This is a genomic window from Mycobacterium sp. KBS0706 (assembly GCF_005938675.2).
In the GTDB taxonomy this organism is placed as follows: domain Bacteria; phylum Pseudomonadota; class Alphaproteobacteria; order DSM-16000; family Inquilinaceae; genus Inquilinus.
On record NZ_VCCH02000070.1, the window covers coordinates 1 to 43,921 of the forward strand.

General features: G+C 71.6%; 45 protein-coding genes. 25 read left to right on the top strand and 20 right to left on the bottom strand.

Annotation, left to right across the window (positions count from 1 at the left end; translation table 11 throughout):
* Positions 1-110: 110 nt before the first annotated feature.
* Together FFK22_RS29390 and FFK22_RS29395 are read right to left on the bottom strand one after the other, a co-directional pair.
* A complete protein-coding gene (locus FFK22_RS29390; RefSeq protein WP_138891508.1) occupies positions 111-746 on the bottom strand; it encodes a cyclodeaminase/cyclohydrolase family protein in 636 nt (211 codons plus the stop codon).
* Entirely contained in the window at positions 746-1,600 is an 855-nt protein-coding gene (locus tag FFK22_RS29395; RefSeq protein ID WP_138891509.1) for a bifunctional 5,10-methylenetetrahydrofolate dehydrogenase/5,10-methenyltetrahydrofolate cyclohydrolase, read from the bottom strand. Before FFK22_RS29395 ends, FFK22_RS29390 begins: the two co-directional genes overlap by 1 nt.
* Before the next feature lie 177 nt (positions 1,601-1,777).
* Between FFK22_RS29395 and folK the strand changes: the two genes are divergently transcribed.
* On the top strand, positions 1,778-2,272 hold the full coding sequence (gene folK, locus FFK22_RS29400; protein ID WP_138891510.1) for a 2-amino-4-hydroxy-6-hydroxymethyldihydropteridine diphosphokinase: 495 nt from the start codon (positions 1,778-1,780) through the stop codon (positions 2,270-2,272).
* A 46-nt stretch (positions 2,273-2,318) separates the two neighbouring features.
* Here folK and FFK22_RS29405 read toward each other — a convergent pair whose 3' ends face one another.
* From FFK22_RS29405 to FFK22_RS43265, 3 genes are all read right to left on the bottom strand, one after another.
* On the bottom strand, positions 2,319-3,248 hold the full coding sequence (locus tag FFK22_RS29405) for an NADP-dependent oxidoreductase (RefSeq protein WP_138891511.1): 930 nt from the start codon (positions 3,246-3,248) through the stop codon (positions 2,319-2,321).
* Between the two features lie 231 nt (positions 3,249-3,479).
* The gene (locus FFK22_RS29410; RefSeq protein WP_138891512.1) at positions 3,480-4,511 is read right to left on the bottom strand and encodes a LacI family DNA-binding transcriptional regulator; all 1,032 of its coding nucleotides are present in this window, start codon (positions 4,509-4,511) and stop codon (positions 3,480-3,482) included.
* 15 nt (positions 4,512-4,526) lie between these two features.
* Entirely contained in the window at positions 4,527-5,621 is a 1,095-nt protein-coding gene (locus FFK22_RS43265; protein ID WP_186002720.1) for a hypothetical protein, read from the bottom strand.
* Between the two features lie 223 nt (positions 5,622-5,844).
* On the opposite strand from FFK22_RS43265, the gene FFK22_RS29420 reads away from it, so the two are divergent.
* The 10 genes from FFK22_RS29420 (at position 5,845) to FFK22_RS29460 (ending at position 15,996) form a co-directional block, all read left to right on the top strand.
* Entirely contained in the window at positions 5,845-6,393 is a 549-nt protein-coding gene (locus FFK22_RS29420; RefSeq protein ID WP_138891513.1) for a hypothetical protein, read from the top strand.
* Positions 6,390-7,022, top strand: coding sequence for a hypothetical protein (locus FFK22_RS29425; RefSeq protein ID WP_138891514.1), 633 nt, complete (start codon positions 6,390-6,392; stop codon positions 7,020-7,022). Before FFK22_RS29420 ends, FFK22_RS29425 begins: the two co-directional genes overlap by 4 nt.
* Before the next feature lie 84 nt (positions 7,023-7,106).
* Positions 7,107-8,045: a bifunctional riboflavin kinase/FAD synthetase gene (locus FFK22_RS29430; RefSeq protein WP_138891515.1), complete on the top strand. Its 939-nt coding sequence runs from the start codon at positions 7,107-7,109 to the stop codon at positions 8,043-8,045.
* Positions 8,046-8,276: 231 nt separating this feature from the next.
* Positions 8,277-11,156, top strand: coding sequence for an isoleucine--tRNA ligase (ileS, locus tag FFK22_RS29435; RefSeq protein ID WP_138891516.1), 2,880 nt, complete (start codon positions 8,277-8,279; stop codon positions 11,154-11,156).
* Positions 11,153-11,689, top strand: coding sequence for a signal peptidase II (lspA, locus tag FFK22_RS29440; RefSeq protein WP_138891517.1), 537 nt, complete (start codon positions 11,153-11,155; stop codon positions 11,687-11,689). Before ileS ends, lspA begins: the two co-directional genes overlap by 4 nt.
* A complete protein-coding gene (locus FFK22_RS29445) occupies positions 11,686-12,321 on the top strand; it encodes a DUF3035 domain-containing protein (protein WP_138891518.1) in 636 nt (211 codons plus the stop codon). Before lspA ends, FFK22_RS29445 begins: the two co-directional genes overlap by 4 nt.
* Before the next feature lie 88 nt (positions 12,322-12,409).
* Entirely contained in the window at positions 12,410-14,041 is a 1,632-nt protein-coding gene (pgi, locus tag FFK22_RS29450; RefSeq protein ID WP_221938953.1) for a glucose-6-phosphate isomerase, read from the top strand.
* 115 nt (positions 14,042-14,156) lie between these two features.
* Positions 14,157-14,948, top strand: coding sequence for a trans-aconitate 2-methyltransferase (gene tam, locus FFK22_RS29455; RefSeq protein WP_138891520.1), 792 nt, complete (start codon positions 14,157-14,159; stop codon positions 14,946-14,948).
* Positions 14,949-15,011: 63 nt separating this feature from the next.
* The gene (locus FFK22_RS43270; RefSeq protein WP_186002721.1) at positions 15,012-15,155 is read left to right on the top strand and encodes a hypothetical protein; all 144 of its coding nucleotides are present in this window, start codon (positions 15,012-15,014) and stop codon (positions 15,153-15,155) included.
* A 31-nt stretch (positions 15,156-15,186) separates the two neighbouring features.
* Positions 15,187-15,996 (top strand): MBL fold metallo-hydrolase, encoded by an 810-nt coding sequence (locus FFK22_RS29460; protein WP_138891521.1) that lies wholly within the window; start codon positions 15,187-15,189, stop codon positions 15,994-15,996.
* Between the two features lie 10 nt (positions 15,997-16,006).
* On the opposite strand, the gene FFK22_RS29465 is transcribed toward FFK22_RS29460, so the two are convergent.
* From FFK22_RS29465 to FFK22_RS29475, 3 genes are read right to left on the bottom strand one after another with little or no spacing between them, the layout of a single operon-like run.
* The gene (locus FFK22_RS29465) at positions 16,007-17,356 is read right to left on the bottom strand and encodes a sigma-54 dependent transcriptional regulator (RefSeq protein WP_138891522.1); all 1,350 of its coding nucleotides are present in this window, start codon (positions 17,354-17,356) and stop codon (positions 16,007-16,009) included.
* Positions 17,353-19,224 carry an ATP-binding protein gene (locus tag FFK22_RS29470; RefSeq protein ID WP_138891523.1) on the bottom strand — a complete coding sequence of 624 codons (1,872 nt, stop codon included), beginning with the start codon at positions 19,222-19,224 and terminating at the stop codon, positions 17,353-17,355. The genes FFK22_RS29465 and FFK22_RS29470 overlap by 4 nt, the downstream gene beginning before the upstream one ends.
* Before the next feature lie 57 nt (positions 19,225-19,281).
* Positions 19,282-20,631: an MFS transporter gene (locus FFK22_RS29475; RefSeq protein ID WP_138891524.1), complete on the bottom strand. Its 1,350-nt coding sequence runs from the start codon at positions 20,629-20,631 to the stop codon at positions 19,282-19,284.
* Between the two features lie 238 nt (positions 20,632-20,869).
* Here FFK22_RS29475 and FFK22_RS29480 point away from each other — a divergent pair, with 238 nt between their 5' ends.
* From FFK22_RS29480 to FFK22_RS29495, 4 genes are all read left to right on the top strand, one after another.
* Positions 20,870-21,574, top strand: a complete 705-nt coding sequence (locus tag FFK22_RS29480) for an SDR family NAD(P)-dependent oxidoreductase (protein WP_186002722.1) — start codon at positions 20,870-20,872, stop codon at positions 21,572-21,574.
* Between the two features lie 122 nt (positions 21,575-21,696).
* Complete coding sequence (locus FFK22_RS29485) at positions 21,697-22,269, top strand: fasciclin domain-containing protein (protein WP_138891526.1); 573 nt, start codon at positions 21,697-21,699, stop codon at positions 22,267-22,269.
* A gap of 80 nt (positions 22,270-22,349) precedes the next feature.
* Positions 22,350-22,910: a sigma-70 family RNA polymerase sigma factor gene (locus FFK22_RS29490; protein WP_138891527.1), complete on the top strand. Its 561-nt coding sequence runs from the start codon at positions 22,350-22,352 to the stop codon at positions 22,908-22,910.
* Positions 22,907-23,632: an anti-sigma factor domain-containing protein gene (locus FFK22_RS29495; RefSeq protein WP_138891528.1), complete on the top strand. Its 726-nt coding sequence runs from the start codon at positions 22,907-22,909 to the stop codon at positions 23,630-23,632. Before FFK22_RS29490 ends, FFK22_RS29495 begins: the two co-directional genes overlap by 4 nt.
* Positions 23,633-23,661: 29 nt before the next feature.
* Here the strand turns inward: FFK22_RS29495 and FFK22_RS29500 are convergent, their stop codons facing one another.
* Positions 23,662-24,672: a hypothetical protein gene (locus tag FFK22_RS29500; protein WP_138891529.1), complete on the bottom strand. Its 1,011-nt coding sequence runs from the start codon at positions 24,670-24,672 to the stop codon at positions 23,662-23,664.
* Positions 24,673-24,840: 168 nt separating this feature from the next.
* Here FFK22_RS29500 and mutL point away from each other — a divergent pair, with 168 nt between their 5' ends.
* Positions 24,841-26,703 carry a DNA mismatch repair endonuclease MutL gene (gene mutL / locus FFK22_RS29505; RefSeq protein ID WP_138891530.1) on the top strand — a complete coding sequence of 621 codons (1,863 nt, stop codon included), beginning with the start codon at positions 24,841-24,843 and terminating at the stop codon, positions 26,701-26,703.
* Positions 26,704-26,710: 7 nt separating this feature from the next.
* Here mutL and FFK22_RS29510 read toward each other — a convergent pair whose 3' ends face one another.
* Positions 26,711-27,238: a GNAT family N-acetyltransferase gene (locus FFK22_RS29510; protein ID WP_138891531.1), complete on the bottom strand. Its 528-nt coding sequence runs from the start codon at positions 27,236-27,238 to the stop codon at positions 26,711-26,713.
* A gap of 56 nt (positions 27,239-27,294) precedes the next feature.
* On the opposite strand from FFK22_RS29510, the gene FFK22_RS29515 reads away from it, so the two are divergent.
* The 4 genes from FFK22_RS29515 to FFK22_RS29530 all read left to right on the top strand — a co-directional run bounded on the left by FFK22_RS29515 (position 27,295) and on the right by FFK22_RS29530 (position 30,131).
* Complete coding sequence (locus FFK22_RS29515) at positions 27,295-27,897, top strand: YdeI family protein (RefSeq protein WP_138891532.1); 603 nt, start codon at positions 27,295-27,297, stop codon at positions 27,895-27,897.
* A 145-nt stretch (positions 27,898-28,042) separates the two neighbouring features.
* Positions 28,043-28,426, top strand: coding sequence for a DUF6481 family protein (locus FFK22_RS29520; protein ID WP_138891533.1), 384 nt, complete (start codon positions 28,043-28,045; stop codon positions 28,424-28,426).
* Between the two features lie 20 nt (positions 28,427-28,446).
* Positions 28,447-28,920 carry a Cys-tRNA(Pro) deacylase gene (gene ybaK / locus FFK22_RS29525; RefSeq protein WP_138891534.1) on the top strand — a complete coding sequence of 158 codons (474 nt, stop codon included), beginning with the start codon at positions 28,447-28,449 and terminating at the stop codon, positions 28,918-28,920.
* A 32-nt stretch (positions 28,921-28,952) separates the two neighbouring features.
* Positions 28,953-30,131, top strand: coding sequence for an NAD(P)/FAD-dependent oxidoreductase (locus FFK22_RS29530; protein ID WP_138891535.1), 1,179 nt, complete (start codon positions 28,953-28,955; stop codon positions 30,129-30,131).
* 8 nt (positions 30,132-30,139) lie between these two features.
* Here the strand turns inward: FFK22_RS29530 and FFK22_RS29535 are convergent, their stop codons facing one another.
* The 3 genes from FFK22_RS29535 to FFK22_RS29545 form a co-directional block, all read right to left on the bottom strand.
* Positions 30,140-30,490 (bottom strand): putative quinol monooxygenase, encoded by a 351-nt coding sequence (locus tag FFK22_RS29535; RefSeq protein ID WP_138891536.1) that lies wholly within the window; start codon positions 30,488-30,490, stop codon positions 30,140-30,142.
* A gap of 78 nt (positions 30,491-30,568) precedes the next feature.
* Positions 30,569-31,543: a zinc-binding dehydrogenase gene (locus FFK22_RS29540; protein ID WP_138891537.1), complete on the bottom strand. Its 975-nt coding sequence runs from the start codon at positions 31,541-31,543 to the stop codon at positions 30,569-30,571.
* A gap of 11 nt (positions 31,544-31,554) precedes the next feature.
* Positions 31,555-32,472 (bottom strand): alpha/beta fold hydrolase, encoded by a 918-nt coding sequence (locus FFK22_RS29545; protein ID WP_138891538.1) that lies wholly within the window; start codon positions 32,470-32,472, stop codon positions 31,555-31,557.
* A gap of 96 nt (positions 32,473-32,568) precedes the next feature.
* Here FFK22_RS29545 and FFK22_RS29550 point away from each other — a divergent pair, with 96 nt between their 5' ends.
* Positions 32,569-33,531 (top strand): GlxA family transcriptional regulator, encoded by a 963-nt coding sequence (locus FFK22_RS29550; protein WP_138891539.1) that lies wholly within the window; start codon positions 32,569-32,571, stop codon positions 33,529-33,531.
* A 3-nt stretch (positions 33,532-33,534) separates the two neighbouring features.
* Here the strand turns inward: FFK22_RS29550 and FFK22_RS29555 are convergent, their stop codons facing one another.
* Positions 33,535-33,834: an HlyU family transcriptional regulator gene (locus FFK22_RS29555; protein WP_138891540.1), complete on the bottom strand. Its 300-nt coding sequence runs from the start codon at positions 33,832-33,834 to the stop codon at positions 33,535-33,537.
* 253 nt (positions 33,835-34,087) lie between these two features.
* On the opposite strand from FFK22_RS29555, the gene cml reads away from it, so the two are divergent.
* A complete protein-coding gene (gene cml, locus FFK22_RS29560) occupies positions 34,088-35,266 on the top strand; it encodes a CmlA/FloR family chloramphenicol efflux MFS transporter (protein ID WP_138891541.1) in 1,179 nt (392 codons plus the stop codon).
* Positions 35,267-35,303: 37 nt separating this feature from the next.
* On the opposite strand, the gene FFK22_RS29565 is transcribed toward cml, so the two are convergent.
* On the bottom strand, positions 35,304-35,669 hold the full coding sequence (locus FFK22_RS29565) for a nuclear transport factor 2 family protein (protein ID WP_138891542.1): 366 nt from the start codon (positions 35,667-35,669) through the stop codon (positions 35,304-35,306).
* Between the two features lie 108 nt (positions 35,670-35,777).
* Between FFK22_RS29565 and FFK22_RS29570 the strand changes: the two genes are divergently transcribed.
* A complete protein-coding gene (locus FFK22_RS29570) occupies positions 35,778-36,590 on the top strand; it encodes a helix-turn-helix domain-containing protein (protein WP_138891543.1) in 813 nt (270 codons plus the stop codon).
* Between the two features lie 84 nt (positions 36,591-36,674).
* Positions 36,675-36,821, top strand: a complete 147-nt coding sequence (locus FFK22_RS43275) for a hypothetical protein (protein ID WP_186002723.1) — start codon at positions 36,675-36,677, stop codon at positions 36,819-36,821.
* On the opposite strand, the gene FFK22_RS29575 is transcribed toward FFK22_RS43275, so the two are convergent.
* Complete coding sequence (locus FFK22_RS29575) at positions 36,822-37,358, bottom strand: metallophosphoesterase family protein (RefSeq protein ID WP_138891544.1); 537 nt, start codon at positions 37,356-37,358, stop codon at positions 36,822-36,824.
* Between the two features lie 255 nt (positions 37,359-37,613).
* Between FFK22_RS29575 and FFK22_RS29580 the strand changes: the two genes are divergently transcribed.
* Positions 37,614-37,856, top strand: a complete 243-nt coding sequence (locus tag FFK22_RS29580) for a hypothetical protein (protein WP_138891545.1) — start codon at positions 37,614-37,616, stop codon at positions 37,854-37,856.
* Between the two features lie 27 nt (positions 37,857-37,883).
* On the opposite strand, the gene FFK22_RS29585 is transcribed toward FFK22_RS29580, so the two are convergent.
* The 4 genes from FFK22_RS29585 to FFK22_RS29600 all read right to left on the bottom strand — a co-directional run.
* Positions 37,884-39,149 carry a TCR/Tet family MFS transporter gene (locus FFK22_RS29585; RefSeq protein WP_138891546.1) on the bottom strand — a complete coding sequence of 422 codons (1,266 nt, stop codon included), beginning with the start codon at positions 39,147-39,149 and terminating at the stop codon, positions 37,884-37,886.
* Positions 39,150-39,204: 55 nt separating this feature from the next.
* Positions 39,205-42,306 (bottom strand): efflux RND transporter permease subunit, encoded by a 3,102-nt coding sequence (locus FFK22_RS29590; protein WP_138891547.1) that lies wholly within the window; start codon positions 42,304-42,306, stop codon positions 39,205-39,207.
* Positions 42,307-42,309: 3 nt separating this feature from the next.
* Entirely contained in the window at positions 42,310-43,527 is a 1,218-nt protein-coding gene (locus FFK22_RS29595) for an efflux RND transporter periplasmic adaptor subunit (RefSeq protein ID WP_138891548.1), read from the bottom strand.
* Between the two features lie 15 nt (positions 43,528-43,542).
* The coding region (locus tag FFK22_RS29600) for a glycosyltransferase (protein ID WP_373683764.1) at positions 43,543-43,921 on the bottom strand (379 nt) is incomplete at its 5' end.

The following is a 43,921-nucleotide window of genomic DNA, read 5'->3' on the forward strand; positions in this document are numbered from 1 at the left end:
GAAAATTTACGGCCGGATGGTTGCCCTGGCTCCCGTTACCGGGGTGCCCAGCGGATCGCGCCGGGCCACGGTCCCGGAGGAAGCGCCTGACTTCGGTGAATCACCTATCCTCAGCGCAGCCGGTCCCGCACCAGCCGGGCGATGCCGGCGGCGCGCTGCTCGACCGTCGCCAGCAGACGGTCGCGGCTGTCGGCATAGACCTGGCGGCGGGCGGAGTCGTCGAGGCCGCGCAGATTGACGTCGACGGCGTAGAGCACCGCCTCGACCGCGCCGCGCAGCGTCGCGGCGCCGGCGCCGACATCGCTGACGATCTGGGTCGCGGCCAGCGTGGCGGCCTGGTTGGCCAGGTCGATCCCCTCGAGCGCGGTCTGCGCCGCGTTCAGCGGGACCTCGGTGGCCGCGATGGTCGCTTCCCGCAGCGCCTCGCGTCGCGCCGCCTTCTCCGCCTCGGTCGCCTTCGGCAGCTTCAGCGCCGCCATGAAGGCGTCGAACACGGCGACGTCGGCCTCGGCATGGGCCGACAGCTCGGCGATCAGCCGTTCGCCGGACGTGATCAGGGTGTCGAGGAAGCTCCGGTCGGCTGCCTTGTTGGCTGTGATGCGCAGCGCCATCACCACCAGGCCGAGGCCGAGCGTCGCCGACACCATGGCCGCGGAGCCGCCGCCAGGGGTCGGCGAATCACTGGCCAGCGTGTCGCGGAAGGTGGCGAGCGGCCAGCGCCACAGGCTGTCTTCGGTCTCGGTCATCACACCCTCCCGGCGCGGCGCTGCAGTTCCACCGCCTGCAGCAGGTTGCTGAAGATCAGGGTCGCGGTCAGCGGCCCGACGCCGCCCGGCACCGGCGTCAGCGCCGCCACGACCGGGCGGACGCCGTCGGCATCGACATCGCCGACCACCCGGCCGTCGACCACCGAGATGCCGGCATCGACCACCACCTGGCCCGGCCGGACCATGGCGCCGGTGACCAGGCCGGGCCGGCCGGTGGCGACGAAGACGATGTCGGCGGCGGCGACCGCGGCGGCCAGGTCGCGGGTGCGGCTGTGGCACACCGTCACCGTAGCGTCGCGGTTGACCAGCATCGGCGCCAGCGCCCGGCCGACGGCACGGCCGCGGCCGACCACGACGGCCCGCGCCCCCTTCAGGTCGGCGGCGGTCTCGGCCAGCTGGATGCAGGCGGCCGGGGTGGCCGGCAGCAGCGCGTCGGCCTCGCGCCCGGCGGCGATCAGGCCGAGATTGTGCGGTGTCAGCCCGTCGACATCCTTCAGCGGGTCGAGCTGCCGGATGGCGACCTCGACATCCAGCCCGGCGGCCAGCGGCAGCTCCAGCAGGATGCCGTGCACGCCGGGATCGGCCGACAGCGCCGCGATGCGGGCGTCGAGCGCGGCCTGCCCGCCGGCGGGATCGACCGCCTCGACCCGGAAGCCCAGGCCCAGCGTGTCGGCGGTGCGCTGCTTGGCGGCGGCATAGCGGGCGACCGCGGCGTCGTCGCTGGCCACCACCACGGCCAGGCAGGGGCGCAGGTCCGGCGGCTTCTCCGCCTGGATCCGCGATCGGATCCGCTCCGCGATCGACTTGCCCAGCAGGGCGGCGGCTTCGGCCATGGCGAGGGTCCCGTTGAGGCGTCCGGCCCGGCATACACCATCGCGGCGCGGCCCGGCTCGACATTTCCGCCGGACAAGGCCATAACGCCGCCGCCCCGCGCCACTGGGGCCGCGACACCGTTCGGCCGATTCGCGGCGAAACGCGGATTCGGCGCGGAGCAAGCCCCGGAGCGAGCCATGGTCCCCGTCCTGTTCGCGCTCGGCACCAATCTCGGCGACCGCGAGGCCAATCTGCGCCGGGCGATCGCCTGGCTGCGTCGCGAGACCACGGTCGATGCGGTCTCCGCCGTCTATGAGACGGCGCCAATGTACGATACCGACCAGGACAGCTTCCTCAACATGTGCGTCGCCGCCCGCACCGGCCTCGCGCCCGAGGCGCTGCTGGCGCGGCTGAAGGCGGCGGAGGCGGAGATCGGCCGAGTGCCCAGCCGTCCCAACGGGCCGCGGCTGATCGATCTCGACCTGCTGCTCTATGGCGACCGCCTCGTCGACCGGCCGGATCTGACGGTGCCGCATCCGCGGATGGCGGAGCGCGGCTTCGTCCTGGCGCCCGCTGCCGATGTCGCCGCCGGCTGGGTCCATCCGGTCGAAGGCCGCAGCGTGGCCGAACTGCTGCAGGCGCTCGGGCCACTCCCCGGCGTGGTCCGGCGCGACGACCTGCGGCTGGGGTAGGTTCGGACGGACGGCCGCTTCGCGGCACCGGTCGTTCCGGCGCCCTTCACGAGCCGATCTGCAGGATGATCTTGCCGCGGGGGTGCGGGCGGGCGCCTTCCAGCATTTCATGGGCGGCCCGCGCTGCGGTCAGCGGCAGGATCGAGCTGATCTGCATGGCCAACTCTCCGGCGTCGACCATCGCGGCGATCCGCTCCAGATGAGCCGTGGTCACCTGCACCAGGAAGAACCCGGCCGTCACGCCACGCCGTGCGGCTTCCTGCTGGTCCGGCTGCGACACCGCCGAGACCAGCCTGCCGCCGCGTTTCAGCACGGCGAAGGACCGGCTCTGTGCTTCGCCGCCGACCAGATCGATCACGGCATCGACGAGCTCCACCCGGTCCTCGAGCCTGTCCTTGCGGTCGACCACCTCGTCTGCGCCCAGGCTGCGGAGATAGGCGAGGTCGGCCGCGCTCGCGGTGGCGATCACCCGCGCCCCGGCGCGATGAGCGATCTGCACGGCGTAGGCGCCAACATTGCCGGCGCCGCCGAGGACCAGCACGGTCTGGGTCCGGCCGAGCTGCGTCTGCTCGAACAGGGCCTGCCAGGCGGTCACCGCCACCACCGGCAGGGAGGCGGCCTCGACATGGCCGATCCGGCCCGGCTTTCGGGCGATCATGGCCGCCGAGGCGAGGGCATATTCGGCATAGGCGCCGGTGAAGCGGGCGTTGGTCACGCCGAACACCTCGTCGCCGGGGGCGAAGCCGGTGGCGCCGGGACCGGTCGCCTCGACCGTGCCCGATAGGTCGGAGCCGAGGGTCAGCGGCAGGGGCTGCGGCAGGACGCTTTTGCCGGCCCGGATCCAGCCATCCCAGGGGCCGACTCCGGCAGCGGCGACGCGGACCAGGACCTCGCCCTCGCCCGGTTCGGGCCGTTCGACATCCTCGAACGCGATCACCTCGGGCGAACCGAACCGGTGGACGCGGGACGCCTTCATCAATAGGGAAGCCGGGGGTTGCCGAGAGCCGAGCGACGTCGTCATGGACTGATCCTCGCTGGTTGCCCATCTCGGGGCTTGGTTTGGCCTGGACCCAGAATGCGACAACTCGGAAAGCGAGGGAAAAGATCATCGGCCGGGGGCGGACGGTCCCCTGGCAAACCCCGAGCCGGCTGATCGGCCTGATCGTGTCTGGCCGCCTCATCCGCCGCCGATGCGTGAGCCCCAGATCTAAGCCTCTGCCGGCGCCGGCCCGGCCGAGCCGCGCTCGATCAGCTCCGGCACCCCCAGCTGCGACGGCGGCGTCTCGCCCCGCAGCAGCGCCAGGACCTGCTCGGCCAGGTATTCGCCGAAGGGGCGCAGCGAGGTGCGGAAGGTGGTCAGCGGCGGGTTGGCCAGCGCAGCGATCGGGATGTCGTCGCAGCCGATGATCGACACGTCGACGCCGACCAGGAGGCCGGCGGTGCGCACCGCCTCGGCGGCGCCGAACGCCATCTCGTCATTGCCGCACAGGATCCCGGTCGGCCGCCGCGACAGCGCCAGCAGGGCCGCGGCCTGGCGCCTGCCGGTCTCGGCGGTGTAGTCGCCGCAGCGATGCCAGGCCGGGTCGGCTTCCAGGCCGGCCTCGGCCAGCGCTTCCTGCCAGCCGAGCAGGCGCTGGTGGCTGGCATTGACCTGCGCCGGGGTGTTGATCAGGCCGATGCGGCGATGGCCGCGGGCAGCCAGCCAGGCGGTCGCGGCCCGGCCGCTGGCCCGATGGTCGGCATCGACGAAGGGCGTGTCCGGCCGCTCGCCGTCGCGGCCGAGCATGACGAAGGGAAAGTCCAGCCGACGCAGATAGGCGGCGCGTGGGTCGTCGACCCGCACCCGGGTCAGAATCACGGCATCGACCCGCCGGCCCTCGACCAGCCGGCGCAGCACCTCGATCTCCTGGCAATCCGGCGCGGCGCCGGCGACCAGCACGGCGTAGCCGGCCGGCGCAAGCACCGCGTCGATGCCGGTCAGCAAGGGCAGGAAATAGCTGTCGACCAGGCCGGCCGGCGATGGTGTCAGCAGGAAGCCGACCGCGTCGGCCCGGCCGCGGCGCAGGGTGCGGCCGAGCGCGTTCGGCGTGTACCCGACCTCCGCCGCCGCCGCCAGCACCCGCTTGCGGGTCTCGTCGGCGACGTCGCTATGGCCGTTGAGGGCGCGCGAGACGGTGTAGGTCGACAATCCGAGCGACCGGGCGAGTTCGACGATGCCCACCCGTTTGCGATCCGCCATGCGCCCGTCCCGTCGTCAATCTTCGAGGCCGGCGAACAGCAGCACCATGGCTGCGGTCGAGGAGACGTCGGCGCCGCCGATCCCCTCGCCGGTGATCGGGTCGAAGTATTCGCGGAAGCCGCTGCGCCCGACAACGGTCATGCTGTCGCGGCGGATGCGCGCCGCCAGGTCGCGCCGGCCGGCGCGACGGATCCCGTCATACAGCATCCAGTTGACCGGCAGCGAGACCGCGCCGCGCCAGGGGCGCCCGGGGTCGAATTCGGGCTGGCCGGGCTCGAAGCTCGGCACCGCGACGGCGGCCTGGTCCAGCCAGCGTTCCAGCCGGGCCGGCAGGGCCGGGTGCCGCGCCGCCAGGGCCGGATCGGCGTAGAGCGGCAGCAGGCCGCCGATGCCGGGGTGGCGGATCGGCTGCCCGCTGGCGGCGTCGCGCGAATGGTAGGCGCCGTCGGCCTTGTCCCAGCATGCTTCCAGCGCCGCCCGGGTTCCGGCGATCATGCGGTCGACCTCGACCATGCCGGCGCGGTCGTCGATCATGTCGAGCAGGAAGCGCAGGTCGCGGTTGGCGCGCTGCAGGATGACGTTGAAGCCGATATCGGCGACGCGGAACGGGGCGGCCGCTGCGTCCCGGGCCGCCATCCCGCTCTCCTCGGGCCCACTCTCCTCGGGATGAGTGATCGCCGCCAGCCCGGTGCCCTCGGGGTCCCGCGCCGCGGCGAACCAGCGGTGCCAGGCCAGCAGCTTCGGCGCCAGGATCCGCAGGCGGGGGCGCGACCGACGCACCCCGAAGCGCTCGAACAGATAGCGGGCGGCGGTGGTGGCGACGGGCGCGTGGGTGAGGCCCGATGCTGCCGCGCTGCCGGCGGCATCGCCGGGCTCGCCGCCATGCGGCAGGAGGTGCGGCACCATGCCGTCCGGCTCCTGCCCGGCCAGCAGGGTCTCGATCTCGGTCCAGGCGCGGTCCTCGTGGAACTGGGCGAGGCCGAACGCGGCCAGGCTCGAATCCCAGTTCCGCTGTGCCGCGCGGGGGTCGGCGGCGGTCGGCACGATGTGGTCGCCCCGGTCATTGGCCCGGAGGATGGCGATCGCGGCCTTGGTCAGCTCTGTGGTCATGACGCTCGCGGTCGGTTTCGGCGGGCCGGCAACGGCGGCGAGTGGTTATCTAAATATTTATGAAAAATAAACATAAAAACAATGCGAAACGGTCTGGCTTTCCCGCGAGCCCCCCTTTACCGCGAGGCGGCGGACAGCCACACTGGCCGGCATGAGGCGCTCGGCGTTATGCGCCCCCGTCATCGTCCTGGCGGCATGGGGGGTGGCCGCCCACGCGGCAGAGATGACGGTCGCGGGGATCACCTTCAGCGACGCCGAAGGTGGCTTCGTGCTTGAATCCGCGACCGGCGCCGGGCGGCTGGACGACCCCTTCGTGGTGGTCGAGCGGATCACCGGCAAGGGCGAGGCGGCGCTGACCGTCAGCGGGCTGACGCCGGCCTTCGGCAACCGCGTCGGCACCGCGCATCTCGCCGGCTTCGCTTTGGTCAAGGTGGTGCGCAACGACACCGCGGAGACCTGGCGCGACTTCCCGGTCGAGCTGCAGGAGCAGCGCGGCGACCAGAGCCCCTATGGCGACGGCCTGTCCTTCGCCCAGGCGCCGGAGGCGGTGCGCGGCATCCGCGCCGACCGCTTCACCGCGGCCCAGATGTATGACGAGCCGCGCGACATGGTGCTGTTCCATGACGGCACGGTGCCGCCGGGCGGGACGGTGGTGCTGCGCGTCGTGGTCACCGACAACACCCCATCGGGCAGCTTCTACGTCGTGCAGCGCCGGATCCAGCCGACCGCGTCCCTGCCGCCGCCGTGGCGCGTCGCCAGGGCCCGGCCGTGAGCGGCGCCCTGCGCCGTGCCGCCATGGCCGGCCTGCTGCTGTGCCTGGGGCTTGCGGGCGCGGCGCAGGCGGGCGAGGTCTCCGCCGCAGGGCTGGTGTTCAGCGATTCCGAAGGCGGCTTCGTGCTCGAATCCGCCAGCGGCACCGGGCGGCTCGACGACCCCTTCGTGGTGGTCGAGCGGATCACCGGCAACGGCGAGGCGGCGCTGACCATCACCGGGCTGACCACCGGCTTCGGCAACCGCATCGCCACGGCGCATCTCACCGGCTTCGCCCTGACCAAGATCGTGCGCAACGACACCAACCAGACTTGGCAGGACTTTCCGGTCGAGCTGGAGCGCAAGCGCGGCGAGGGCAGCACCTATGATGACGGCCTGTCCTTTGCCCAGGGGCCGCATGTGTCGCGCTCGATCTGGGCCGAGGGCTTCGCCTCCGGCCGGGTGATCGACGAGCCGCATGACGGCCTGGTCTTCGAGGGCGGCAGCATCCCGCCCGGCGGCACGGTGACGCTGCATCTGGTGGTCACCGACAACATGCCGGCCGGGCCGATCTACCTGGTGCAGCGCCGCCTGGCGCCGACCGCGATGCTGCTGCCCGGCCGGCGCCGGATGGGCGCAACGCCGTCCTGACCCCGGCCCTGCCCCCTGGCTGGCGGCGCCGGTCCTCGCTATATCCAACGGGCCCGGCACGACGGCCGGGCCGGGACGAGGCCCATGCAGATCTTCCGCCACACCGAGAACCTGCCGACAGCGGCGCGCGGCGCGGTGGTCGCCATCGGCAATTTCGACGGCGTGCATCGCGGCCACCAGACCGTGGTCGCGGCGGCGCAGGCCGAGGCGCGACGGCTCGGCGTGCCGCTCTGCGTGCTCAGCTTCGAGCCGCATCCGCGCAGCCTGTTCCGGCCGCAGGACCCGCCGTTCCGGCTGACGCCGTTCCGGATCAAGGCGCGGCTCCTGGAGGCGCTGGGCGTCGACCTGCATGTGGTGCTGCATTTCGACCTGGCCTTCGCCGCCCGCTCGGCCGAGGATTTCATCGAGACCGTGCTGGTCCGCTCGCTCGGCGCCCGCCATGTCGTGGTCGGCTATGATTTCTGCTTCGGCCACCGCCGCGCCGGCACGCCGGAGACGCTGACCGCGTTCGGCCGGCGGCTCGGCTTCGGCGTCACCATCGTCACCCAGGCGTCGGACGAGACCGGCGGGCTCTACTCCTCCAGCCGGGCGCGCGAGCTGCTGGCCGAAGGCGACACCCGCGGCGCCGCCGAGATCCTGGGGCGGCCGTGGGAGATCGAGGGCCGGGTCGAGCATGGCGACAAGCGCGGCCGCCAGCTCGGCTTCCCGACCGCCAATGTCGAGCTCGGCGATTTCCTGCGCCCGGCCTACGGCATCTACGCCGTGCGCTGCGCCGTGGACGAAGGCGGGCCGCTGGCCTGGCATGACGGCGTCGCCAATCTCGGCATCCGGCCGATGTGGCGGACCGAGGCGCCGCTGCTGGAAGCCTATCTGTTCGACTTCTCCGGCGACCTCTACCACCGCCATCTGCGGGTGCAGCTGGTGGAATGGCTGCGCGGCGAGGAGAAGTTCGACTCGCTCGAGGCGCTGGTCGCCCAGATCGACCGCGACTGCGAGGCCGCGCGGCAGGCGCTGGCGGGGTAGGGCGCGACTCCGCGTGCCTTGACCCGGGGCGTCCATCCGGTACGATGAGAGCCATGCGCAAGCCGGCCGCCCTGTTCCGAATTATCCGCCCGGCCCTCTGACGGGGGTCGGGTCACCGCGCCGCGCGCACCCCTCACGTCATGCCGCTTCGAGGCCCATCGGGTCGTCCGGCTGGCATCCGATCGTCAAAGCGGGTATTGAGCCCCGCGTGGATCCACGAGCCCTCATGTCATGACCGTCCAGCCTGCCGAGACACCGGGCGCCGCCCCGGCTGCTTCCGACTACCGGTCCACCGTCTTCCTGCCGAAGACGGATTTTCCGATGCGCGGCGGTTTGCCCCAGAAGGAGCCGGAGCTGCTGGCCCGCTGGGCGCAGATCGACCTGCTGGGCCGGATCCGCGCCGCCTCGGAGGACCGCGAGAAATTCGTCCTGCATGACGGCCCGCCCTACGCCAATGGCGACATCCATATCGGCCATGCGGTCAACAAGATCCTGAAGGACATCGTCGTCCGCACCCGGCAGATGCTGGGCCGGGATTCGGTCTATGTCCCGGGCTGGGACTGCCACGGCCTGCCGATCGAGTGGAAGATCGAGGAGAAGTACCGCAAGGCCGGCCAGGACAAGGACGCGGTGCCGGTGCTGCAGTTCCGCGAGGAATGCCGTGCCTTCGCCCGGCACTGGGTCGGGGTGCAGTCGGAGCAGTTCCAGCGCCTCGGCGTGATGGGCGACTGGGCCGACCCGTACCTGACCATGACCGACGCGGCCGAGGCGCAGATCGTCCGCGAGATCCACAAGTTCCTGCTGAACGGCGGGCTCTATCGCGGGCTGAAGCCCGTGCTGTGGTCGGTGGTCGAGAAGACCGCCCTGGCCGAGGCCGAGGTCGAGTACCAGGACATCACCTCGGACATGGTCTGGGTGCGCTTCCCGGTGACCAAGGCGTCGCGGCCGTCGCTCGAAGGCGCCGCGGCGGTGGCCTGGACCACCACGCCCTGGACCCTGCCGGCCAACCGCGCCATCGCCTATGGCGCGGATTTCGAATACGGCGTCTACCGGGTCGACACCGTCGCCGAGGGCAGCCTGGCCAGGCCGGGCGAGACGCTGCTGCTGGCCACGACGCTGGCCGATGCGGTGGCGAAGGACCTCGCCGTCACCGGCTGGACCGCGATCGACAAATTCCCCGGCTCGGCCCTGGCCGGCGCCGTCGCCCGCCATCCGCTGGCGGGGCAGGGCTATGAGTTCGAGGTGCCGTTCCTGCCCGGCGGCCATGTCACGGTCGATGCCGGCACCGGCCTGGTCCACACCGCGCCCAGCCACGGCGCCGACGACTTCGACCTCGGCCGCGCCCATGGCATCGCCGCCACCGAGACGGTGACCGAGGACGGCCGCTACCATGTCAGCGTGCCGCTGTTCGCCGGCCATGTGATCTACCGGCCGGACGGCAAGAAGGGCGACGCCAACAAGGTCGTCACCGCGGCGGTCGAGGCCGCGGGCGGGCTGCTAGCCAAGGGCCAGATCCGCCACTCCTACCCGCACAGCTGGCGGTCCAAGGCGCCGCTGATCTTCCGCGCCACGCCGCAATGGTTCATCTCGATGGAGACGAACGGGCTGCGCGACACGGCGCTGGCGGCGCTGAAGCAGACCCGCTTCGTGCCGGAGCAGGGCTACAACCGCCTGTCCTCGATGATCGAGAGCCGGCCGGACTGGGTGATCAGCCGCCAGCGCGCCTGGGGCGTGCCGATCGCGATCTTCGTCGACAAGGCGACCGGCGAGCCGCTGCGCGACGCCGCGGTCAGCCAGCGCATCGCCGCGGCCTTCGAGCTCGAGGGCTCGGACGCCTGGTACAAGCACGACGCCCAGTTCTTTCTCGGCAACACCTTCAAGGCCGAGGATTACGAGCAGGTCTTCGACATCGTCGACGTCTGGTTCGAATCCGGCTCGACCCATGCCTTCGTGCTGGAGCAGCGGCCGGAGCTGAAATGGCCGGCCGACCTCTATCTCGAGGGCTCGGACCAGCATCGCGGCTGGTTCCACTCTTCGTTGCTGGAAAGCTGCGGCACGCGCGGCCGGGCGCCCTATGACGCGGTGCTGACGCACGGCTTCACGCTCGACGAGCAGGGCCGCAAGATGTCGAAGTCGCTCGGCAACGTGGTGGCGCCGCAGACGGTGATCGACCAGTCCGGCGCCGACATCCTGCGCCTCTGGGTGGTCTCGACCGACTATTCCGAGGACATGCGGATCGGCAAGGAGATCCTGAAGTACCAGTCCGACGCCTATCGCCGGCTGCGCAACACGCTGCGCTACCTGCTGGGCGCCCTCGACGGCTTTCAGGAGGCCGAACGGCTGCCGGCCGCCGAGCTGCCGGAGCTGGAGCGCTGGGTGCTGCACCGGCTGTGGGAGCTGGACGGCACGATTCGCCGGGCGATCGAGGCCTACGACTTCCACGCCTTGTCCACGGCGCTGCACAATTTCTGCGCCGTCGACCTGTCGGCCTTCTATTTCGACATCCGCAAGGACTCGCTGTACTGCGACCGGCCGGACGATCCGCGCCGCCGCGCCGTGCGCACCGCGCTCGACCTCCTGTTCGATCACCTGACGGTCTGGCTGGCGCCGATCCTCTGCTTCACGGCAGAGGAGGCGTGGTTGGCCCGGCACGGCGACGGGCCGGATGTCAGCGTCCATCTCCGCACCTTTCCGGAGGTGCCGGAAGCCTGGCGGGACGACGCCCTGGCGGTGCGCTGGAGCCGGCTGCGCGACCTGCGCCGCGTCGTCACCGGCGCACTGGAGGTGGAGCGCGCGGCCAAGCGCCTCGGCTCCTCGCTGCAGGCCCATCCGGTGGTGCATGCCGGCGCGGCCGAGGCCGAGCTGCTGCGCAGCCTCGACTTCGCCGAGATCTGCATCACCTCGGGGCTGGCGGTCGAGACCGGTGCGGCGCCGGAAGGGGCCTTCACCCTGGCCGACGTACCGGGCGTGGGCGTCGTCGTCGCAACCGCCGAAGGCCAGCGCTGCGACCGCTGCTGGAGGGTTCTGCCCGAGGTCGGCACGGTCGCGGCCCATCCGGATCTGTGCGTCCGCTGCGCCGATGCGGTGGACGCAGCCGGGGCCTCGGCATGACCGAGCCGAGGCTGTTCCGCCACGGCCTGATCGTCGCCGTGCTGATCCTGGTCGCCGACCAGCTCAGCAAATGGTGGGTGCTGAAGGTCCTGTTCGGCCTGGCCGAGCCGATCACCACGGCCAGCTGGGCGCCGCCGATCCGGATCAACGGCGTCCTCGATTTCGCCATGGTCTGGAACTATGGAATCAGCTTCGGTCTCCTCGCCGGCGACGCGCCGCTGGTGCGCTGGGGGCTGTCGGCGGTCGCGGTCGCCGTCGTCGCCGGCTTGCTGGTGTGGCTGTGGCGCAACGATCGCGGCCTCGTCGCCCTCGGCGTCGGGCTGATCATCGGCGGGGCGATCGGGAATGTGATCGACCGGCTGCGCTTCGGCGCCGTCGCCGATTTCTTGCATTTTCACGCCGGGGAGTATTCTTTCTGGGTGTTCAACGTGGCCGACAGCGCGATCAGCATCGGGGTGATGCTGCTGATCGCCGACAGTCTGTTCGGTCGGCGCACGCACCCGGTGACGGCGCAGCAGAGGGACAGATCGTGAGCGGGCAGTCTCGTTTTCTCCAGTCCACCACTCTTTCGCAGCCCGGCCGGGCGCGGCGGGGCCGGCTGGTCACGCTGACCGGCCTGGTCGTCGCCACCCTGGCCGTCGCCGGCTGCGGCGGCAACCAGACCGTGCAGGAGATGATCGGCTACGACCGGTCGACTCCCGACGAATTTGCGGTGATGCCTCGCGCGCCGCTGGCCATGCCGGCCTCGATGGAGGAGCTGCCGCCGCCGACGCCGGGCGCGCCGCGGCCGCAGGAGGCCCAGCCGCGCGAGCAGGCCGAGGCGATCCTGTTCGGCCAGGGCCAGAAGGTGACGCACGAGGCGGCCCCGTCCGCGGGTGGGGCGGGCGCGTCGGCGGTCCTGGCCAAGGCCGGGCAGGCGCAGCCGGACATCCGCACCACCGTCGACCAGGAGACGACGCAGATCGCGGCCAGCGAGGACGGCCTCGTCGACCGGCTGATGTTCTGGAACTCGAAGCCGCTGCCGGGCACCGTGGTCGACCCCTACAAGGAATCGGCGCGCCTGAACACCAATGCCGAGGCCGGCAAGCCGCTGACCACCGGCGACACGCCGATCATCATCCGCAAGCGCCAGGCACCGCTCGAAGGTCTCGTCCCGAGCTTCTGAGGATAGAGTCGATGGGCCGGCATCCGCCGGCCCATCGTGTTTTTGATCCGACACGCTGCCGCACCGGAGGCGCCCGCCCATGTCCGATCTGACCCGCTCGCCCGCCTGGACCGCGCTCGACGCGCACCGCAAGACGATGGAGGGCACGCATATGCGCGACCTCTTCGCCGCCGACCCGAAGCGTTTCGACCGCTTCTCGCTGCGCCTCGGCGAGGTGCTGCTCGACTATTCCAAGAACCGGGTGACCGAGGAGACGCTGGGCCTCCTCTTCGCCCTCGCCCGCCAGCAGGATGTCGAGGGCTGGCGCGACCGCATGTTTGCCGGTGACCTGATCAACGGCACCGAGCACCGCGCCGTGCTGCACACCGCGCTGCGGGCGGAGCTGACCGGCTCGATCGCGGTCGACGGCCAGAACGTGCTGCCCGAGGTGGCGGCGGTGCTGAAGCACATGCGCGAATTCTCCGACGCGGTGCGAGACGGCAGCTGGACCGGTTATACCGGCAAGCCGATCACCGACGTCATCAACATCGGTATCGGCGGCTCCGACCTCGGGCCGGTGATGGTGTCCGAGGCGCTGGTGCCCTACCAGCACCCGCGCATCACGCTGCACTTCGTCTCCAATGTCGACGGCACCCACATTGCCGAGACGCTGAAGCGGATCGACCCCGAGACCAGCCTGTTCCTGATCGCGTCGAAGACCTTCACGACGCAGGAGACGCTGACCAACGCCCACACCGCCCGGCGCTGGTTCCTGCATTCCGGCGCGCCGGAAGCGGCGATCGCCAAGCATTTCGCGGCGCTGTCGACCAATGCGGCCGAGGTGTCGAAATTCGGCATCGACACCGCCAACATGTTCGGCTTCTGGGACTGGGTCGGCGGCCGCTACTCGGTGTGGTCGGCGATCGGCCTGCCGGTGATGATCGGCATCGGCGCCGACGCCTTCGAACGCTTCCTGGCCGGCGGCCGCGCCATGGATGCGCATTTCCGCTCGGCACCGCTGGAGCAGAACCTACCGGCGGTGCTGGGCGTGCTCGGCGTCTGGTACGGCAATTTCTGGGACGCCCAGACTCATGCCGTGCTGCCCTACGACCAGTATCTGCACCGGCTACCGGCCTATCTGCAGCAGGCGGACATGGAGTCGAACGGCAAGTCGGTCGACCGCCAGGGCCACCGGGTCGACTACCAGACCGGGCCGGTGATCTTCGGCGAGCCCGGCACCAACGGCCAGCACTCCTTCTACCAGCTGATCCACCAGGGGACGAAGGTCATCCCCTGCGACTTCATCGCCCCGGTGGAAAGCCATAACCCGGTCGACGACCACCACCCGATCCTGCTGTCCAACGTCCTCGCCCAGACCGAGGCGCTGATGGTCGGCAAGACGCCGGACCAGGTGCGGGCCGAGCTGACCAAGGCCGGGATGTCCGGCGCGGCGCTGGAGGCGTTGCTGCCGTTCAAGGTGTTCGAGGGCAACCATCCTTCCAACACCATCCTGGTGCGGACGATCGATCCCTACACGCTCGGCCTGCTGGTCGCGCTGTACGAGCACAAGATCTTCGTCCAGGGCACCATCTGGAGCATCTATTCCTTCGACCAATGGGGGGTGGAATTGGGCAAGCAGCTGGCCAAGGCCATCCAGCCCGAGCTGCTGGGCGAGAAGGCGCCGGGGCCGCATGACAGCTCGACCCTCGGCCTGCTCACCGCGATCCGCGACTGGTCGTGATCTCACTGGCCGATCCATATCGAACGCATATGGATCGGCCAGAATCACACTATTGGACATGATGACGGCCGAGGCTCATCTCTAGGGCAATTCCCCCGCGAGCCGAGGACACGCCATGGCCGACTGGAACCCAGCCCTCTACCGCCGCTATGAGGACGAACGCACGCGCCCGGCCCGCGACCTGCTGGCCCGGGTCGAGCTCGACCCGCCGCAGGCCGGCCGGCCGCTGGTGGTCTACGATCTCGGCTGCGGCCCGGGCAATTCGACCGAGCTCTTGGTTGAGCGCTTCCCGGGGGCGGAGATCACCGGCATCGACAGCTCCGAGGCGATGCTGGCCGATGCCCGTGCGCGCCTGCCCGGCTGCGGTTTCGAGCGGCACGACGTCGCCGCATGGCAGCCGCCGCTGGCGCCCGACCTGATCTACGCCAACGCCACGCTGCAATGGGTGCCGGGGCATGAGACGCTGGTGCCGCGGCTGTTCGGCCTGCTGGCGCCCGGCGGCGTACTGGCGGTGCAGATGCCGGACAACCGCGAGGAGCCGACACACCGGCTGATGCGCGCGGTGGCGGGCGAGGGGCTGTGGAAGGAGACGATCGGCGAGGCCGCGCTGGTGCGCACGAAGATCCTGCCGCTCGAATCCTATTACGATCTGCTGGCGCCGCTCGCGGCCGAGACTGATGTCTGGCGCACCGCCTACCAGCACCGGATGGCGTCGCCGGAGGCGATCGTCGATTGGGTGCGCGGCACCGGCCTCCGGCCCTTCATCGACCCGCTGAGCGAGCACCAGCGCGCCGGCTTCCTGGCGGACTACACAAGCCGCATCGCCGAGGCCTACCGGCCGAAGGCGGATGGCAGGCTGCTGCTGGCCTTCCCGCGGCTTTTTGTCGTCGCCCGGAGCCCGCGCTAGGCCTTCCCGGCGTCGCGGCGGGACACCACATGGCAGGGACAGCCCACGACGATGGAGCCCGTCATGTCGATGACCCATCTCGCCGCGATCGGGTCGCTGCTCAGCGTCTTCCTCCTGCTCGCCGCGTGCCAAGGGATCGAGGTCAAGCCCGCCTCGCGTGGCGGCGGAGGCTCCAGCCTGGGTGCGGGCAGCAGCGGCCATGGTTGATGCCTCCGCGATCCGGTGACAGGATCGCGGCATGGCTTTCCATCTCTGTCGCACCTGCGGCACCCAATATCCCGACAGCCCGGCGCTGCCCGCCGCCTGCCCGATCTGCGAGGACGAGCGGCAATACGTGCCCGAATCCGGGCAGAGCTGGCTGACGCTGGACGAGTTGCGGCGCGATCACCGCAACAGCTTCACCGCGATCGAGCCCGGCCTCGACCAGGTCCTGGTCGAGCCGGAATTCGGCATCGGCGAGCGCGCCTTCCTGATCCGGCTGCCCGAAGGCGGCGTGGCGATGTGGGACTGCGTGGCGCTGCTCGACGACGCCACCGTGTCGGCGATCCGCGCGCTGGGCGGGCTCCGCGCCATCGCCATCTCGCATCCGCACTACTACACCACGATGGTGGACTGGGCGCACACCTTCGGCTGCCCGGTCCATCTCCATGCCGACGACCGGCAATGGGTGCAGCGGCCCGATCCGGCCCTGTCCTTCTGGTCGGGCGAGACCCTGGCGCTGGCCGACGGCCTCACCGCGATCCGCTGCGGCGGCCATTTCGCCGGCGCCTCGGTGCTGCACTGGGCGGCGGGGTCGGAAGGGCGCGGCGTGCTGTTCAGCGGCGACACCATCCAGGGCCTGCCGGACCGGCGCTGGGTCTCCTTCATGTACAGCTATCCGAACCTGATCCCGCTGTCCGCCCCGGCGGTGCGGCGCATCGCCGATGCGGTGGCGCCGTATGAGTTCGACCGGCTGTACGGCGCCTTCGTCGGTCGCCAGGTCAAGGCGGACGCCCGCGGCGCCGTGCTGCGCTCGGCCGAACGCTACATCCGGGCGATCCAGGGCTGAGGCGGGGGGATCAGCCGGAGGTATCGAGCTGGGAGCGGTCGATGCCCAGCCGCGCCATCTTCTCGTTCAGCGTCCGCCGCGGCAGGCCGAGGATCTCGAGCGCCGCGGCGACCGACCCGCTGCTCTCGCGCAGCGCTGCCAGGATCAAGGCGCGCTCATAGGCGGCGACGCGCTCGGCCAGCCCGCCGCCGGTGTCCGCCGCCGGGTTCAGGATGTCCCCCGCGCCGGCGCCCGACAGCCCCATCGCGAAGCGCTCGGCGGCGGCCTTCAACTCGCGCACATTGCCCGGCCAGCCATGGCCCAGCAGCGCCGCCACCTCGGCCGGCGACGGGCTGCGCCGATCCAGCCCCAGCCGCTCGGCGGCGGCGCCGGCGAAGCGGCCGAACAGCAGCAGCATGTCGTCGCCGCGGTCGCGCAGGGGCGGGATCTCGATCTCCACCCCGGCCAGCCGATAGAACAGATCCTCGCGGAAAGCGTCGGCCGCCACCCGCTCGCGCAGGTCCGCCTTGGCCGCGGCGACCACCCGGATGTCGACCGGGATCAGCCGGTTCGATCCCAGCCGCTCCACCACCCGCTCCTGCAGCACGCGCAGCAGCTTGGCCTGGACCGCGGGCGGCATGCTCTCGACCTCGTCGAGCAGCACGGTGCCGCCATCGGCATGCTCGAACTTGCCGACCCGGGCGGCGCGGGCGCCGGTGAAGGCGCCGGCCTCGTGGCCGAACAGCTCCCCTTCGATCATCTCGGCCGGAATCGCGGCGCAGTTGATGGCGACGAAGGGCCGGTCGCGGCGCGGGCCGAACTCGTGCAGCGCCCGTGCCACCACCTCCTTGCCCGTGCCGGTCTCGCCGCGCACCACGACGTCGACCGGCAGCGTCGCCAGCTCGGCCACCAGCCGGCGCAGGCGACGCATCGCCGGGGCGTCGCCGACCAGCGTGCCGGCCAGCGCGTCGTCCAGCCTCGTCTCCAGCTCGCCCACCCGGCGCCGCAGCCGGTGCTGCGACGCGGCGTTGCGCAGCACTACGGCCAGGTGGTCGGGCTCATAGGGCTTGGTCATGAAGTCGAAGGCGCCGGCCTGCAGCGCCGCCACCGCCATCGGCACGTCGCCATGCCCGGTCAGCAGCACCACCGGCAGGCCCGGCTGCTCGGCCGCCAGCCGGCGCTGCAGCTCGAGCCCGCTCTCGCCCGGCATGCGGACATCGGTCAGCACCGCGTCGGGGGCGAAGCCGTCGATCCGGCGCAGCGCCTCGGCCGCCGAGCGCGCAGTCTCGACCATGAAGCCGCACAGGCCCAGCCATTGCTCGATCGACCCGGCGACCGACGCGTCGTCCTCGACCACCAGGATGCGATGGGCTTCGGTCATTCGGCGACGGCCTTGGCGGGTTCGGCGAGCGGCAGCGTGACCAGGAAGGCGGTGCCGCCGAGGTCGGACGGGCGATGGCTGATGCCGCCGCCATGGTCGCGGACGATGCGGTAGACGGTGGCGAGGCCGAGGCCCAGCCCGTCGCCGGCCTCCTTGGTGGTGACGAAGGGCTCGAACAGCCGGTCGCGCACCGCCGGGTCGATGCCCGCACCGGAATCCTCGACCGTCAGCCGCGCTGTGCCGCCGCTGGTCTCGACCGTTGCCCGGATCCGCCGCTTCCCGCGGTCGCGGACCGCGTCGATCGCGTTGCTCACCAGGTTCATCACCACCTGGTCCAGCCTCCCGGCTTCGCCCATCACCACCGCCGGGCCGTCGCCGCTTCGCTCGATTGCGATGCCGAGATCGGCCAGGCGATAGGCCAGAAGGCGCAGCACGCCGTCGAGCACGGCGGCCAGGTCGACCGGGGCGGCATCGTGCCCGTCGCGCCGGGCCAGGCGCTTCAGCTGGCCGGTCAGACCGGCGACGCGGTCGACCGCCTGGGCCATGACGTCGATGTTCGCCGCCACCTTCCCGGTCTCGCCGCGGCCGGACAGCAGGCGGGTGCTGGCCAGATAGGTCTTCAGCGCCGCCAGCGGCTGGTTGATCTCATGCGCCAGCCCGGCGAAGGCCTGGCCCAGCGCGGCCAGCTTGGCGGCCTGCACCAGGTCGTCCCGGGTGCGGTGCAACTCCGCCTCGGCGCGGCGGCGCTCCTCGATCTCGTCCTCCAGCTGGCGGTTGGCGGCGGTCAGCGCCTCGGTCCGCTCGGCCACGCGGTGCTCCAGCTCGTCCTTGGACCGGCGCTCGGCGATCCGGGCCCGTCGCCGGGCGCGCCACAGCACCGCGGCCAGCACCACCACGATGACGGCCAGCCCGGCCGCCGCGGCGGCGACCAGGGCGTTGGTCCGGGCCGGGGCCGGATCGGCCATGGCGATCAGCGACCAGCCATGGTCTGGCAGCGGCAGGGTGAACAGCAGCAGGTCGCCGCCGGTGCCGGGGTCCAGCAACTGAACGGACCGGCCCTGGTCGTCAGTCTCCGCCCGGCCGGCGGCCCCCGTCCGGCTGTGGAAGATCGGCCGGGTGACCGAGGGCAGCCCGGCATAGCGCCGCTCCGCCAGGATCGAGGCCTGGGCGCGGTCGTCGAGGGCGAAGAGCGGCCGGTAGCGCCAGCCCGGCCGGGCGGCCAGGAACAGGATGCCGTCGGCGTCGGCGATCCCCAGCGTGGCGTCGGCCCCGGCCCATTCGCGCTCCAGCCCGGTCAGATCGACCTTGACCACGGCGATGCCGGCCGGCTCCGGCTGCCCGCTCGGTCCCGGCGCGTCGATCCGGCTGGACAGGAAATAGCCCGGCTGCCCGGTGGTGGTGCCGATGCCGTAGAAGCTGCCCTCACCCGTCGCCATCGACTCCTGGTAGTAGGGCCGATAAGCGTACCTGTGGCCGATGAAGCTGCCGGGCGTGTCCCAGTTGCTGGCGGCGATCGCCGTGCCGCCGCGGTCGAGGACGTACAGCGCCGCCGCCCCCGCCGCTTCGTTGATCGCCTGCAGGTGGCGGTTGGCTGTATCGATCGCCGCCGGACCGGGCGGCGTGCCGTACAGGGCGCGGATCTGCGGCGTCTGGCCGATCACCTGCGGCAGGTAGCGGAACCGGCCGATCGCGGCCTCGACGCTGGCGGCCGCCAGGGTCAGCCGCTCCCGCGCCTGGCCTTCCAGCGCCGCGAGCCCGTCGCGCAGCACCCAGCCCTGCACCGCCAGCGACAGGCCGGCCGCCGCCACGCCGACGGCGGCGAAGAGCAGGATCCGGCCCCGGCGGGCGGTCAGGCGGGACGGGTGCATGGCGATGCGCAACGGTTTCCAGGCCCCGCCATGCCGCGCGGCGGGGCCTGGACCCTATTACGGCTGCGCGCCGTCGTCGATCTTCGAGGCCGACTTGGTGTCGCGCATGAAGGCGTAGACCAGCAGCGAGCACAGGATGCAGCCGGTCACGTACCAGTAGAACCAGCTCTCATGGCCGATGTCCTTGAACCACAGCGCGATGTATTCGGCGGTGCCGCCGAAGATCGACACGGTCAGGGCATAGGGCAGGCCGACTCCCAGCGCCCGCACCTCGGTCGGGAACAGCTCGGCCTTCACCACCGCGTTGATCGAGGTGTAGCCGGAGACGATGACCAGCGCCGCCACGATCAGGCCGAAGGCGGCGACCGCGTCCGTCGTCTGCGCCAGGGTCGACAGGATCGGCACGGTGCAGACCGTGCCCAGCACGCCGAAGCCGATCAGCAGCGGTCGCCGGCCGATCCGGTCGGAGACGGCGCCGACCACCGGCTGCAGGCACATGAACAGGAACAGCGCCGCGGCCGAGACCAGGGTCGAGTCCGACTTGCTCATGCCGACGGTGTTGACCAGGAACTTCTGCATGTAGGTGGTGTAGGTGTAGAAGGCGACCGTGCCGCCCAGGGTCAGCCCGACCACGATCATGATCTCGCGCGGATGGCGCAGCAGGGCGCGCAGCAGGCTTTCGCTGCGCGGCGTGCGCTTGGACTTGGTGTAGGCCTCGGTCTCCACCAGGTTGCGGCGCAGATACAGCGCCACCACGGCGCAGATCGCGCCGATGAAGAACGGGATGCGCCAGCCCCAGGCCTCCAGCTGCTCCGGCGTCAGCAGCAGCTGCTGCAGCGCGATCAGCACCGCCAGCGCCAGCAGCTGCCCCATGATCAGGGTGACGTATTGGAAGCTGGAGTAGAAGCCGCGGTGGCGCTGCGTCGCCATCTCCGACAGATAGGTGGCGCTGGCACCGTATTCGCCGCCGACGCTCAGGCCCTGCAGCAGCCGGGCCAGCACCAGCAGCACCGGCGCGGCGACGCCGATGGTCTGGTAGGTCGGGGTCAGGGCGATGATCAGCGACCCGGCGCACATCACCATCACCGACAGGGTCAGCGCCGCCTTGCGGCCGTGCTTGTCGGCATAGATGCCCATCAGCCAGCCGCCGATCGGCCGCATCAGGAAGCCGATGGCGAAGATCGCGGCGGTGTTCAGCAGCTGCGCGGTGGTGTCGCCGGCCGGGAAGAAGGCCTTGGCGAAGTACAGCGAGAAGGCGGCGTAGATGTACCAGTCGTACCACTCGACCAGGTTGCCGACCGAACCGCCGAAGATCGACACGATCCTCTGGCGCGCGCCGACCGGCTGGGCGGCGGCGGGCGCGGGACGGAATCGGCGCTGGCCGAGACCGGAAACGGCGTCTTCCATGAGCATCTCCCCGAACGGGTTTCTTGGACCGGCCGCGACACGCGGCTGCCGGGAGAGGTGCAAGTGGGATGCCAGAGCCATGAACGGCTGGTTTCAGCCGTTCTGCGGGACCGGATCGGCAGATTTCCGCCGATTCGCGCGGACCGGTCGGCGATGATCCGCCGAGGCCGCAGCGGCTTGCCCCTGCGGCCGCTTCGCCGCATCCTGCCCCGCTACATCGGACATAAGAGGAATGGGCATGGCTCGCAGGATCGTGATCACCGGCGCCGGGGCGGGGCTGGGGCTGGAGCTGACGCGGTGGTACGCGGCACGCGGCGACACCGTGATCGGCGTGGTCCGCAGCGACGCCGCCGATTTCACGGCGGCGGCCGGGCCGGAGGGCATCCTGGTGCGCGGCGACGTCACCGACCAGGCCTGCGCCGACCGGCTGCGCCAGGTGCTGGCGGAGCGGGCGCCGGCGGTGGACATCCTCTACAACAACGCCGGCATGTCCGGGCGCGGCGCCCAGCTGGCCGGCATCCGGATCGAGGATGTGCAGCAGGCGCTCGACGTCCATTGCCTCGCCGCGCTGCGCATCAGCCAGGCGGCGATCGATGCCCTGCTGGCGGCGGAGCGGCCGGCCATCGTCAATGTCAGCAGCCGGCTCGGTTCGATCGGCCGGGTCGCGGCCGGCGATTTCGACCATCTCGGCATCGCCTATGCCACCCGCGTCTCCAAGGCGGCGCAGAACATGCTGACCGCCTGCCTCGCCCGCGAATTCGGGCCGCGCGGCCTCGCCGTCTACGCCGTCCATCCCGGCCGGATCCGCACCAGGATGGCCAGCGCCGACGCCGATCTCGAGGCGCCGGAGGCGGCGGCGCGGCTGGCCGGCTGGGTCGACCGTATCCGCCCGGACCGGCAGATCTTCTACGGTGAGCCGGAGCTCGGCACGTTCCCCTGGTAGCCTGGCCCCTGGTAATCCAAACGCATTTTTCCGGCCCGGTCCTGAAACTTTGCCGGCGGGCGATCCGTAAAGCCCTCCCGTCCCGAGATATCGGCGACAAACCAGGAATGGGAGAACCCGAAATGCGTGCCGATCAATACCTCTCCACCGTGTTCGGCGCCTGCCTCGCCCTTGTCGCGGCCGGTGCCCTGACCGGCCCGGCCTTCGCGGAAACCACCGTGATGGTCGGCGGCGCGGCGATGTACCCGAGCAAGACCATCGTCGAGAACGCGGTCAATTCGAAGGACCACACCACCCTGGTCGCGGCGGTCAAGGCGGCCGGACTGGTCGACACCCTCAGCGGCGCCGGCCCGTTCACCGTCTTCGCCCCGACCAACGCCGCCTTCGGCAAGCTGCCCAAGGGCACGGTCGAGACGCTGGTCATGCCCGAGAACAAGGCGATGCTGACCGAGATCCTGACCTATCACGTCGTGCCCGGGCGACTGACCGCGGCCGACCTGGCGAAGGCGGTCAAGGCCGGCCATGGCAAGGCCATGCTGAAGACGGTGGAGGGCGAAAGTCTGACCGTCGAGTGGAAGCATGAGCGGTTCGAGGTGGTCGACGCCAAGGGCGCCACCGCCTGGGTGACCATCCCCGACGTGCTGCAGTCGAACGGCGTGATCCATGTCGTCGACACCGTGCTGATGCCGATGTGATCGCCGAGGGAACAGGCGATTTCGCGTCCGCCTGCCGGGGCTCTGCTGCTAGAGTCCCGGCGCCCTTGCTGCGGGGACCGATGCCGGCTGAGGACGACGAGGAGCTGATCCGGATGCTGCAGGCGACCGGCCGCGGGGACCGGCGCGCGTTCAAGGCCGTCTATGACCGGACCGCGCCGCTGCTGTTCGGCATTGTCCTCCGCATCCTGCGCAACCGGGCGACGGCGGAGGAGGTGCTGCAGGATGCCTATCTCCGCATCTGGCGCGGCGCCGCGTCCTACTCGGCCGGCAGCGGATCGCCGTTGGGCTGGATGGCGGCGATCGCCCGCAACCGCGCCATCGACGTCGCCCGGCAGCGCCGCGAGGTGCTGGTCGAGCCTGACGAGGACGGCCGCGACTGGCTGGAATCGATCCCCGATTCGCGGGCCGAAGGCGCCGGCTTCGTCGCCCTGCGCCAGCTCGGCCACTGCCTCGGCCTGCTCGAAGACAGCCACCGCAGCTGCGTGCTGCTGGCCTATTACGAAGGCTATTCCCGCGAGGAGCTGGCGGCCCGCTTCGACCGCCCGGTCAACACCATCAAGACTTGGCTGCACCGCGGGCTGGCCGCGCTGCGGCAGTGCATGGACGGAGCCGGACCGTGACCGAGGAAGAGGCCGCCCGGATCGCCGAATATGTCCTCGGAACTCTGCCGCCTGAAGATCGAGCCGCGTTCGAGCGGGAGCTGGCGGCCGACCCGGCACTGAAGGCCGAGGTCACGGCCTGGGAGCGGCGCCTGGCCGGGCTGGCGGCGCAGGTGCCGCCGGTCGAGCCCGGGCCTCAGGTCTGGGCGACGCTGGAGCGCGCGATCGGACCGGAAGCGCCGGCCGCGCCCGCCGGCCCGGCCGTGCTGCAGCGCTCCGCCGAGGCGCGTCTCCTCCGGTCCCGCGCCCGCTGGCGCAGCGCGGCCCTGGCGGCCGGCGCCCTGGCCGCCGGCCTCGCTGCCTTCCTCCTGCTGCCCCGTTCCGAGCTGCCGGCCCGGCCGGACAGCTATGTCGCGGTGGTCAATCGCGGCGGCGACCTGCCGGCGCTGATTGTCCGGGTCGACACCCGCGCCGGATTGGTCCAGGTCCGGCCGGTGCGGGCCGAGGTGCCGGCCGACCGCAGCCTCGAGCTGTGGTTCGTCGCCGCCGGCGCCGCGCCGCGCTCGCTCGGTCTGATCGATGCCGACGACCGGAAGCGCCTGGCCATCCCCGAGGCGTTGCGCGGCACCGCCCTCGGCGGTGGCACGCTGGCGGTCAGCGTCGAGCCGGCCGGCGGCTCGCCGACCGGGGCCCCGACCGGGCCGGTGGTCTATTCCGGCACCTTGATCGACGATCCGTCCTGACCGCCGCGATTCCGGTCCGAAGCGGTCCGCTACCGCAGCGGCGCCTCGTAGGGGTGGTAATAACCCGCCTCCTGCGTCGACAGGGCCAGGACCTCGCCGTTCCGGAAGATCAGGGTGACGCCGTGCTCCTGCTCCCAGGGCGGATACAGCACCAGGCTCGAGAAGCGGCTCCGCCACCGGTCGGTGTCGGAGATGCTCAGGAAACGGATGTCGGTGGCGGCGAAGGCCGCGTCCGCATCCGGCAACTCGAACGGGTCGTCGGCATCGTCGGCGCCGTAATCGATCTCCGCGGCCGACTTGCGGTAATCGGCATAGAGGAGATCCTTGATCCGCGGCAGCAGGTCCCGCGGCAGCCGGACGAAGTCGAGCAGCGTCTCGATCTGCTTGGCGTCGACCGCGGCCTGACCGTCGTTGAGGAAGATCTCGACCTTCACGTCGCGATCGAGCAGATCGGAGCGCACGGTGAGGGCGTTCTCCGTGACGGTGACAACAGGTGCGGGCGCCGCCTTCCGGGCGGCCTGCCGCGACGCCGCCGCGCTGTCCATCGCCCGTTGGAACTCGGCCTCACGCGCGGCCAGGATCTCCGCGAAGCTCCGCTCCGGCGGCCGGAGTCGGAACGAGGCGAGCGCGGCCTCGAACGCCTTCACCGTCGTCTCCGCCTCTTCGTCGTCGAACGTAGCCTCGGCCCGGTACAGAAACCTCGGGTCGGGCGGCACGAGGATGACGATATGGCGATGCGAGGGGGGATCGTTCTCTCCGTCCGGGTAACTTCGGAGCACGATGTAGGTTCCCGGCAGGCCGTCGGCATCAAAGGCGCGGCGCTCGACGATCGCCTGCCCCTCGACCAGCCGTGCCGCCTCGCCCTCGATCCTCGCCGCAGCATCGCCCTCCACCTTGGATTCGGTCGAGCAGATCGAGAGTTCCGGCGATGTCACCGTCTGGGTGAAGGGCTTGGCCGTGACCACCTCATGCCAGTTCACGAGCCGGGGAAACGCATCGTCGATGTCGATCTCGAAGCTGTTGGCGATGACGTGCTGCATCTTCTCTCCCCGCGGCTGGTCTCGCGCAGCCGGTAGGATTGTCTGCGCGACGAAGGACATCCTGCCTTCAGCCTGCACGGTCTGACAGCCCTTGAATGCGATTTCGGCCACGAAGCCATTTCCCGCGGCCGGGTGACACGACTGGGGTCCCCCTTTAGAATCGGCGGCATGACCATCGACTCCCTGCGCACCATCCGCCGCCTGCCGCCGACCCTGGTCAACCAGATCGCCGCCGGCGAGGTGATCGAACGCCCGGCCGCGGCGGTGAAGGAGCTGGTGGAGAACGCGATCGACGCCGGCGCCCGCCGCATCGACGTGGCGCTGCGCGATGGCGGCCGCAGCCTGATCTCCGTCGTCGATGACGGCGCCGGCATGGATCCGGAGGAACTGGTGCTGGCGATCGAGCGCCACGCCACCTCGAAGCTGCCCGACGACGACCTGGTGCGGATCTCGACCCTGGGCTTCCGCGGCGAGGCGCTGCCCTCGATCGGCGCCGTGTCCCGCCTCTTCATCGCCAGCCGGCCGAGACATGCCGCCGAGGGCTGGAGCCTGTCGGTCGAAGGCGGGGCGGTGGCCGCGCCGGTGCCGGCGGCGCTGAACCAGGGCACCCGGGTCGAGGTGCGCGACTTGTTCTACGCCACCCCGGCGCGGTTGAAGTTCCTGAAGGGCGAGCGGGCCGAGACCCAGGCCGCGGTCGACATGGTCGAGCGCTTGGCCATGGCCCATCCGACCCTCAGCTTCTCCGTGTCCGACGCCAGCCGCACCCTGTTGCGGCTGGAGGCGGCGCAGGGCGAGCTGTTCGACGCCCGCCTGGCCCGCGTCGGCGCCGTGCTGGGCGGTGCCTTCGCCGAGAACGCCCTGCCGATCGAGGCGCAGCGCGAGTCGGTGCGCCTGACCGGCCATGCCGCGCTGCCGACCCTGAATCGCGGCACCGCCCAGGCGCAGTACCTGTTCGTCAACGGCCGGCCGGTGCGCGACCGGCTGCTGCTCGGCGCCATCCGCGGCGCCTATGCCGATGTGCTGCCGCGCGACCGCCACCCGGTGCTGGCGCTGTATCTCGAGCTGCCGCCGGAGGAGGTCGATGTCAACGTCCACCCGACCAAGGCCGAGGTGCGGTTCCGCGACCCGGCGCTGGTGCGTGGGCTGATCGTCAGCGCCCTGCGCCACGCCATCGCCGCCGCCGGCCACCGCGCCTCGACCAGCGTCGGAGCCGACACGCTGGCCGCCTTCGCGACCCAGGGCGGAGGGGCGCCGGGCGGGCCGGCGCCGATGCAGGCCCCGCTGTCCCGGTTCAGCGGCCAGGTCTCACCCTCCTGGTTCCAGACCCGCGGCCCGGTGCGGCCGCCCGCCGGCCTGGCCGAGGCGGCCGCCGCCTGGCAGGCGCCGATCGCCGCCGACCTGGCCCGGCCCTCCGCCAGGGCCGAGGCCGCGGTGGAGGAGCCGGCGCCGGACCACCCGCTGGGCGCCGCCCGGGCCCAGGTCCACGCCACCTACATCGTCGCCCAGACCGGCGACGGCCTGGTCATCGTCGACCAGCATGCGGCGCATGAGCGCATCGTCTATGAGCGGATGAAGGCCGAGCTGCTGTCCGGCACGGTCAAGAGCCAGGGCCTGCTGCTGCCGGTGGTGGTGGAGCTGAACGAGGCCTCGGTCGACCGCCTCGCCGCCCGCCAGGCCGAGCTGGCGGAGCTGGGGCTGGAGCTCGAGCCCTTCGGCCCCGGCGCCGTGGTGGTGCGCGGCGTGCCGGCCCTGCTCGGCCAGTCCGACGTGCCCGGCCTGGTGCAGGACCTCGCCGACGCCCTGGCGGAGTGGGACGACGCAAGGCCGCTGACCGAGCGCCTGGCCCATGTCTGCGCCACCATGGCCTGCCACGGCAGCGTCCGCGCCGGCCGCCGCCTGAACGCGGCCGAGATGGACGCGCTGCTGCGCAGCATGGAGGCCACGCCCAATGCCGGCCAGTGCAACCACGGCCGGCCGACCTATGTCGAGCTGAAGCTGTCCGATATCGAGAAGCTGTTCCAGCGGCGCTGAGCCACGGTCACGGCCCGCAGGCGGCTTCCAGCACCGCGAGGTCGTCCCAGGTGACCGGGAACACCGGGGTCGGGTGGCCGCCGATCGGCTCGAGGAACAGCTCGCCCTTCATCCCGCCGAGCCGCCGGTAGAAGCCGCGGGCGCCGTGATTGCCCTCGATCACCTCCAGGAAGGCGGCCTCGAAGCCCAGGCCCCGCAGCTCGGCCGCGGCCCGGCCCATCAGGCGCCGCCCGATGCCGCCGCCGCGCTGCCCGGGCGCGACATGCAGGTTGTCGATCAGCGCCAGCCGAGTGGTGCTCGGCCAGGCCGCAACGAAGCCGGCGATTCCGTCCGGCGCCATGGCGACCAGGATCACCCGGCGCGGCTCGTCCTTGCTGAACGTCCTGCCCCAGCGCGCCGCCAGCTCTCCGGCGGCCGGCCCGTCCAGGTAGCTGTCGGGCAGCAGCCCGCGATAGGCGCTGCGCCAGCTGCGCTGGTGCAGACCGGCGATCGCCGCGGCATCCGCAGCCGTCGCCGGCCGGATCTCGATGGTCATGGCGACCTCCCGCGAGAGCATAGCCCGGTCCCGGCGATGCCGCCTATCCTCGCACCATGATCGGTCCCGAACAGTTGGGCGAGCACCAGGGCCTGCCGCTGCTGCGCTTCGCCGACGCCGCCTCCTGGGAGACCTGGCTGGCGGCGAATCACATCTCCTCCCGCGGCGTCTGGCTGGCCATCGCCAGGGTCGGCTCGGGCACGGCCTCGGTGACCTATGAGCAGGCGCTGGACCTCGCCCTCTGCCATGGCTGGATCGACGGCCGCAAGCAAGGCGGCGACGAAGGCGCCTGGCGGCAGAAATTCACGCCGCGCGGCCCGCGCAGCGCCTGGTCGCAGCGCAACCGCGAGAAGGTGGAGGTGCTGATCGCCGCCGGGCGGATGGCGCCGGCCGGCCTCGCCGCGGTCGAGGCGGCGCGGCGCGGCGGGCGGTGGGAGGCGGCCTACGGCCTCAGCCGCCATCGCGGCGTGCCGGACGATCTGCAGGCGGCGCTCGATGACAATCCCGTGGCATCGACGTTCTTCGCCACGCTCGACTCGCGCAATCGCTACGCCGTGCTGTATCGTGTGCAGACTGCGAAGAAGGCCGAAACCCGTGCCCGCCGAATCGCCGATTTCGTCGCCATGCTTGCGCGCGGCGAACGGATTCATCGCGAATGAGGCGGCGCCGTCGGCCGGCCGCGGGACCGGCATGCCGGAACGGCTGTTGGCACCGCCGCCGAGGAAGCATATCTAGTGCGTCCGCGCGGGAGGCATTCATCCCCCGCCGGTGAATCGGGGATACATGCAACGAGTCGACGGAACGATGAGCGGGTACAAGGAAAAGGGGTTCGGGGACCGGCTGAGCAGCGCTCAGGATGCAAAGAAGGCGGCGCTGGAGCGGTTCCGCGCCAAGGTCTCGCCGGACAATCCGGAGCTGGCCCGGCAGCGGGCGGAGCGCGAGGCCCGGGCGATCGCGCGCGAGCAACGCGAGGCCGAGCGCCGGGCGGCCAAAGAGGCCGAGGCGGCGCGGCTGAAGGCCGAGGCCGAGGCGCGGGCGATCGAAGAGGCGCGGCTGAAGGCGGAGGCCGCCGAGGCCGAGGCCCGGGCGCGGCGCGAGGAAGCCGAGCGGATGGTGTCGCTCCTGGCCGAGCAGAAGGCCGAGCGCGACGCCCGCTACGCCGCCCGCAAGGCGCGCGTCAAGCGCTGACCTGAGAGGCGCGGGGCGTCATGTCGAAGACCACCCGCGCCACCCATGCGCTGCAGCAGGCGGGCGTGAGCTTCGCCGTCGCGACCTATGACTACGACCCCGGCGCCGACCGAATCGGTCTGCAGGCGGCCGAGGCCATGGGCGTGCCGCCGCGCATCGTGCTGAAGACGCTGATGGCGGAGGCCGACGGCAAGCCGGTCTGCGTCGTCGTGCCGTCCGATCGTGAGGTCGGCATGAAGAAGCTGGCCGCCGCCTTCGGCGCGAAGTCGGCGCAGATGATGCGGCCGGCCGATGCCGAGCGCGTCACGGGCTACCATGTCGGCGGCATCAGCCCGCTCGGCCAGAAGCGGGCGGTGCCGACCGCGATCGAGGAAGCGGCGATGGCCGAGGCCGAAATCTTCGTCAATGGCGGCCAGCGCGGCCTGCAGATCCGCCTCAGGCCGCAGGACCTGCAGGCGGCGCTGAAGGCCAAGGTGGCGCCGCTGGTGGCCTGATCGGGCGAGCGGCGGGCCGGAACGGGGGCGGGGTGCAGTCCTTCGACGTGGTGGTGATCGGCGCCGGGGCGGCCGGGATGATGTGCGCGGCCGAGGCCGGCCGGCGTGGCCGGTCGGTGCTTGTGCTCGACCACGCCGCGGCGCCGGGCGAGAAGATCCGCATCTCCGGCGGCGGCCGCTGCAACTTCACCAATCTGCACGCGGCGCCGGCCAACTTCGTCTCCGCCAACCCGCATTTCTGCATCTCGGCGCTGCGCCGCTACACCCAGCGCGACTTCATCACCCTGGTCGAGCGGCACGGCATCGCCTGGCACGAGAAGACGCTGGGCCAGCTGTTCTGCGACGGCTCGTCCCGCCAGATCATCGACCTGCTGCTGGCCGAGATGAACCGGGCCGGCGTCACGCTGCGCCTGTCGAGCAAGGTCGACTCGGTCGGGTGCGACGCCGACGGCTTCGTCCTGGCGCTGGGGGCCGAACAACTGCGCTGCCGGTCCCTGGTGGTCGCCACCGGCGGCCGGTCGATCCCGAAGATGGGCGCCACCGGCTTCGGCTATGACCTCGCCGCCCGCTTCGGTCTCAAGGTCACCGAGACCCGGCCCGCCCTGGTGCCGCTGACCTTCGAGCCGGCGTTGCTGGAGCGGCTGAAGCCGCTGGCCGGAATCGCCGTCGACGCCGAGATCGGCTGCGGCCGCACCAGGTTCCGCGAGGCGATGCTGTTCACCCATCGCGGCCTCAGCGGCCCGTCGGTGCTGCAGATCTCCTCCTATTGGCGCGAGGGACAGGAGATCGAGGTGTCGATGCTGCCCGGCACCGACATGTTCGACTGGCTGCGCGCCGCCCGCGCCGCGAATGGCCGCCGGGCCCCGCACACCGTGCTGGCCGAGGCGCTGCCGAAGCGGCTGGCGCAGACCATCGCTGAGGCCGAGGGCGCGGCCGGCAACCTCGCCGACCTGTCGGACAAGGTGCTGCGCCGGGTGGCGGAGGCGGTGAATGGCTGGCGCGTGCGCCCGGCCGGATCCGAGGGCTACCGCACCGCCGAGGTGACGCTGGGCGGGGTCGACACCGCCGGCCTCGATTCGCGGACCATGGAGGCGAAGACGGTGCCGGGCCTCTACTTCATCGGCGAGGTGGTGGACGTCACCGGCTGGCTCGGCGGCTACAACTTCCAATGGGCCTGGTCGTCGGGTTGGTGTGCGGGACAAGCCGTTTGAGCAGCCTTTCAGGCCGTCGCGGTCGCGAAGTCGCCGCGCATCGGCTGCCAGATGGTGACGCCGCGCTCCTGCCGCAGCACGTCCGGCAGCGCCGCGATATAGGCCTGGCGGTAGTCGCGGGGGATCTGCACCTGCACCAGCTCGTCGAGATCGGCCCAGGTCTCGTACAGCATGAACAGCGTCGGGTCGTCCGGCGACCGGTGCAGCACGGCGTTGATGAAGCTCGGCTCGTGCCGCATCGCGTCCAGCACCGGCGCCAGCAGGTCCAGGAACTCGGCCTCGCGGCCCGGCTTGACATGCAGGGTGACGATGAAGGCGACGGTGGTGTCGCCGGGCCGGGTGACGGTGGACTGCAGCATCGGGGCCTCCTGTGGCAGCGGCCGGCAGGATGCAGGTGCGCCCGTCCCGCGGTCCATGACCTCGGAGGTCATGGATCGTCACATCCGGAAGATCCGCTTGCCGTCGCCTGGGCGGGCCCAGCTGTCGGCGATGGCGCGTTCGGCATCCGCCAGCGGGTGGACGCCGCCGAGCGGCACCCGGATCTCCGGCCGGGCGAAGACCGCGATCATCTCGCGCAGCATCGCCGCATCCGCCGGCGGCGGCGGGCCGAAGAAGTAGCGGTAGACGCTGGGCTGCAGCGAGACGCCGTTCAGCAGCAGGTCGAAATTGTGCAGCGTGAAGCTCTCCTCGCTCATGCCGCCGTTGATCACCACCCGGCCACCGAAGGCTAGGCTGCGGATCAGCGTCCCGGTCGCCGGCCCGCCGACATTGTCGACCACGCCGTGCAGCCCGGCGCCGCCGGTGACTGCCATCACCTCGGCCCGCAGATCCTGGCGGGACAAGTCGATCAGCGCCTCGGCACCGAGCTCGCGCAGGTCGAGCTCCGGATGCTCGCGGCGGACGATCGCGACCGTCCGGATGCCGCGTCGCCGGGCGAATTGCAGCGCCAGGGTCGAGATCGTGGAATATCCGGCCGTCACTGCCAGCCACAGCCCGGCCGCGACCCCGGACTCGGCCACCAGGTCCCAGGCGGTGATCGGGTTCATCAACTGCCCGGCCTTTTCGGCCGGCATGCCGGGCGGCAACGGGATCAGATACTCGGCCGGCACCGCCGCGTACTCCGCCCAGGTCCGCTCATGGCTGAAGGCCACCAGCGTGCCCGGCGGCAGCGCCACGCCCGGCCCTGCCCGTTCGATCACCCCGGCGCCGTGATTGCCGGCGATCTGGCGCGGAAATTTCGGCTTCTTCGGCTCGGGATACAGGTTCTGCACGAACAGGAAGTCGCCCGGGTTGATCGAGGCCGCGACCATCCGCACCAGCGCCTCGCCCGGCCCGATCTCCGGCACCGGCACATCGGCCAGGTACAGCACCTCTGCCGGCAGGCCGATCCGGTCGAACACCACCGCTTTCATCCGATCCTCCGTCATTCGCCGTCGATGAAGTCGCGCAGCAGCGCCACGGTCTGGTCCGGCGCCTCCTCCATCAGCCAGTGGCCGGTGCCGGGGATCACCACGGCGCGCACATCGGTGGCGACGCTGCGCATGAACATGGCGGGGTAGGGGCCGAAGGCGTGCTCGGCGCCGACCGCCAGCACTGGGATGGTCAGCTTGCGATCCTCCGCCCCGGCATTCTGCCGGGCATCCTCGGCGAAGGCGGCGAATTGGGCGAAGGCGGCGCGCATGCCGCCCGGCGCGGCGTATTGTGCGGCGTAGTGGTCACGGACCTCGTCGCCGATCCGGGCCGGGTCGGCGCTAAAGGCGTTCCAGAAATGGTCGAAATAGAGCCGCTCGCGGCCGGCGACCAGGCGCTCGGCGTCCGGGCCGCCGAAGTTCCAGTGCCACAGCGCCGGGAAGGCCTTGACCTCCTCCCACGGGCTGACGCCGGGGATCGGCGCCTCCAGGAAGGCCAGCCGGGTGACCTTGCCGGGATAGCGCGCGGCATAGGCATAGGCGACGATGCCGCCGAGGTCGTGCCCGACCAGGGTGGCGGTATCGAAGCCCAGCGCCTCGACCACGGTGCGAATGTCGGCGGCCTGGGTCGCCTGGTCGTAGCCGCCGGCGGGGCGGGACGACCGGCCGAGGCCGCGCAGGTCCGGCACGATCACGGTGTGGCGCGGCGCCAGCGCCGCCGCCAGCGGCCCCCACATGTCGCCACTCTCGGGATTTCCATGCAGCAGCACCACCGGGTCGCCGGAACCGCCGACCTGCACGAAGATCTCGGCGCCGGGCACGGCGATCGTCCGGCTCTGGAAGCCCGCCGGCAGGCCGGGTGGCGCGGCGGCAGCCGGCACTGTCGCGGACAGCCCGGCCGCCGCCAGGAACACTAGGGGAAGTCTGGTCATCGAAGCCTCGGAACAGGGGTGCGTTCAGAGACCCTAGAAGCGGTTGACCAGCGGTTGAATTGGCAGGATTGACAATCTCCATGCTAAAACTGCCGGATGACGGTCAAACCGATCCACATCGCGATCTGGCTGCCCGCCCGCTTCTACTCGGCGGTGGCGGCGACGCTGGTCGAGATGCTGGAGTTGGTGAACGCACTGCGGCGCGGACCGACCTTCACCTTCGAATTTCTGGCCCGGACGCCGGTCGCTGCCGCCACTTCCGGCATCGCCTTCCCGGCCCGGCCACAGCCGACGGCACCGGTCGACGTGCTGGTGCTGCTGGCGATGCCGGGGCTGAACGTGCCGGAGATGCTGCAGGCCCTGGCGGAAGAAAGCGGCCACGCCCGGCCGCTGATCGAGCAGGCGCGGCAGCAGGGCGCGATCATCGCCGCCCATTGCGGCGCCGCCTATTTCCTGGCCGATGCCGGGCTGCTCGACGGCCGGCGCGCCACCATCTCCTGGTGGCTGAAGGAGGATGCGCTGCGGCGTTTCCCGAAGGTGCGCTGGGACCCGTCGCGCCTGCTGCTGCACCAGGACCGGATCTACAGCTGCGGCGGCGGCTTCTCCGGGCTGGAGCTGGCCACCGCCCTGCTGCGCGACCTCGGCTTCGCCAAGGAGGAGCGGATCGTGCGCAAGCTGCTGGTGCTGCCGCCGGCCCGCCGGTCGCAGACGCCCTACGAGTTCCCGCTCGACCAAGCGACGCCGCAGCCGTTCCGCGATCGCCTGCTGCACCTGGCCCAGACCGATCTTCCGGCTCTCAGCCCGGAAGGGCTCGCCACGGCGCTCGGCCTGTCGCCGCGCACTTTGGCCCGGCGCTTCACCGAGGAGCTGCAGACCACGCCGGGCCGCTGGATCCAGGACCGGCGGCTGGACGCCGCGCGCGACCTGCTCGAGCGTGGCGACCTCGGCATCGCCGAGATCTGCTACCGGGTCGGCTACCAGGATGCGGCGTCGTTCAGCCGCCTGTTCTCCCGCCGCACCGGCCTGTCGCCCGGCGAATACCGCCGCCAGGCCCGCTGAGCCTCAGTCCGCGAACACCCGGTCGCCCTGCTCGTCGATGATCTGCTGCGCCTTGGTCACCGAGAAGGCGGTGGCGTCGTCCTTGCTGGCATGCTTGTCGGCGCGGATGAAGCGGTGGGTCTTGGTGCCCTCCGGGAAGTCCTTCTCGATCAGGCCCGCAGTCTGGTACTGGCCGCCGGCCTGGAAGGGGGCGGGGCGGATGCGGAAGCCCTTGTACTCGACCGCCGGCCCGGCCGGGGCCTCGCCGGACGAGGCCTCCTCGCGCTTGCCGCCGCCGAACAGGGATTTGAGGAAGGAGACCATCGTGCCGCCCGTTGCGCTGGAAAGGGAAGGCTCAGCCTAGCCCGGATCGCGCCGTGGATCACGCTTTCACCGCGGTGAGGTGCATGCTACAGCCATCCCGCCGTCGTCTGGAGACCCGCGATGAGGACCGACTCCACCGCAACCCGCTGAGCCGCAGCAGCCATCCGGTTGTTGCGGCGTTCCCGATCACGGCCCTTCCTGCCGATCCTGATGCGGACCGCCGCCGAAATCCCCTTTCCGCGGAGGTCTTCCCATGCCTGCACCCAGGCCATGGCCCTATTCCCTGGCAGCGACCCTGCTGCTCTTGTCCCCCTTCGACCTGATCGCCTCGCTCGGCATGGATGTCTACCTGCCGGTGGTGCCGCTGATGCCGGCGGCGCTGGCGGCGACGCCGGCGCTGGTCCAGCTGACCCTCAGCCTCTATCTGCTGCTGCTCGGCTGCGGCCAGCTGCTGTTCGGGCCGCTCTCCGACCGCATCGGCCGGCGGCCGGTGCTGCTCGGCGGCGCGCTCATCTTCACCCTGGCCTCGGCCGGGCTGGCGCTGACCGCCTCGGCCGGCCTGTTCCTGGCGCTGCGCCTGGCCCAGGCGGCCGGTGCCGCGGCCATGCTGGTCGCCACCTTCGCCACGGTGCGCGACGTCTACGCCGCGCGGCGCGAGGGCGCGGTGATCTACAGCCTGCTCGGCTCGATGCTGGCCTTCGTGCCGGCCTTCGGGCCGCTGCTCGGCGCCGGGGTCGACCACGGCTTCGGCTGGCGCGGCATCTTCTGGCTGCTCGCCGGGCTCGGAGCCCTGGCCGGGCTGCAGGCGCTGGGACGCTGGCCGGAGACGCGGCCTGAGGGTGGCGACGGGGTGCGGCTGCGCCATGTCGGCGCCATCCTCGGCAGCGGGCCGTTCTGGACCTACACGCTCGGCTTCAGCGCGGCGATGGGTGCGTTCTTCGTCTATTTCTCGACCGCGCCCGCGGTGCTGATCGGCGGGCTCGGGCTCGACCCGATCGGCTTCAGCCTGGCCTTCGGCACCGCCGCCCTGGTGATGATCGCGACCGCCCGCTTCGCCGGCCGCTTCACCGCGCGCTGGGGCCGGCGCGGCTGCCTGATCCGCGGCATGGCGCTGCTGCTGGCCGGGGCCGGGCTGCTGGCGCTCGCGCAGGTCGCGACAGGCCTGTCGCTCTGGGCCTTCCTGGGGCCGGTCTGGGTGATCTCGGCCGGCATCTCGGTCACCTGCGCCGTCACCGCCAACGGGGCGCTGCAAGGCTTCGGCCATGTCGCCGGCACCGCCACCGCCCTCTATGCCTGCCTGGAGGGGCTGATCGTCGGCGCCGTGGGCACGCTGGCGGTGCTGGTGCTGCCGGCCGGCATTGCGCTGGCCGGGTTCTGCACCCTCGCGGCGCTGGTCGTGACCGGCTTGGCGCTGCGCCTGCCGGCCGAGTGAAGAGGGAGGGGCGGGCCTTCCGGTCCGCCCCGTCCCGTCACGCCGCCATCGCCGGCGCCTGGTCGATGAAGCCGGTGATGCCGGACAGGAGGCCGCCGGCGATCTCGCCGAAATCGGTGCCGGCGACCAGCGGCGGAGCGCCGTCCGGCCCCAGCTCCCAGCGGAAGCGGATGCGGCCATTGTGCTCGTCGACCGTGCCGACCCGGCGGAAGCGGTGGCCGGGGAAGCGCTCCTGCACCGCCGCGATCATGGCGTCGATGCCGGCCCGGCCGTCGCCCCGCATCATCGGGTCGAGATAGGCGGCGTCCCCGGTCCAGGTCGTGTCGATCAGGGCTCGGCGGCGGCCGGCATCGGTCTCGTTCCAGACCGCGATGTAGCGGTCGACCAGTTCGGTGGCAGTCATTTCGGGCTCTCCTTGGTTGCGATGGCCCGATCCTGTCCGGCCCCGCGGACGAAAGCGATTACCTGCCAGGTCATGGATGCGCCGCCGCCCACCCGCTATTTTCCAGGCATGACCCGAACCGCCCCCAGCTTCGGCGACCACCTGCGCGACTGGCGCCGGCGCCGCCGTTTCAGCCAGCTCGACCTCGCCTGCGAGGCCGACATCTCCACCCGCCACCTCTCCTTCATCGAGACCGGGCGGTCGCGGCCGAGCCGGGACATGGTGCTGCACCTGGCCGAACGGCTGGAGGTGCCGCTGCGCGAGCGCAACACCCTGCTGGTCGCCGCCGGCTTCGCCCCGGCCTATCCGGTGCGGCCGCTCGACGATCCGGCCCTGGCCCTGGCGCGGCGGGCTGTGGAGCGGGTGATCGAGGCACATGCCCCGAACCCGGCCCTCGCGATCGACCGGCACTGGCAGCTGGTCGCCGCTAACGCCGCGGTGCCGCTGCTGCTGGACGGGGTGTCGGCGGCGCTGCTGCAGCCGCCGGTCAACGTGCTGCGGCTCGGCCTGCATCCGGACGGGCTGGCGCCGCGGATCGTCAATTACGGGGAGTGGCGCGGCCATCTGCTGGAGCGGCTGCAGCGCCAGGTCGAAGCGGCCGGCGACCCGGTGCTGGTCGAGCTGCTGGCGGAGCTGCGGGCCTATCCCGCCCCGCCCGCCACGATCGCGACGCTGGCCCCGCCGGAGGAGGCGCATCCCGACGTGGTGGTGTCGTTCCGCCTCGCGACCAAGTCCGGGATCCTGTCCTTCCTGTCGACCACCACCGTGTTCGGCACGCCGGTCGACGTCACCCTGTCGGAGCTGGCGGTGGAATCCTTCTTCCCGGCCGATGCCGCCACCGCCGAGGCGCTGCGCCGGACCGGCGCCGGCAACGCTTCGTAACAAAATTGTCGCCGGCTTGTATTTGACATAATTCCCGTAACCGGGTCACATGGCTTCAGACTTCCTTGGAAGGGGAGCCAGCCGATGCGACAGGTCTGGAACTGGGTGCGGCTTCTGGCAGCCGCCATGGGCGACGACGATGGGCATGAGCGCGAGCTGCACGCCGCGCTGCGCAAGGCGAATCGTGCCCCGCACCGCTGCCGCCGCCCGCTGCCGGACCCCGAGGTCTGATCACACCGTCGGTTCCTTCCGCTCGGCGAACGGTTTCCGCACGCGCTTCCGGGCGATGATCTGGTCCAGCGTCGCCGGCCGCAGCTCCTGCACATCGACCCCGACATCGTATTGCCGCGTCGCCGGCGTTAGCCGGCCATGCGAGTGGCCGTGCAGGTTCACCGACCCGCGGCCGATCTGGTTCCAGGTGCGGAACGCATAGTGGCACAGGATCAGGTGCCGCCCGTCGATCTTCAGCTCGGCATAGGCCTGCACCGACTCCCAGCCCGGCGCCGCCAGCGTCCCCGGCCCGTCATTGTTGCCGCTGATCAGGTGCTTGCGGCCGTTGAGGCGGCCCAGCAGCGCCGCCACCGACTCCGGTGGCGGGCCCAGCGCGAAGTCGCCGAGGTGCCAGACCTCGTCCTCCGGCGCCACCGTCTGGTTCCACAGCGCGATCAGCGCCTCGTCATGCCCGGCGACGTTCGGGAAGGGCCGCCGGTCGATCCGCAGCACGCGCGGATCGCCGAAATGGGCGTCGCTGGTGAAATAGACGGTCATGGCGGCATTCTGACCACGAAAGCCGGCATCAGGCCATTGACGGCGCACCCGCCGTCCCCGATCCTGACGGCATGAACGCTGTCCTCACCATCTCGCTGCACATGCGACGCCGGCTCCGTCCGGCGGCGGCTGTGTTGCGCGTTGAGGAAAGGGTGTCTCCGAGGGCCTAGGCCCGGATCACCTCTCGCGTTCAGCAGCCCGCCGCGGATCTCCCGGCGGGTTTTTTGTTGCCTCGCTCACGAAAGGATCTGGGTCATGAACCCGCCCGCTTCCGGCAGGGTGCCGTATCTCCGGCTTGTATCTTCGGTTGAGATTGCGCCGGCACGTCCGGTCCGTCTCGGCCTGTGGCTCAGCCTCTCGATCCTGGTCGAGACCATGCGCCGCCGCCGGAGCCGTGCCCTGTCGGTCGAGCGGCTGACCGACCATGAGCGCCGGGACGTGGGGCTGGAGCCGCACCGCCCGGCGTCGCATCCGCGCGACATGGTCCTGTGGCGATAACCCGTCCGGGGCCGACCCGCCGCCGCGCTACTCCGCCGGCGGCGCGGCCGGCTCCGCGTCCGACCGGGCGCCTTCCGTCCGGGTGATCCGCCAGGCCACCACCAGGGCCGACGCCAGCAGCGCCGCCGCCAGCCCGTAGGGCAGGCCGGGCGAATCCAGGCCCGGCGTCGGTGCGATGCCGAGCGCGAAGCTCTGGGTGAACAACACCGGGCCGATCATGCCGGTGATGCCGCGCAGCCCCGCCAGCGCCCCCTGCAGCCGTCCCTGTTCGTCCGCTCCGACCCGGCGCGACATCAGCGCCTGCAGCGCCGGCCCTGTCATGCCCCATAGCGAGAGCAGCGGGATCGCCGCCAGGAACAGCCAGCCGGTCGGGGCCACGGCGAACAGGGCGAAGCCGGCAACACCGAAGACCAGCCCCGCGGCCATCGCCCGGCGCTCGCCCAGCCTGGCCACGACCGGGCCGGTCAGGGCCACCAACACCACCATCGTCCCGGCGCCGGCCGCCGCCAGCGACAGCCCGACCGCCGCCTCGTCCCAGCCAAAGCGATGGGTGGTGTAGAGTACGTAGATATTAGGTACAGATTCCTGCGACAGGATCATCAGGAAGGCCGCGCCGGCCAGGCCGAGCAGTGCCGGGCTCGAGCGCAGCAGCGCCATGGCGCCGAGGGGGCTGGCACCGGTCCAGGTGAAGCGGGCGCGCCGCTCCGGTGGCAGCGATTCCGGCAGGACCAGCAGGCCATAGGCGGCGTTGGCGAGGCTGAGCGCCGCCGCGGCCCAGAAGGGCAGCCTGGGATCGAGGCCGGCCAGCAGCCCGCCCAGCGCCGGTCCGGCGATGAAGCCGAAGCCGAAGGCGGCGCCGAGCAGCCCGAACTTGGCGGCGCGCTGCTCCGGCGGCGTCACGTCGGCGACGTAGGCGGCGACGGTCGAGGCGCTGGCGGAGGTGATGCCGGAGATCATTCGGCCGATCAGCAGCCAGGTCAGGTTCGGTGCCAGCGCCATCAGCACATAGTCGAGGCCGAGGCCGAGATTGGACAGGAGGATCACCGGCCGCCGCCCGAACCGATCGGACAGCGCGCCCAGCACCGGCGCGGCCAGAAACTGCATCGCCGCCCAGGCCAGGCCGAACAGCCCGATGATCGACGCTGCCCGCTCCATATCGCCGCCCTCGAACTCGACGATCAGCTTGGGCAGGACCGGCACCATCACGCCGAGCGCGAGGGTGTCGAGCAGGATGGTGACGAACACGAAGGCGACCGCGGCGCGGCCCGGTCGGCGAAGAGGCGGGCTGGACATCTGGATCTCTCCGAACACGGACCGGCCCCGGAACCTCAGCACCGCGACAACACACCTATTCCGCCGGCGGCGCGGCCGGCTCCGGCTCGTCGCGGGCGCCGACGAAGCGGCCGAAGACGCGGCCGCACAGCCGGTTCAGGTCGTCCAGCACGGTGAACACCGCCGGCACGAACACCAGGCTCAGCACCGTCGAGGTGATCAGCCCGCCGATCACCACCGAGGCCATCGGCGAGCGGAAGGCGCCGCCCTCGCCCCAGCCGATGGCCGACGGCACCATGCCGGCGATCATCGCCAGGGTGGTCATCACCACCGGACGGGCGCGCTTGCGGCCGGCCTCGATCAGCGCCTCGGAGCGGCCGGCGCCGGCGGCGATCGCCTCGATCGCGAAATCGACCAAGAGGATGGCGTTCTTGGTGACGATGCCCAGCAGCATCAGGATGCCGATCACCACCGGCAGGCTGATCGGATAGCCCGTCACCAGCAGCGCCAGGAAGGCGCCGCCGATCGACAGCGGCAGCGACACCAGGATGGTGACCGGCTGGGCGATGTCGGCGAACAGCAGCACCAGCACGGCCAGCACCAGCAGCACGCCGGCGCCCATCGCCAGGGTGAAGCCGGAGAACACCTCCTGCATGATCTCGGCGTCGCCGAAGGGCCGGATGCTGACGCCGGGCGGCAGGTTACGAACCGAGGGCAGGGCCAGTACCGCGGCCATCGCCTCGCCCAGCGGGGTTTTGCCCACTAGGTCGCCCTCGATCGAGACGCGGCGCTGGCGGTCGTAGCGGTCGATGGTGGTGGCGCCCTCGCCGAAGCCGATATGGGCGACCGAGGTCAGCGGCACCTTGCTTCCGGTCGCGGTCGGCACCCGCAGCGTCTCGAATGTAGCCAGCTTACCGCGGGCATTCTCGGCGATCTGCACCCGGATCGGCACCTGCCGGTCGCCGGCCGAGAACTTGGCCAGGTTGGCCGAGATGTCGCCGAGGGTCGCGATCCGCACCGTCTCGGCGATCTGCGCCACCGAGACGCCCAGCGCCGCTGCCTCGGCCAGGCGCGGCACGATGCGGATCTCCGGCCGGTCGATCGCGGCGGTGGAGACGACATTGGCCAGCACCGGCACCTGCTCGCGGATCTCGCGCTCGATGTCGAGCGACGCCTGCACCAGCGCCTCGGAATCGTTGCCCGAGAGCAGCAGCGTATATTCCCGCGCGCCGCCGGCGCTGAAGCTGAAGCGCAGGTCGGGTTCGGCGGCGATCTTCGGCCGCATCGCGCTCTCCCACGCCTTCTGGTCCAGGCTGCGCCCGGCGCGCGGCACCAGGGTGGCGACGACCGTCGCCTTGCGCACCTCGCCGCCGGCGACGTCGAGCGGGTTGGCGCCGTCGCCGCCGACCACGGCATAGACGCTCTTCACCTCCGGCTGGGCGCGGAACAGGGTCGACAGGCGGTCGGCCACGGCCTGGGTGTCCTCCAGGGTCGATCCGGGCGGCAGCTCGATCGACAGCGAGGAGCGGGAGATGTCGTTGTTCGGCAGGAGGCCCGTCGGGAACAGGCTTGCCAGGGCAGCGGAGGCGATGAAGATGGCGAGGCCGGCGGCGATGGTTCGCCCGCGGTGCCGGATCGACCAGTCCAGCAGCCGCAGATAGGCGCGCATCACCCGGCCGTCGCGCTCCTCCTCCTGGGCATGGTCGCGCATCAGATAGGCCGCCATCAGCGGCGTCACCAGCCGCGCCACCAGCAGCGAGAAGGTGACGGCGACGGCCACGGTGATGCCGAACTGCTTGAAGTACTGGCCGGCGATGCCGCCCATGAAGCTGACCGGCAGGAACACCGCGACGATGGTCATGGTGGTGGCGACCACGGCCAGGCCGATCTCGTCCGCCGCCTGGATCGCGGCGCGGTAGGGCGATTTGCCCATGCGCATGTGGCGGACGATGTTCTCGATCTCGACGATGGCGTCGTCGACCAGGATGCCGGTCGCCAGCGTGATCGCCAGCAGGCTGATCGAGTTCAGCGAGAAGCCCAGCGCCTCCATCACCGCGAAGGTCGGCAGCACCGACAGCGGGATGGCCAGCGCCGAGATGATCGTCGCCCGGATGTCGCGCAGGAACAGGAAGACGACGATGACGGCCAGGATGGCGCCTTCGATCAGCGTCTCCATGGTCATGTCGTAATCGGCGCGGGTGTAGCGCACCAGGTTGTCGATCTCGCTGATCGACAGCTCCGGATGCTCCGCGGTCAGCTGCTGCAGCCGCGCCGCCGCGGCATCGCCGACGACGACGTCGGAGAAGCCCTTGGACCGGTACAAACTGAAGGCGACGACCGGCTTGCCGTCGACCCGGGCGAAGCTGCGCGGCTCGGCCCCGCCATCGGTCACCGTGGCCAGGTCCTGCAGCAGCGCCTGGCGGCCGCCGGGCAGGGCGATGCGACGCTGCGCCAGCTCCGCCACCGTCGCCGCCCCGGCCAGGGTGCGGATCGACTGTTCCTGCACGCCCACCGTGCCGCGGCCGCCGGCCAGGTCGATGTTGCTGGCGCGCAGCTGGTCGTTGACCTCGGATGCGGTGATGCCCAGCGCCGCCAGCCGGTCCGGCCGCAGGTCGACCCGGATCTCGCGGTCGACGCCGCCGATGCGCTTGACCTGGGCGATGCCGGGCACGCCCTGCATCGCCCGCACCACCGTGTCGTCGACGAACCAGGACAGCTGGTCGACGCTCATGCCCGGGATCGAGGCGGCATAGGTCAGGATCGGCAGCCCGGCGACGTCGATGCGCTGGATCACCGGCTCCTCGATGCTCTGCGGCAGGGTGGAGCGGATCTTGGCCACGGCGTCGCGCACGTCGTTCACCGCCCGGTCGGTCGGCGTCTCCAGCACGAACTCGACCATGGCGACCGCGACGCCGTCGGACAGGACGGAGGTAACGTGCTTGACCCCGGTCAGCCCGGCGATGGCGTCCTCGACCGGCCGGGCCACCTGGGTCTCCAGCTCGCTCGGCGCCGCGCCGGCCTGGGCGATGGTGACGGTCACCACCGGCACGTCGATGTTCGGCATCTGGGTGACCGGCAGCGACCGGAAGCTGACCAGGCCGACGACGATCAGCACCGCGAACATCACCAGCGGCGGGATCGGCTTGCGGATCGACCAGGCCGAGATGTTCAGCGCCATGGCTCAGCCCGCCTGGTCCGCGGCGGCGACCGGCGGCGACACCGGGGCGATGCGGTCGCCGGAGCGCAGGAAGCTGCCGGCGCGCAGCACCACCGCCTCGCCCTCGGCCAGGCCGCGGCGGATCTCGACCCGGCCGTCGCCGACGAAGCCGGTCTCGACCGGCCGGCGCTCGACGACCGCGTCACGGACCGCCTGGACATAGGCGCCCTCGGCGCTGAAGAACACCGCCGACAGCGGCACGGTCAGGGCCTGGCGCCGGCCGGTCTCGATCGTCCCCTCGGCGAAGACGCCGGGGCGCAGCCCGGGCTCGGCCGGCAGGGTGACGGCGACGCGGCCCAGCCGGGTGGTGGCGTCGACCGTCGGGTCGACCAGCCGCACCGTGCCGCGCACCGGCCGGGCGAAGCCGGTCAGCTGCAGCTCCACCGGCTGGCCGATCGCGACCCGCGGCATGCCGGTCTCGGTCACCTCGGCCCGGAACTCGACCTCGCCGTCGCGGATCAGCCGGAACAGCGGCGCGCTCGACATCCCGACCACGGCGCCGATCCGGGCCTGCCGCTCAGACACCACGCCGGCCACCGGGGCCTTGATCTCGGACCGGGCGATGCGCAGCGCGACATCGTCCCGCTGCGCCTGGGCCAGGGCCTTGTCGGCCACGGCCGAGTGTGCGGTCTCACGGGCCGAGGCGATGCGGGCCTCGGCGACCTTGACCTCGGTCTGCCGTGCCAGCAACTGCTCGGCCGAGGCGTTGCCGTTGGTGCGCAGCGCCTGGGTCCGCTCCAGCGAGGCCTGGGACTGGATGGCCGAGGCCTCGGCCTCGGCGATCGAGGCCTGGGCCTGCTGCGCCGCGGCCTCGGCCTTGGCGATGTTGGCATCGCTCTGGGCCAGCTGGGTGTCCAGCTGGGCGTGGTCCAGCCGGGCCAGCACCTGGCCGGCGGCGACATGGTCGCCGACATCGACGTCGAAGCTGACGAGGCGCAGGCCATCGACCTCGGCCCCGACCAGCACCTCCTCGCGGGCCGTCAGCGTGCCGGTAACGGCCAGGGTCTCGACCAGCTCGTGCCGCTCCGCCCGGGCGATGGTGGTGACGGGGACCGGGGCCGCGGGATCGCCCGGCTGCCCGACGCGGTCGGAGGCCAGGATACGCCAGCCGCCGGCCACCACCGAAAGGCCGAGCACCGCCAGGGCCACGAGGCCGAGCCGGCGGGAACGAATGATGCTCATCACCGGATCTCCCGCTCAGGCCGAGGCGCGGCGCTTCTGACGGGGGACCAGATCCTCCAGGATTGCGGCGATCTCGCGGCGGGCGTCGTAGCGGGCGAAATCGGCCTGCATCGCCTGGGCCCGGCGCCGGTAGCGCGGGTCGGACAGAACGGCGCGCACCGCGTCGCGGATCTGCTCCGGCCGCGGCTGGCCGGTGCCGAGATTGATCCCGGCTCCGCTCCAGGCCACGCGGGCCGCGATTTCCGGCTTCTCCTCGGTGTCCCCCGCCACCACGATCGGGACGCCGAGGCTGAGGGCGTAGTTGACCGAGCCATAGCCGCCATTGGTGACGAACACGTCGACCTTGGGCAACAGCCGGTCATAGGGCGCGAAGACCGTGGCGCGCGCATTCGCC

What these genes read in the sequence shown, in the direction of transcription:
- tam (WP_138891520.1), top strand. Translation starts at nt 14,157, where the DNA reads ATGGCCGACTGGAACCCAGCCCTCTACCGCCGCTATGAGGACGAACGC.
- FFK22_RS29405 (WP_138891511.1), bottom strand. Translation starts at nt 3,248, where the DNA reads ATGAAGGCGTCCCGCGTCCACCGGTTCGGTTCGCCCGAGGTGATCGCG.
- lspA (WP_138891517.1), top strand. Translation starts at nt 11,153, where the DNA reads ATGACCGAGCCGAGGCTGTTCCGCCACGGCCTGATCGTCGCCGTGCTG.
- FFK22_RS43270 (WP_186002721.1), top strand. Translation starts at nt 15,012, where the DNA reads ATGTCGATGACCCATCTCGCCGCGATCGGGTCGCTGCTCAGCGTCTTC.
- FFK22_RS29590 (WP_138891547.1), bottom strand. Translation starts at nt 42,306, where the DNA reads ATGGCGCTGAACATCTCGGCCTGGTCGATCCGCAAGCCGATCCCGCCG.
- FFK22_RS29430 (WP_138891515.1), top strand. Translation starts at nt 7,107, where the DNA reads ATGCAGATCTTCCGCCACACCGAGAACCTGCCGACAGCGGCGCGCGGC.
- FFK22_RS29535 (WP_138891536.1), bottom strand. Translation starts at nt 30,490, where the DNA reads ATGCTGCAGTCCACCGTCACCCGGCCCGGCGACACCACCGTCGCCTTC.
- mutL (WP_138891530.1), top strand. Translation starts at nt 24,841, where the DNA reads ATGACCATCGACTCCCTGCGCACCATCCGCCGCCTGCCGCCGACCCTG.
- folK (WP_138891510.1), top strand. Translation starts at nt 1,778, where the DNA reads ATGGTCCCCGTCCTGTTCGCGCTCGGCACCAATCTCGGCGACCGCGAG.
- FFK22_RS29545 (WP_138891538.1), bottom strand. Translation starts at nt 32,472, where the DNA reads ATGACCAGACTTCCCCTAGTGTTCCTGGCGGCGGCCGGGCTGTCCGCG.
- FFK22_RS29540 (WP_138891537.1), bottom strand. Translation starts at nt 31,543, where the DNA reads ATGAAAGCGGTGGTGTTCGACCGGATCGGCCTGCCGGCAGAGGTGCTG.
- FFK22_RS29595 (WP_138891548.1), bottom strand. Translation starts at nt 43,527, where the DNA reads ATGAGCATCATTCGTTCCCGCCGGCTCGGCCTCGTGGCCCTGGCGGTG.
- FFK22_RS29570 (WP_138891543.1), top strand. Translation starts at nt 35,778, where the DNA reads ATGACCCGAACCGCCCCCAGCTTCGGCGACCACCTGCGCGACTGGCGC.
- FFK22_RS43265 (WP_186002720.1), bottom strand. Translation starts at nt 5,621, where the DNA reads ATGACCACAGAGCTGACCAAGGCCGCGATCGCCATCCTCCGGGCCAAT.
- FFK22_RS29575 (WP_138891544.1), bottom strand. Translation starts at nt 37,358, where the DNA reads ATGACCGTCTATTTCACCAGCGACGCCCATTTCGGCGATCCGCGCGTG.
- FFK22_RS29515 (WP_138891532.1), top strand. Translation starts at nt 27,295, where the DNA reads ATGATCGGTCCCGAACAGTTGGGCGAGCACCAGGGCCTGCCGCTGCTG.
- FFK22_RS29555 (WP_138891540.1), bottom strand. Translation starts at nt 33,834, where the DNA reads ATGGTCTCCTTCCTCAAATCCCTGTTCGGCGGCGGCAAGCGCGAGGAG.
- FFK22_RS29490 (WP_138891527.1), top strand. Translation starts at nt 22,350, where the DNA reads ATGCCGGCTGAGGACGACGAGGAGCTGATCCGGATGCTGCAGGCGACC.
- FFK22_RS29395 (WP_138891509.1), bottom strand. Translation starts at nt 1,600, where the DNA reads ATGGCCGAAGCCGCCGCCCTGCTGGGCAAGTCGATCGCGGAGCGGATC.
- FFK22_RS29470 (WP_138891523.1), bottom strand. Translation starts at nt 19,224, where the DNA reads ATGCACCCGTCCCGCCTGACCGCCCGCCGGGGCCGGATCCTGCTCTTC.
- FFK22_RS43275 (WP_186002723.1), top strand. Translation starts at nt 36,675, where the DNA reads ATGCGACAGGTCTGGAACTGGGTGCGGCTTCTGGCAGCCGCCATGGGC.
- FFK22_RS29520 (WP_138891533.1), top strand. Translation starts at nt 28,043, where the DNA reads ATGAGCGGGTACAAGGAAAAGGGGTTCGGGGACCGGCTGAGCAGCGCT.
- FFK22_RS29550 (WP_138891539.1), top strand. Translation starts at nt 32,569, where the DNA reads ATGACGGTCAAACCGATCCACATCGCGATCTGGCTGCCCGCCCGCTTC.
- cml (WP_138891541.1), top strand. Translation starts at nt 34,088, where the DNA reads ATGCCTGCACCCAGGCCATGGCCCTATTCCCTGGCAGCGACCCTGCTG.
- FFK22_RS29390 (WP_138891508.1), bottom strand. Translation starts at nt 746, where the DNA reads ATGACCGAGACCGAAGACAGCCTGTGGCGCTGGCCGCTCGCCACCTTC.
- ileS (WP_138891516.1), top strand. Translation starts at nt 8,277, where the DNA reads ATGACCGTCCAGCCTGCCGAGACACCGGGCGCCGCCCCGGCTGCTTCC.
- FFK22_RS29475 (WP_138891524.1), bottom strand. Translation starts at nt 20,631, where the DNA reads ATGGAAGACGCCGTTTCCGGTCTCGGCCAGCGCCGATTCCGTCCCGCG.
- FFK22_RS29420 (WP_138891513.1), top strand. Translation starts at nt 5,845, where the DNA reads ATGACGGTCGCGGGGATCACCTTCAGCGACGCCGAAGGTGGCTTCGTG.
- FFK22_RS29510 (WP_138891531.1), bottom strand. Translation starts at nt 27,238, where the DNA reads ATGACCATCGAGATCCGGCCGGCGACGGCTGCGGATGCCGCGGCGATC.
- FFK22_RS29565 (WP_138891542.1), bottom strand. Translation starts at nt 35,669, where the DNA reads ATGACTGCCACCGAACTGGTCGACCGCTACATCGCGGTCTGGAACGAG.
- FFK22_RS29480 (WP_186002722.1), top strand. Translation starts at nt 20,870, where the DNA reads ATGGCTCGCAGGATCGTGATCACCGGCGCCGGGGCGGGGCTGGGGCTG.
- FFK22_RS29500 (WP_138891529.1), bottom strand. Translation starts at nt 24,672, where the DNA reads ATGCAGCACGTCATCGCCAACAGCTTCGAGATCGACATCGACGATGCG.
- FFK22_RS29460 (WP_138891521.1), top strand. Translation starts at nt 15,187, where the DNA reads ATGGCTTTCCATCTCTGTCGCACCTGCGGCACCCAATATCCCGACAGC.
- ybaK (WP_138891534.1), top strand. Translation starts at nt 28,447, where the DNA reads ATGTCGAAGACCACCCGCGCCACCCATGCGCTGCAGCAGGCGGGCGTG.
- FFK22_RS29585 (WP_138891546.1), bottom strand. Translation starts at nt 39,149, where the DNA reads ATGTCCAGCCCGCCTCTTCGCCGACCGGGCCGCGCCGCGGTCGCCTTC.
- FFK22_RS29485 (WP_138891526.1), top strand. Translation starts at nt 21,697, where the DNA reads ATGCGTGCCGATCAATACCTCTCCACCGTGTTCGGCGCCTGCCTCGCC.
- FFK22_RS29410 (WP_138891512.1), bottom strand. Translation starts at nt 4,511, where the DNA reads ATGGCGGATCGCAAACGGGTGGGCATCGTCGAACTCGCCCGGTCGCTC.
- FFK22_RS29580 (WP_138891545.1), top strand. Translation starts at nt 37,614, where the DNA reads ATGAACCCGCCCGCTTCCGGCAGGGTGCCGTATCTCCGGCTTGTATCT.
- FFK22_RS29465 (WP_138891522.1), bottom strand. Translation starts at nt 17,356, where the DNA reads ATGACCGAAGCCCATCGCATCCTGGTGGTCGAGGACGACGCGTCGGTC.